This is a genomic window from Streptomyces sp. NPDC104581 (genome assembly GCF_055583685.1).
In genome coordinates this window covers 175,784-228,141 of record NZ_JBVJNN010000007.1, presented here as the reverse complement: position 1 = coordinate 228,141, position 52,358 = coordinate 175,784, and the positions used below count along the sequence as shown (strand labels likewise).

49 protein-coding genes and 7 tRNA genes are annotated in these 52,358 nt (G+C 71.9%); 16 read left to right on the top strand and 40 right to left on the bottom strand.

Features of this window, described 5'->3' with window-relative positions; all coding sequences use genetic code 11:
- Window positions 1-102: 102 nt before the first annotated feature.
- The 15 genes from ACZ61E_RS09280 to pgsA all read right to left on the bottom strand — a co-directional run bounded on the left by ACZ61E_RS09280 (window position 103) and on the right by pgsA (window position 15,892).
- Window positions 103-2,766, bottom strand: a complete 2,664-nt coding sequence (locus ACZ61E_RS09280) for a RelA/SpoT family protein (RefSeq protein ID WP_469698928.1) — start codon at window positions 2,764-2,766, stop codon at window positions 103-105.
- A 272-nt stretch (window positions 2,767-3,038) separates the two neighbouring features.
- Entirely contained in the window at window positions 3,039-3,584 is a 546-nt protein-coding gene (locus tag ACZ61E_RS09275) for an adenine phosphoribosyltransferase (protein WP_469698926.1), read from the bottom strand.
- Window positions 3,581-4,720: a protein translocase subunit SecF gene (secF, locus tag ACZ61E_RS09270; RefSeq protein WP_469698925.1), complete on the bottom strand. Its 1,140-nt coding sequence runs from the start codon at window positions 4,718-4,720 to the stop codon at window positions 3,581-3,583. Before secF ends, ACZ61E_RS09275 begins: the two co-directional genes overlap by 4 nt.
- Window position 4,721: 1 nt before the next feature.
- Window positions 4,722-6,524 carry a protein translocase subunit SecD gene (secD, locus tag ACZ61E_RS09265; protein ID WP_469698924.1) on the bottom strand — a complete coding sequence of 601 codons (1,803 nt, stop codon included), beginning with the start codon at window positions 6,522-6,524 and terminating at the stop codon, window positions 4,722-4,724.
- A gap of 144 nt (window positions 6,525-6,668) precedes the next feature.
- Window positions 6,669-7,133, bottom strand: coding sequence for a preprotein translocase subunit YajC (gene yajC, locus ACZ61E_RS09260; RefSeq protein WP_469698923.1), 465 nt, complete (start codon window positions 7,131-7,133; stop codon window positions 6,669-6,671).
- Window positions 7,134-7,295: 162 nt separating this feature from the next.
- Window positions 7,296-8,417, bottom strand: a complete 1,122-nt coding sequence (gene ruvB, locus ACZ61E_RS09255) for a Holliday junction branch migration DNA helicase RuvB (protein WP_469698922.1) — start codon at window positions 8,415-8,417, stop codon at window positions 7,296-7,298.
- 91 nt (window positions 8,418-8,508) lie between these two features.
- On the bottom strand, window positions 8,509-9,132 hold the full coding sequence (ruvA, locus tag ACZ61E_RS09250; protein ID WP_469698921.1) for a Holliday junction branch migration protein RuvA: 624 nt from the start codon (window positions 9,130-9,132) through the stop codon (window positions 8,509-8,511).
- Window positions 9,129-9,686 (bottom strand): crossover junction endodeoxyribonuclease RuvC, encoded by a 558-nt coding sequence (ruvC, locus tag ACZ61E_RS09245; protein WP_469698920.1) that lies wholly within the window; start codon window positions 9,684-9,686, stop codon window positions 9,129-9,131. The genes ruvA and ruvC overlap by 4 nt, the downstream gene beginning before the upstream one ends.
- Window positions 9,687-9,885: 199 nt before the next feature.
- Window positions 9,886-10,638, bottom strand: coding sequence for a YebC/PmpR family DNA-binding transcriptional regulator (locus ACZ61E_RS09240; RefSeq protein WP_469698919.1), 753 nt, complete (start codon window positions 10,636-10,638; stop codon window positions 9,886-9,888).
- Window positions 10,639-10,700: 62 nt separating this feature from the next.
- Window positions 10,701-11,306: a pyridoxal 5'-phosphate synthase glutaminase subunit PdxT gene (pdxT, locus tag ACZ61E_RS09235; protein WP_469698918.1), complete on the bottom strand. Its 606-nt coding sequence runs from the start codon at window positions 11,304-11,306 to the stop codon at window positions 10,701-10,703.
- Complete coding sequence (pdxS, locus tag ACZ61E_RS09230; RefSeq protein ID WP_469698940.1) at window positions 11,296-12,144, bottom strand: pyridoxal 5'-phosphate synthase lyase subunit PdxS; 849 nt, start codon at window positions 12,142-12,144, stop codon at window positions 11,296-11,298. Before pdxS ends, pdxT begins: the two co-directional genes overlap by 11 nt.
- Window positions 12,145-12,344: 200 nt before the next feature.
- On the bottom strand, window positions 12,345-12,887 hold the full coding sequence (locus ACZ61E_RS09225; protein ID WP_469698916.1) for a hypothetical protein: 543 nt from the start codon (window positions 12,885-12,887) through the stop codon (window positions 12,345-12,347).
- Between the two features lie 157 nt (window positions 12,888-13,044).
- The gene (locus tag ACZ61E_RS09220) at window positions 13,045-14,208 is read right to left on the bottom strand and encodes a glycosyltransferase family 4 protein (RefSeq protein WP_469698914.1); all 1,164 of its coding nucleotides are present in this window, start codon (window positions 14,206-14,208) and stop codon (window positions 13,045-13,047) included.
- Window positions 14,205-15,185 carry a phosphatidylinositol mannoside acyltransferase gene (locus ACZ61E_RS09215; protein ID WP_469698912.1) on the bottom strand — a complete coding sequence of 327 codons (981 nt, stop codon included), beginning with the start codon at window positions 15,183-15,185 and terminating at the stop codon, window positions 14,205-14,207. The genes ACZ61E_RS09220 and ACZ61E_RS09215 overlap by 4 nt, the downstream gene beginning before the upstream one ends.
- On the bottom strand, window positions 15,182-15,892 hold the full coding sequence (gene pgsA, locus ACZ61E_RS09210; RefSeq protein ID WP_469698911.1) for a phosphatidylinositol phosphate synthase: 711 nt from the start codon (window positions 15,890-15,892) through the stop codon (window positions 15,182-15,184). Before pgsA ends, ACZ61E_RS09215 begins: the two co-directional genes overlap by 4 nt.
- A gap of 168 nt (window positions 15,893-16,060) precedes the next feature.
- On the opposite strand from pgsA, the gene ACZ61E_RS09205 reads away from it, so the two are divergent.
- Together ACZ61E_RS09205 and ACZ61E_RS09200 are read left to right on the top strand one after the other, a co-directional pair.
- Window positions 16,061-18,274 (top strand): elongation factor G-like protein EF-G2, encoded by a 2,214-nt coding sequence (locus tag ACZ61E_RS09205; RefSeq protein WP_469698910.1) that lies wholly within the window; start codon window positions 16,061-16,063, stop codon window positions 18,272-18,274.
- A 165-nt stretch (window positions 18,275-18,439) separates the two neighbouring features.
- Entirely contained in the window at window positions 18,440-20,092 is a 1,653-nt protein-coding gene (locus ACZ61E_RS09200; protein WP_469698908.1) for a hypothetical protein, read from the top strand.
- A gap of 15 nt (window positions 20,093-20,107) precedes the next feature.
- On the opposite strand, the gene ACZ61E_RS09195 is transcribed toward ACZ61E_RS09200, so the two are convergent.
- On the bottom strand, window positions 20,108-20,680 hold the full coding sequence (locus ACZ61E_RS09195) for an HIT family protein (protein WP_469698907.1): 573 nt from the start codon (window positions 20,678-20,680) through the stop codon (window positions 20,108-20,110).
- Between the two features lie 64 nt (window positions 20,681-20,744).
- Here ACZ61E_RS09195 and ACZ61E_RS09190 point away from each other — a divergent pair, with 64 nt between their 5' ends.
- Window positions 20,745-21,449, top strand: coding sequence for a potassium channel family protein (locus ACZ61E_RS09190; protein ID WP_469698906.1), 705 nt, complete (start codon window positions 20,745-20,747; stop codon window positions 21,447-21,449).
- A gap of 23 nt (window positions 21,450-21,472) precedes the next feature.
- On the opposite strand, the gene thrS is transcribed toward ACZ61E_RS09190, so the two are convergent.
- Window positions 21,473-23,455 (bottom strand): threonine--tRNA ligase, encoded by a 1,983-nt coding sequence (thrS, locus tag ACZ61E_RS09185; RefSeq protein ID WP_469698904.1) that lies wholly within the window; start codon window positions 23,453-23,455, stop codon window positions 21,473-21,475.
- A 192-nt stretch (window positions 23,456-23,647) separates the two neighbouring features.
- Between thrS and ACZ61E_RS09180 the strand changes: the two genes are divergently transcribed.
- Window positions 23,648-24,373, top strand: a complete 726-nt coding sequence (locus ACZ61E_RS09180) for an exonuclease domain-containing protein (RefSeq protein WP_469698902.1) — start codon at window positions 23,648-23,650, stop codon at window positions 24,371-24,373.
- Window positions 24,374-24,459: 86 nt separating this feature from the next.
- Here ACZ61E_RS09180 and ACZ61E_RS09175 read toward each other — a convergent pair.
- Together ACZ61E_RS09175 and ACZ61E_RS09170 are read right to left on the bottom strand one after the other, a co-directional pair.
- A tRNA-Val gene (locus tag ACZ61E_RS09175) sits at window positions 24,460-24,531 on the bottom strand.
- A gap of 39 nt (window positions 24,532-24,570) precedes the next feature.
- Complete coding sequence (locus ACZ61E_RS09170) at window positions 24,571-25,026, bottom strand: SRPBCC family protein (RefSeq protein ID WP_469698900.1); 456 nt, start codon at window positions 25,024-25,026, stop codon at window positions 24,571-24,573.
- A gap of 95 nt (window positions 25,027-25,121) precedes the next feature.
- Between ACZ61E_RS09170 and ACZ61E_RS09165 the strand changes: the two genes are divergently transcribed.
- Window positions 25,122-27,614, top strand: coding sequence for an SCO7613 C-terminal domain-containing membrane protein (locus ACZ61E_RS09165; RefSeq protein ID WP_469698898.1), 2,493 nt, complete (start codon window positions 25,122-25,124; stop codon window positions 27,612-27,614).
- 96 nt (window positions 27,615-27,710) lie between these two features.
- Here the strand turns inward: ACZ61E_RS09165 and ACZ61E_RS09160 are convergent.
- Together ACZ61E_RS09160 and ACZ61E_RS09155 are read right to left on the bottom strand one after the other, a co-directional pair.
- A tRNA-Val gene (locus ACZ61E_RS09160) sits at window positions 27,711-27,782 on the bottom strand.
- 54 nt (window positions 27,783-27,836) lie between these two features.
- Window positions 27,837-28,295 (bottom strand): TIGR02611 family protein, encoded by a 459-nt coding sequence (locus ACZ61E_RS09155; protein ID WP_469698896.1) that lies wholly within the window; start codon window positions 28,293-28,295, stop codon window positions 27,837-27,839.
- Window positions 28,296-28,485: 190 nt separating this feature from the next.
- On the opposite strand from ACZ61E_RS09155, the gene ACZ61E_RS09150 reads away from it, so the two are divergent.
- On the top strand, window positions 28,486-28,899 hold the full coding sequence (locus ACZ61E_RS09150; RefSeq protein ID WP_078078286.1) for an SsgA family sporulation/cell division regulator: 414 nt from the start codon (window positions 28,486-28,488) through the stop codon (window positions 28,897-28,899).
- 207 nt (window positions 28,900-29,106) lie between these two features.
- Window positions 29,107-29,664, top strand: a complete 558-nt coding sequence (locus ACZ61E_RS09145) for a CGNR zinc finger domain-containing protein (RefSeq protein ID WP_469698895.1) — start codon at window positions 29,107-29,109, stop codon at window positions 29,662-29,664.
- A gap of 3 nt (window positions 29,665-29,667) precedes the next feature.
- On the opposite strand, the gene ACZ61E_RS09140 is transcribed toward ACZ61E_RS09145, so the two are convergent.
- Both ACZ61E_RS09140 and ACZ61E_RS09135 read right to left on the bottom strand, forming a co-directional pair.
- A complete protein-coding gene (locus ACZ61E_RS09140) occupies window positions 29,668-29,820 on the bottom strand; it encodes a hypothetical protein (RefSeq protein ID WP_203233637.1) in 153 nt (50 codons plus the stop codon).
- A 128-nt stretch (window positions 29,821-29,948) separates the two neighbouring features.
- Window positions 29,949-30,410 (bottom strand): hypothetical protein, encoded by a 462-nt coding sequence (locus ACZ61E_RS09135; protein WP_469698894.1) that lies wholly within the window; start codon window positions 30,408-30,410, stop codon window positions 29,949-29,951.
- Window positions 30,411-30,615: 205 nt separating this feature from the next.
- Here ACZ61E_RS09135 and ACZ61E_RS09130 point away from each other — a divergent pair, with 205 nt between their 5' ends.
- Window positions 30,616-31,128 (top strand): DsbA family protein, encoded by a 513-nt coding sequence (locus ACZ61E_RS09130; protein ID WP_469698892.1) that lies wholly within the window; start codon window positions 30,616-30,618, stop codon window positions 31,126-31,128.
- 22 nt (window positions 31,129-31,150) lie between these two features.
- On the opposite strand, the gene ACZ61E_RS09125 is transcribed toward ACZ61E_RS09130, so the two are convergent.
- From ACZ61E_RS09125 to ACZ61E_RS09115, 3 genes are read right to left on the bottom strand one after another with little or no spacing between them, the layout of a single operon-like run.
- Entirely contained in the window at window positions 31,151-31,990 is an 840-nt protein-coding gene (locus tag ACZ61E_RS09125) for a GNAT family N-acetyltransferase (RefSeq protein ID WP_469698890.1), read from the bottom strand.
- A gap of 43 nt (window positions 31,991-32,033) precedes the next feature.
- Window positions 32,034-32,855, bottom strand: coding sequence for an aminotransferase class IV (locus ACZ61E_RS09120; RefSeq protein WP_469698888.1), 822 nt, complete (start codon window positions 32,853-32,855; stop codon window positions 32,034-32,036).
- Complete coding sequence (locus tag ACZ61E_RS09115) at window positions 32,856-33,911, bottom strand: chorismate-binding protein (RefSeq protein ID WP_469698886.1); 1,056 nt, start codon at window positions 33,909-33,911, stop codon at window positions 32,856-32,858.
- Window positions 33,912-34,090: 179 nt separating this feature from the next.
- Between ACZ61E_RS09115 and ACZ61E_RS09110 the strand changes: the two genes are divergently transcribed.
- From ACZ61E_RS09110 to ACZ61E_RS09090, 5 genes are all read left to right on the top strand, one after another.
- Window positions 34,091-34,163, top strand: a tRNA-Gly gene (locus ACZ61E_RS09110).
- A 36-nt stretch (window positions 34,164-34,199) separates the two neighbouring features.
- Window positions 34,200-34,273, top strand: a tRNA-Cys gene (locus tag ACZ61E_RS09105).
- Window position 34,274: 1 nt separating this feature from the next.
- Window positions 34,275-34,346, top strand: a tRNA-Val gene (locus ACZ61E_RS09100).
- Window positions 34,347-34,366: 20 nt separating this feature from the next.
- Window positions 34,367-34,438, top strand: a tRNA-Val gene (locus ACZ61E_RS09095).
- Window positions 34,439-34,463: 25 nt separating this feature from the next.
- Window positions 34,464-34,535: transfer RNA gene (locus ACZ61E_RS09090), tRNA-Val, on the top strand.
- Between the two features lie 68 nt (window positions 34,536-34,603).
- Here the strand turns inward: ACZ61E_RS09090 and ACZ61E_RS09085 are convergent.
- From ACZ61E_RS09085 to ACZ61E_RS09070, 4 genes are all read right to left on the bottom strand, one after another.
- Window positions 34,604-34,897 (bottom strand): TFIIB-type zinc ribbon-containing protein, encoded by a 294-nt coding sequence (locus ACZ61E_RS09085; RefSeq protein WP_469698885.1) that lies wholly within the window; start codon window positions 34,895-34,897, stop codon window positions 34,604-34,606.
- A 68-nt stretch (window positions 34,898-34,965) separates the two neighbouring features.
- Window positions 34,966-35,970 carry a phosphotransferase family protein gene (locus ACZ61E_RS09080; protein ID WP_469698883.1) on the bottom strand — a complete coding sequence of 335 codons (1,005 nt, stop codon included), beginning with the start codon at window positions 35,968-35,970 and terminating at the stop codon, window positions 34,966-34,968.
- A 244-nt stretch (window positions 35,971-36,214) separates the two neighbouring features.
- Window positions 36,215-36,421, bottom strand: coding sequence for a hypothetical protein (locus ACZ61E_RS09075; protein ID WP_469698882.1), 207 nt, complete (start codon window positions 36,419-36,421; stop codon window positions 36,215-36,217).
- 187 nt (window positions 36,422-36,608) lie between these two features.
- Window positions 36,609-36,866, bottom strand: coding sequence for a hypothetical protein (locus ACZ61E_RS09070; protein WP_469698881.1), 258 nt, complete (start codon window positions 36,864-36,866; stop codon window positions 36,609-36,611).
- Window positions 36,867-37,071: 205 nt separating this feature from the next.
- Here ACZ61E_RS09070 and ACZ61E_RS09065 point away from each other — a divergent pair, with 205 nt between their 5' ends.
- The gene (locus tag ACZ61E_RS09065) at window positions 37,072-38,331 is read left to right on the top strand and encodes a serine/threonine-protein kinase (protein ID WP_469698939.1); all 1,260 of its coding nucleotides are present in this window, start codon (window positions 37,072-37,074) and stop codon (window positions 38,329-38,331) included.
- 24 nt (window positions 38,332-38,355) lie between these two features.
- On the opposite strand, the gene ACZ61E_RS09060 is transcribed toward ACZ61E_RS09065, so the two are convergent.
- The 9 genes from ACZ61E_RS09060 to ACZ61E_RS09020 all read right to left on the bottom strand — a co-directional run bounded on the left by ACZ61E_RS09060 (window position 38,356) and on the right by ACZ61E_RS09020 (window position 50,482).
- Window positions 38,356-39,177 (bottom strand): TrmH family RNA methyltransferase, encoded by an 822-nt coding sequence (locus ACZ61E_RS09060; RefSeq protein ID WP_469698879.1) that lies wholly within the window; start codon window positions 39,175-39,177, stop codon window positions 38,356-38,358.
- Entirely contained in the window at window positions 39,170-40,423 is a 1,254-nt protein-coding gene (gene cobA / locus ACZ61E_RS09055) for a uroporphyrinogen-III C-methyltransferase (RefSeq protein ID WP_469698877.1), read from the bottom strand. The genes ACZ61E_RS09060 and cobA overlap by 8 nt, the downstream gene beginning before the upstream one ends.
- Window positions 40,424-40,634: 211 nt before the next feature.
- Window positions 40,635-44,138, bottom strand: a complete 3,504-nt coding sequence (gene cobT / locus ACZ61E_RS09050; RefSeq protein WP_469698875.1) for a nicotinate-nucleotide--dimethylbenzimidazole phosphoribosyltransferase — start codon at window positions 44,136-44,138, stop codon at window positions 40,635-40,637.
- A gap of 336 nt (window positions 44,139-44,474) precedes the next feature.
- The gene (gene cbiE / locus ACZ61E_RS09045) at window positions 44,475-45,695 is read right to left on the bottom strand and encodes a precorrin-6y C5,15-methyltransferase (decarboxylating) subunit CbiE (RefSeq protein WP_469698873.1); all 1,221 of its coding nucleotides are present in this window, start codon (window positions 45,693-45,695) and stop codon (window positions 44,475-44,477) included.
- Between the two features lie 204 nt (window positions 45,696-45,899).
- Entirely contained in the window at window positions 45,900-46,550 is a 651-nt protein-coding gene (locus ACZ61E_RS09040) for a GNAT family N-acetyltransferase (protein WP_469698872.1), read from the bottom strand.
- Between the two features lie 104 nt (window positions 46,551-46,654).
- Window positions 46,655-47,515, bottom strand: a complete 861-nt coding sequence (locus tag ACZ61E_RS09035; protein ID WP_469698871.1) for a MetQ/NlpA family ABC transporter substrate-binding protein — start codon at window positions 47,513-47,515, stop codon at window positions 46,655-46,657.
- Between the two features lie 80 nt (window positions 47,516-47,595).
- Complete coding sequence (locus ACZ61E_RS09030) at window positions 47,596-48,264, bottom strand: methionine ABC transporter permease (RefSeq protein WP_469698869.1); 669 nt, start codon at window positions 48,262-48,264, stop codon at window positions 47,596-47,598.
- Window positions 48,261-49,370: a methionine ABC transporter ATP-binding protein gene (locus ACZ61E_RS09025; RefSeq protein ID WP_469698868.1), complete on the bottom strand. Its 1,110-nt coding sequence runs from the start codon at window positions 49,368-49,370 to the stop codon at window positions 48,261-48,263. The genes ACZ61E_RS09030 and ACZ61E_RS09025 overlap by 4 nt, the downstream gene beginning before the upstream one ends.
- A gap of 464 nt (window positions 49,371-49,834) precedes the next feature.
- Window positions 49,835-50,482, bottom strand: a complete 648-nt coding sequence (locus ACZ61E_RS09020) for an HAD-IA family hydrolase (RefSeq protein WP_469698867.1) — start codon at window positions 50,480-50,482, stop codon at window positions 49,835-49,837.
- 105 nt (window positions 50,483-50,587) lie between these two features.
- Between ACZ61E_RS09020 and ACZ61E_RS09015 the strand changes: the two genes are divergently transcribed.
- Both ACZ61E_RS09015 and ACZ61E_RS09010 read left to right on the top strand, forming a co-directional pair.
- A complete protein-coding gene (locus ACZ61E_RS09015) occupies window positions 50,588-50,947 on the top strand; it encodes a hypothetical protein (RefSeq protein ID WP_469698866.1) in 360 nt (119 codons plus the stop codon).
- Window positions 50,948-50,949: 2 nt separating this feature from the next.
- A complete protein-coding gene (locus tag ACZ61E_RS09010; protein WP_469698865.1) occupies window positions 50,950-51,405 on the top strand; it encodes a hypothetical protein in 456 nt (151 codons plus the stop codon).
- 50 nt (window positions 51,406-51,455) lie between these two features.
- Here ACZ61E_RS09010 and ACZ61E_RS09005 read toward each other — a convergent pair whose 3' ends face one another.
- A complete protein-coding gene (locus tag ACZ61E_RS09005; protein WP_469698864.1) occupies window positions 51,456-51,959 on the bottom strand; it encodes a GNAT family N-acetyltransferase in 504 nt (167 codons plus the stop codon).
- Between the last annotated feature and the right edge of the window lie 399 nt (window positions 51,960-52,358).

The following is a 52,358-nucleotide window of genomic DNA, read 5'->3' as shown; positions in this document are numbered from 1 at the left end:
ATGCCTGGGCTTCGTTATGGGCTCGATCCCCCCAACCCCCCAACACGCCGCCCCCCCCCCCCCCCCCCCCCCCCCCCCCCCCCCGCTGCGTCGTCGGGTGTCCTACGGTCTGCGGGCCGAGGTGACCCGGTAGACGTCGTACACGCCCTCCACGCCCCGTACCGCCTTCAGTACGTGCCCCAGATGCTTCGGGTCGCCCATCTCGAAGGTGAAGCGCGAGGTGGCGACCCGGTCGCGGGAGGTCTGGACGGCCGCCGACAGGATGTTGACGTGCTGGTCGGACAGGACGCGTGTGACGTCGGACAGCAGCCGGGACCGGTCGAGGGCCTCGACCTGGATGGCGACGAGGAAGACGGACGACTGGGTGGGCGCCCACTCCACTTCGAGGATCCGCTCCGGCTGCTGCGACAGCGAGTCGACGTTGACGCAGTCCGCGCGGTGGACGGAGACGCCGCTGCCCCGGGTGACGAAGCCGATGATCGGGTCGCCGGGGACCGGCGTACAGCAGCGGGCGAGCTTCACCCACACGTCCTCGACACCCTTGACGACCACACCGGGGTCGCTGCTGGAGCGGCGCTTGGAGCGTCCGCGCGAGGGCGGGGCGCTCTCGGCGATGTCCTCGTTGGCGGCCTCCTCGCCGCCGAGCGCCTGCACGAGTTTCTGTACGACGCCCTGCGCGGCGACATGGCCCTCGCCGATCGCCGCGTAGAGGGACGAGATGTCGGGGTAGCGCATCTCGTGCGCGAGTGTGACGAGCGAGTCGCCGGTGAGGATGCGCTGGATCGGCAGGTTCTGTTTGCGCATCGCCTTGGCGATGGCGTCCTTGCCGTGCTCGATGGCCTCGTCGCGGCGTTCCTTGGAGAACCACGCGCGGATCTTGTTCCTGGCCCGTGGTGACTTGACGAAGCCCAGCCAGTCCCTGGAGGGGCCGGCGCCCGACGCCTTGGAGGTGAAGACCTCCACCAGATCGCCGTTGTCGAGGGTCGATTCGAGGGGGACGAGCCGCCCGTTGACCCGTGCTCCTATGGTGCGGTGGCCGACCTCCGTGTGGACGGCGTAGGCGAAGTCGACGGGGGTGGCCCCGGCGGGCAGCGCTATGACGTCGCCCTTCGGGGTGAAGACGAAGACCTCGTTGCGCGACAGGTCGAAGCGCAGGGACTCCAGGAACTCGCTGGGGTCCTCGGTCTCCTTCTGCCAGTCGAGGAGCTGGCGCAGCCACGCCATGTCGTTGACGGTGTCCTGGCCCGCGCCCTTGCCCGCGTTCTTGGGCACGTCGGTGCGGACCTTGGACGCCCCGGCGACGGCCTCCTGCTTGTACTTCCAGTGGGCGGCGATGCCGTACTCGGCGCGGCGGTGCATGTCGAACGTGCGGATCTGGAGCTCGACGGGCTTGCCGCTGGGTCCGATGACCGTCGTGTGCAGCGACTGGTACATGTTGAACTTGGGCATCGCGATGTAGTCCTTGAACCGCCCCGGTACCGGGTTCCACCGGGCGTGGACGGTGCCGAGCGCCGCGTAGCAGTCGCGGACCGTGTCGACGAGGACCCTGATGCCCACCAGGTCGTAGATCTCGGCGAAGTCCCGGCCCCGCACGATCATCTTCTGGTAGACGCTGTAGTAGTGCTTGGGCCTGCCGGTGACGGTCGCCTTGATGCGGGCGGCGCGCAGATCGGACTGGACCTCGTCGGTCACTATGGCCAGGTACTCGTCGCGCTTGGGCGCGCGCTCGGCGACGAGCCGGACGATCTCGTCGTACATCTTGGGGTAGAGGATCGCGAAAGCGAGGTCCTCCAGCTCCCACTTGATGGTGTTCATGCCCAGGCGGTGGGCCAGCGGGGCGTAGATCTCCAGCGTCTCGCGGGCCTTCTTCTCCTGCTTCTCCCGCTTGAGATAGCGCATGGTGCGCATGTTGTGGAGGCGGTCGGCGAGCTTGATGACCAGGACGCGCGGGTCCTTGGCCATGGCGACGACCATCTTGCGTACGGTCTCGGCCTGGGCGGCCTCGCCGAACTTGACCTTGTCGAGCTTGGTGACGCCGTCGACCAGGAGCGCGACCTGGTCGCCGAAGTCCTTGCGGAGGGTGTCCAGGCCGTACTCGGTGTCCTCGACGGTGTCGTGCAGCAGCCCCGCCATCAGCGTGGCCGGGTCCATGCCGAGTTCGGCGAGGATGGTCGTCACGGCGAGGGGATGGGTGATGTACGGGTCGCCGCTCTTGCGCTTCTGGCCGCGGTGCCAGCGCTCGGCGACCTGGTAGGCGCGCTCGATCTGGCGGAGCACGGCGGTCTCGATCTTGGGGTCGTTGCCGCGTACGGTCCGCAGCAACGGTTCGAGGACCGGGTTGTACGGCGACGAGCGCTGGACGCCGAGGCGGGCCAGCCGGGCGCGTACGCGGTTGGAGGATCCACCGGAGCGCGAGGGGGCCGCGGGGGCGGCGGGCTTGGGCGCGGTGACGGGGACCGGGAGCCGGCTCTTGGCGGAGGAGGAGCCGGGGGCGGGGGTGGACGACGCCGGGGCGGAACCGGGCGCCGGTGCCGGGCCGGCGGCCGGGTCCAGGGGCTTCGAGCCGTTCCGCGCCGGATCGGATCCGCTGGGTCCGGATCCGTCGTGCTCGGACCGGGCGCGTTCGGAGCCGTTGCGTTCGGCGGGCGTGTGCGCAGCTCTCCTCGCCCCGTCCGCCGGCTTCTGCGGCGCGGCGGGCGCCGCTGTGGCCTGGTCTGCGTGCGGATCGGGCTGGGCGGCGGCGAGTGGCTGGGCCTCGTCTGGCAAGAGCGCTCCTCGTGCTTTCCGGGTCCCCCGGTCAGGTCCGGACGGCCATGGTATCGACCCCGTCGCGCCGGTGCTCACGAGACCGGTGCCCACGCGGGCGCGCACACCTACTCCCGCTCCCGCGCGGAGCCTGTTCAGAGCACCTGCGCGAGGGCCGCGAACCGATTCCGGGTCGATGAGGACAGAACGCGGACGCCCCGGGTGGAATTCCCGGAGCGTCCGCTTCTGCCGTATTTCGTCACGTCGATTTCTCGTCACCCGTGACGTGCGGGTCAGACCTTGATCAGCGCCTCCAGCGGCGCGCCGAGCAGACGCGGCTCCAGCCGGTCCCGGCCGCCCAGGAAGCCGAGCTCCAGCAGGACGGCCACGGCCACCACCTCGGCGCCGGCGCGGCGTACGAGCTCGACCGAGGCACCGGCCGTGCCGCCGGTGGCGAGCACGTCGTCGATGACGATGACGCGGTCGCCCTCCTGGAGGTCTTCGGCGTGGACCTCCACCTCGGCGCTGCCGTACTCCAGGTCGTACGCCTGTGAGAGCGTCGCACCGGGCAGCTTGCCGACCTTGCGGACGGGGACGAAGCCGATGCCGGCCCGCACCGCGACCGGCGCGGCCAGGATGAAGCCGCGCGCCTCCAGGCCGACGATCTTCGTGGCTCCGTGCCGCACCGACAGCTCGGCGAGCGCCTCGGTCAGTGCCGTGAACGCCTTCGGATCCGCGAGCAGCGGCGTGATGTCCTTGAACACCACGCCCGGCTTCGGATGGTCGGGCACCTCACGGATCCGGCTGAGGAGCAGTTCCCTCGTGCTGTCGTCCGTCATCGGCGCTTGCCCGACGGACGGCCGCGGCCACGGCCTCCGTGGCTCCGGGGACCGGCGACGACGGCGGCGGGCGGGACGTCCCGCTCCGGGGCCTCACCGTCCTCGGGCTCCGCGCCGCTCGGCCCGTCGGGTCCCTCGTCCGGGGAGTCGGCCGTCTCGCCCTTGGCCGCGGCGGACTTGCGCTTGGCCAGGACGCGCTTCTTCAGGGCCTTTATCGACGGCTCGCGCTCCTTGAGGTCGGCGACCAGCGGAGTGGCGATGAAGATCGACGAGTACGCGCCGGCGGCGAGGCCGACGAACAGCGACAGCGAGATGTCGTTCAGCATGCCGGCGCCGAGGACACCGCCACCGATGAACAGCAGGCCGGCGACCGGCAGCAGCGCGACCACGGTGGTGTTGATGGAACGCACCAGCGTGGAGTTGATGCTGCGGTTGGCGATCTCGCTGTAGGTGAAGCGCGACTGCTTGGTGATGTCCTTCGACCCCTCCTTGAGGCTGTCGAAGACCACCACCGTGTCGTAGAGCGAGTAACCGAGAATGGTCAGCAGACCGATCACCGTACCCGGGGTGACCTCGAAGCCGACCAGGGCGTACACACCGACGGTGATCGTGAGGTCGTGGATCAGGGCGATCAGCGCGGCGACCGCCATGCGCCACTCGAAGGCAATCGCGAGATAGATCACCACCAGGATCATGAAGATCCCGAGGCCCATCCACGCCTTGTTGGCGATCTGCTTGCCCCAGCTCGGACCGACCAGGTCGGCGTTGATCTTCTCCTGGGGGATGTTCAGGTCTTTCGAGAGCTGCGCCTGCACCTTGTCTGCCTGCGCCGTGTTCAGCTCGGTGACCTGGATGCGCAGTCCGCCGTTGCCGAGCTTCTGGACGATCGCGTCGTGGCCCGAGGCCTCCTCCGCGTGGTCCTGCGCCGCCGCCACGGAGATGCTCGTCTTCGGGGTGTTGAAGACGGCACCGCCCTTGAACTCGATGCCCATGTTGAGCCCGCGGATCGCCAGGCCGGCGATGGCCGCGATGGTGATGAGCACCGAGATCGCGTACCAGAACTTGCGCTTCCCGACGAAGTCGTAACCGACTTCGCCGCGGTAGAGCCGGGCGCCGAGATCGCCGAGTCGCGACATCTCACGCCTCCTTCGGGTCGATGGGGGCGCTGAGACGGCGGGGGCTGCGGCGCAACGGCGGTTTGGCCCCGAGGCGCTTCGGATCGAGACCGGACCACGAACCACCGCTGGAGAAGAACTTCGTGCGGGCGAGCAGCGTCATTATCGGCTTCGTGAAGAAGAACACGACGACGACGTCGAGGAGCGTGGTCAGGCCGAGCGTGAACGCGAAGCCCTGGACCTTGCCGACGGTCACGGTGAACAGCACGGCCGCGGCGAGGAACGACACGAAGTCGGACACCAGGATCGTGCGCCGGGCCCTCGGCCAGGCCCGCTCGACGGCGGGCCTGAGCGTACGGCCCTCTCTGATCTCGTCACGGATTCGTTCGAAGTACACGATGAACGAGTCCGCCGTGATGCCGATCGCAACGATCGCACCACACACCGCGGGAAGGTTGAGGGCGAAGCCGATACCCGGCCCGAGCAGAGTCATGATCGCGTAGGTCATGACCGCCGAGGCCAGCAGGCTGACGATCGCGATCAGCGCGAGACCGCGGTAGTAGACCACCAGGTAGATGATCACCAGTGCGAGACCGATGGCACCGGCGATCAGCCCGGCCTCCAGCTGCTCGCCGCCGAGCGCGGCGGTGACGGTGGTGACCGTCTCCTCACGGAAGGTGAGGGGCAGTGCGCCGTACGACAGGATGTTGCCCAGGTCCTGCGCGGACTCCTGGGTGAAGTTGCCGGAGATCTCGGCGTTGGCGCTCAGCGTCTGGCGCACCGAGGGCGCCGAGACGACCTCGCCGTCGAGCACGATGGCGAACTGGTTCTGCGGGGCCTGCTGCTGCGAGAGCTTGCTGGTGATGGCCTGGAACTTCTTCGAGCCACCGCTCGTGAAGTCCATCTGGACGATCCACTGACCGGTCTGCTGGTTGATGGTGGCGTTGGCGTCGTCGACGTCCTTGCCGCCCACCTCGGCGGGGCCGAGGATGTACTTCTCCCAGACTCCGTCGTTCTCACCGCAGGCGAGGGTCGGCTCGCCCGGCTTCGCGTTGTCTCCGAGGGCGCCCCTGGCCTTCTCGTTCGTGCAGTCCAGCGCGGTGAAGTCGGCCTGGAGCTTCTCGGTCGCGGGGTCGGCGGGCGGCGTCGCGGGCTCGCTCGCGGACGGGCTGCCGGAGGGCTCGGGCTTGCCGGAGCCGGACGGCGTGGGCGTCGCGTCGGCCTTCAGGTCCTCCGTCAGGGCGCGGCCCTGGGTCGTCTCGGACGCGCTGGGAGCCTCGGCCGCCGGCGGGTCCGCCGACTCCTCGTCCGGCTTGTCGCCGCCCTTGTCGCCGCCCGAGGGGCTGGGGCTCTTGGACGAGTCGGCGCTCGGGGCCGGGCTGGCGTCCGGCGGCGGCTGCTGCGCGGAGGGATCGCCGGGGCCGAGGGTCAGGACCGGCCGGAAGTACAGCTGAGCGGTGGTGCCGACCTGCTCACGAGCCTGCTGGGAGTTCGTGCCCTTGGGGATGTTGACAATGATGTTGTCGGATCCCTGGGTCTGAACCTCGGCCTCCTGAACGCCGAGACCGTTCACACGGCGCTCGATGATGCCGACCGCGGTGTTCATGTTGGTCTCGTTGACCGCGTTCGCCTGGCCCGGCGAGCTCTTGGCCTTGAGCGTGATGGTCGTACCACCGGCGAGGTCGATGCCCAGGCGCGGCGTCATCTCGCCCGCCCCGAACATCCCTCCGACGAGGGCGATCATCGCGATCAGGAACAGAATCAGGGTGCGCCCCGGCTTTCCCGGGGCCCCCGTCTGCCTTCGGCCCTTCTGAGGTGCTGCCACCTTTTCGTTTCTCCCTGTCCAACCGCCCCACGCCGGGTGAGCGACGGAGCGGCACCGAAGTGTTGTGGGGACCTGCCCATGCGAATGACCGCATGCTCCGGGAGCCGCGGTACGCCCGGGGACGCACCGCGGTGCCGGAGGTGGTTACTTCGCGCCGCTCTCGCCGTCGGCCTTGCCGTCCTTGCCGGACTCGGCCTTCTCGGCGTCGGCCGCGGCGGTGTCCTCGGGACCGTCCTTCTTGCCCAGGTCGAGCTTCGGGGCGTCGTCCGCGGTCAGCGAGGAGGCGTCGTCGGGGACGACGGGAGCGTCGTCCTCCGGCTCCTCCTCGTCGCCGTGCACGATGCGGTTGTACTCCGCGTCGGTGAGGACGGCGCCGACGGCGTTCTTCGCGTACACGGCGTGGACGGCCGGTGCGACCTCGAGGAGGACCGTGTCGTCGTGAACTTCCTTGACGGTGGCGTACATGCCCCCGATCGTCCGGACACCGGTGCCGGGCTGCATCTCGTCGCGCATCTGCGCGGCGGCCTGCTGCTTCTTCTTGGCGGACCGGGTCATCAGGAACATGGCCCCGATGAGCACGATGAAGGGGAGAAGGGTCACGAGACTCACGGGAGGGAACTTCCTTCGCACGACCGCTGTCGAGCGGCCTGGTATACGGGGGTGGGTAGCCGACCGTTACGGGCGGCATCGGCGGAGTCTAAGCGAGTCCGCATCATTGGAACAACGCCCGGCATGGCACCGGGGTTCCTGCCTGGACGAGTGACTGCGCGCTCACGCCCCGAACAACCCCGGTTGTCCGCTTGCGGCGGGCCCCCGTGGGGGCGGGGTCAGCCCGAGGTGCGCCCATGCCGCGGGGGTCGCCACCCGGCCGCGCGGTGTACGGGCGAGCAGCCCCTCCCGTACGAGGAACGGCTCGGCGACCTCCTCGACCGTCTCGCGTTCCTCCCCCACGGCGACGGCGAGCGTCGAGAGACCGACCGGTCCCCCGCCGAACAGCTTCAGCAGCGCCTGGAGCACGGCCCGGTCCAGCCGGTCGAGGCCCCGTTCGTCGACCTCGTAGACCCGCAGGGCCACGGCGGCGATGTCGCGGTCGATCCAGCCGTCGGCCTTGACCTGGGCGTAGTCACGGACCCGGCGCAGCAGCCGGTTGGCGATGCGGGGCGTGCCGCGGGAGCGCCCGGCGATCTCGGCGGCCCCGTCCGCGTCGATCTCCAGGTCGAGCAGGTGCGCGGAGCGGTGGATCACCCGTTCCAGCTCGGCGGGTTCGTAGAACTCCATCTGCGCGGTGAAACCGAAGCGGTCGCGCAGCGGTGGCGGCAGGAGTCCGGCCCTGGTGGTGGCCCCCACGAGGGTGAACGGCGGCAGCTCCAGCGGGATGGCGGTGGCGCCGGGGCCCTTGCCGACGATGACGTCGACGCGGAAGTCCTCCATGGCCATGTAGAGCATCTCCTCGGCGGGCCGGGACATCCGGTGGATCTCGTCGAGGAAGAGGACCTCGCCCTCCTGGAGGGAGGAGAGGATCGCCGCGAGGTCGCCCGCGTGCTGGATGGCGGGGCCCGAGGTGATGCGGATGGGGGCGCCCATCTCGGCGGCGATGATCATGGAGAGGGTGGTCTTGCCGAGACCGGGCGCGCCGGAGAGCAGGACATGGTCGGCGGTGGCGCCACGGGCCAGGGCCGCCTTCAGGACGAGGTCGAGCTGTTCGCGTACGCGCTCCTGCCCGACGAACTCGCCCAGCGACTTGGGCCGCAGGGCCGCCTCGACGGCCTGGTCCTCGCCGTCGGCCGACGAGCCGACGAGCCGCTCGGCCTCCTCGGCCGGGCCGGGCCCGCCGGTCGGGTCCGCCGGGAGGCCGCCTCCCGGCGGACCGCTGCGGCTGTCGTCCCAGTTCACTGTGGATCACCTCGTGGAATCGGGACGTCCGTGGACGGTCCCGTGGAGTTCGGCCGGTGCGGCAGGCCCGGCGGGGGCGGCGGGGCCGGGGTCAGCGGGTCCGGTTGAGCGACTGGAGCGCGGCGCGCAGGAGTCGCGGTACGGCGGGGGCCTCGCCCGACGCGATCGCCGCCTCCGCCTGGGGCGCGACCAGCGCGACCGCCTCGTCGGCCTCCCTCGTCGCGTACCCGAGGCCGATCAGCGCCGAGTGGAGCTGTTCGTTCCAGGACGCGGGGGCGGTGGCGACGCCCTGTCGGACGACAGGCGTGCCGAGGGGCTCGCCGAGCCGGTCCTTCAGCTCCAGCAGCAGTTTCTGGGCGCCCTTCTTGCCGATGCCGGGAACGGCGGTCAGCGTCTTCTCGTCACCCGTGGCCACGGCGACGCGCAGCGCGTCGGGCGCGTGCACCGCGAGCATCGCCTGGGCCAGCCGCGGACCGACGCCGCTCGCGGTCTGGAGCAGTTCGAACGTCTGGCGCTCGTCGTCGTCGGCGAAGCCGTACAGCGTGAGCGAGTCCTCGCGGACGACCAGGGACGTGGCGATCCTGGCCTGCTCGCCGATCCGCAGTCCGGCGAGGGTGGCCGGCGTGCACTGGACCAGCATGCCGACACCGCCGACCTCGATCACCGCGGTGGTCGGCGCGAGCGCGGCCACCGGGCCGCTGACGAAGGCGATCATCGGGGGACCTTCCGTACGGGTGTGTTGCCGGCGGGGCGGGACGCCCTGGCCGCGGCGTGCGCCTGCTGGAGGCGGTTGACCGCGGGGGCGCGCCAGATGTGACAGATGGCCAGGGCGAGGGCGTCGGCCGCGTCGGCCGGTCTGGGCGGGGCGTCCAGCCGCAGCAGCCGGGTCACCATCGCGCCGACCTGTGCCTTGTCGGCGCGGCCGGTGCCGGTGACGGCGGCCTTGACCTCGCTCGGGGTGTGCAGGGCGACGGGGATGCCGCGACGTGCGGCGCAGAGCATGGCGACGGCGCTGGCCTGCGCCGTCCCCATCACCGTGCGGACGTTGTGCTGGCTGAACACCCGCTCCACGGCGACCAGTTCGGGCCGGTGCTCGTCCAGCCAGGCTTCCACGCCCCGCTCGATGCCGACCAGCCGTGCTCCGAGGTCCGCGTCGGCGGACGTACGCACGACTCCGACGCCGAGCATCGTCAGCGGGCGCCCCGCGACGCCCTCGACGACGCCGACACCGCACCGTGTCAGTCCGGGGTCCACGCCCAGTACCCGCATCGTGCCCCTCCCCCTCGCACTCCCGGTCCCGTCCGATCACCTGTTCTGCCGGTGAGTCAGAACCCCTGATCAGCACAGTATCGGTCGGCACCGACAACGCGGCGGGCCGACGGGGGTGTGTCCCCGTCGGCCCGCCGTGTGAAGCAGGGCCGGGGCCGTCGGCCGAGCCGGGGCCGGGCCGCCCGCCGAAGTCGGCGCGTCAGGCGTCGACCTTCTCCATGACGTCGTCCGAGACGTCGAAGTTGGCGAAGACGTTCTGCACGTCGTCGCTGTCCTCCAGCGCGTCGATCAGCTTGAAGATCTTCCGTGCGCCGTCCTCGTCCAGCTCGACCTGCATGGTCGGAACGAAGTTGGTGTCGGCCGAGTCGTAGTCGATACCGGCCTGCTGGAGCGCCGTGCGGACCCCGACCAGGTCGGTGGCCTCGCTGAGCACCTCGAAGGACTCACCGAGGTCGTTGACCTCCTCGGCGCCCGCGTCGAGGACGGCGCCCAGGACGTCGTCCTCGCCCAGCTCGCCCTTGGGGACGATCACGACGCCCTTGCGGTTGAAGAGGTACGAGACGGAGCCGGGGTCGGCCATCGAGCCGCCGTTGCGGGTCATCGCGACGCGGACGTCGGACGCGGCGCGGTTGCGGTTGTCGGTGAGGCACTCGATGAGGACGGCGACACCGTTGGGTCCGTAGCCCTCGTACATGATCGTCTCGTAGTCGGCGCCACCGGCCTCCAGACCGGCGCCGCGCTTGACGGCCGAGTCGATGTTCTTGTTCGGCACCGAACTCTTCTTCGCCTTCTGGATGGCGTCGAAGAGGGTCGGATTGCCGTCGACGTCGGCGCCGCCGGTGCGGGCTGCGACCTCGATGTTCTTGATCAGCTTCGCGAAGAGCTTGCCGCGCTTGGCATCGATCACGGCCTTCTTGTGCTTCGTCGTAGCCCATTTAGAGTGGCCGGACATCTGCCTGTCTCCTTCGCGTAACCAATCCTGCTCCGTTCGGCAGAGATCCTACCGGGATCCCCTCACCCCGCGGAGCGCACCATCTCGGTGAAGAACCCGTGCAGCCGGTGGTCGCCGGTGAGTTCGGGGTGGAACGCGGTGGCGAGGGCGCCGCCCTGTCGTACGGCCACGACATGCCCGTCGTGCTCGGCGAGCACCTCCACCCCGGCGCCGACGGACTCCACCCAGGGAGCCCGGATGAAGACCCCGTCCACCGGTCCCACACCCGCGACGTCGACGGCCGCCTCGAACGACTCGTTCTGCCGCCCGAAGGCGTTCCTGCGGACGATCATGTCGATCCCGCCGACGGTCTCCTGCCCCGAGCGCGGGTCGAGGATCTTCTCGGCGAGCAGGATCAGGCCGGCGCAGGTGCCGTAGACGGGCATTCCGGCGCGTACGCGCTCGCGCAGCGGCTCCAGCATCCCGAAGAGGACGGCCAGTTTGGACATGGTGGTGGACTCGCCGCCGGGGATGACCAGACCGTCCACGGCGGCCAGTTCGTCCGGCCGCCGTACGGTCGTGGGCACCGCGCCGACCGCCGTCAGGGCGGCCAGGTGCTCGCGTACGTCGCCCTGGAGGGCCAGGACGCCGATCAGCGGGCCGCGCGCGGCGACCGGGTCACCAGCCACGGTTCGCGTAGTGCTCGGACTCGGGCAGTGTGTCGATGTTGATGCCGACCATGGCCTCGCCGAGGTTGCGCGACGCGTCCGCGACGATCTTCGGGTCGTCGTAGAAGGTGGTGGCCTTGACGATGGCGGCGGCGCGCTTGGCGGGGTCGCCGCTCTTGAAGATGCCGGAGCCGACGAAGACGCCCTCCGCGCCGAGCTGGCGCATCAGCGCGGCGTCCGCCGGGGTGGCCACACCTCCCGCGGAGAACAGCACGACGGGCAGCTTGCCCAGCGCGGCGACCTCCTTGACGATCTCGTACGGGGCGCGCAGCTCCTTCGCGGCGGCGTACAGCTCGTTGCTGTCGTAGCCGCGCAGCCTGGCGATCTCGTTCTTGATCTGGCGCAGGTGGCGCACGGCCTCGACGACGTTGCCGGTGCCCGCCTCGCCCTTGGAGCGGATCATGGCCGCGCCCTCGGCGATCCGGCGCAGGGCCTCGCCCAGGTTGGTCGCGCCGCAGACGAACGGAGTGGTGAAGGCCCACTTGTCGGAGTGGTTGACCTCGTCGGCGGGGGTCAGCACCTCGGACTCGTCGATGTAGTCGACACCGAGCGACTGGAGGACCTGGGCCTCGACGAAGTGGCCGATGCGGGACTTGGCCATCACCGGGATCGAGACGGCCTCGATGATGCCGTCGATCATGTCGGGGTCGGACATCCGCGCGACGCCGCCGTCCTTACGGATGTCGGCGGGAACGCGCTCCAGTGCCATCACGGCGACCGCTCCGGCGTCCTCGGCGATCTTCGCCTGCTCGGGCGTGACGACATCCATGATCACGCCGCCCTTGAGCTGCTCGGCCATTCCGCGCTTCACACGCGCGGTGCCGGTCTCGGGGGTCTGGCTGGTGGTGGGAAGCGTGCTGGACACGGGACGACCTCACTGGGGAACGGGGAAGGGAGCGGTTCGACGAGCAGAGCAAACCTCTCCGGACCAGTCCACAGCAAGGGCCAATGGAAGGCCGGTGGATCGTTCTCGCGGCCCCCGGCCGGCGGGGCGGCGCGCTACTGGGGGCGGTCGGCGAGGGCGACCGGCGGCTCGTCGTCCATCTCGAAGGCGAGCGGGAACGGCGCGTGCCCGGCGAGCCGGAACCAGCGGACGGTGCGGTGCCTGCGCAGGGCGCGGGCCGCGCGTACGGAGTCGTTGTGGAAGCGGCGGGCCATGGGTACGCGGCGTACGGCGGCGGCCAGCTCGGTCGCGGCCTCCTCGCCGCCGGGCGCCTCCCGTACGGCCTCGACCTGCGCGGCTTCCCCGAACACGGCCCGCAGCGCCTCGCTCAGCTCGCTCTCGGCCACCTCGCGCTGCTCCTCCTCGGCCTGGCGCGCGGCGTGCGCGCCCTGGTAGAGCACGATCGAGGCGGCGGGATCGAGGACACCGGCGGTGGCCAGCTCCTGGGCGACCGAGGCGCGGCGCAGCAACTGGGCGTCGAGGGAGGCGCGGGCGGCGTCGATCCGTGAGTGGAGGCGGTCGAGGCGGCCGGCGGTCCAGCTGAGGTAGAGGCCGATCGCCAGCAGCCCGACGAAGATCCAGATCAGGGTTTCGGTCACGCACGGCAGGCTACTGGGAGCGGGGGTGTGTTCCCCCACCCCGCCCCTTCCCGAAACCGGGGGCGCCCCCCGGCACCCCGCTGTCCTCAATCGCCGGACGGGCTCGGTTGAGCCGCCCGGCGATTGAGGGCGCGCCCCGTACCCCGGCCGGAGGGCGCTAGTCGCGGGTCGCCAGGCCGAAGCGGGCGCGCAGGCCCACGCGTTCGTCCGTGGCCACCGACGCCGCCCCGTCGGTCACCGTCTCGTAGACCGCCAGGATGTCCGCGCCCACCGTCGACCAGTCGAAGCGCCGCACGTGCGCGCTCCCGCGCCGGCGCAGCTCGTCGCGGCGCTCCGGGTCTCCCAGGAGCCGGATCGCCGCCCGGGCCAGCGCGTCCGCGTCCTCGTTGGCGAACAGTTCGCCCGCCTCGCCCTGGTCCAGTACCTGCGTGAACGCGTCCAGGTCGCTCGCCAGCACCGCCGCGCCCGCCGACATCGCCTCGACCAGGATGATGCCGAAGCTCTCGCCCCCGGTGTTGGGCGCCACGTACACGTCGACACTGCGCAGCAGCCGCGCCTTGTCCTCGTCGCTCACCATGCCGAGGAACTCGACGCGGTCACGCATCTTCTTGGGAAGCGACTCCACCGCCTCCTTCTCGTCACCGCGGCCGGCGACCAGCAGCCTGGTCGCCGGGAAGGCTTCGAGGATCGCCGGCAGGGCCTTCATCAGGACGGGCAGCCCCTTGCGGGGTTCGTCGATGCGCCCGATGAAGCCGATCGTGCCGCCCTGCCACTCGGGGTTGGCCTCGGCTCCGGAGAAGAAGCCGACGTCCACGCCGTTGGGGATGACGACCGCGTCGCCGCCCAGGTGCTCGACCAGCGTGCGCCGGGCGTACTCGCTGACCGCGATCCGTGCGCTTATCTTCTCCAGCGCCGGCTGGAGGATCGGATACGCGGCGACCATCGCGCGCGAGCGCGGGTTCGACGTGTGGAACGTCGCCACGATCGGGCCCTGCGCCGCCCAGCAGGTGAGCAGCCCGAGCGAGGGCGATGTGGGCTCGTGGATGTGGATGACGTCGAAGGTGCCGTCGTGCAGCCAGCGCCGTACGCGCGCCGCCGACAGGAAGCCGAAGTTCAGCCGGGCCACGGAGCCGTTGTACGGGACGGGTACGGCACGTCCGGCGGACACCACGAACGGCGGGAGCGGGGTGTCGTCGTCGGCGGGCGCGAGCACCGAGACCTCGTGGCCGAGACGGATCAGATGGTCCGCCAGGTCCCTGATGTGGAACTGCACTCCGCCCGGTACGTCCCAGGAGTACGGGCAGACGATGCCGATCTTCACCCGGTCCCCCCGGCACGCCCGGCGCTCCCCGCGGCCCCGGCTCCTTCGGGGCCTCCCGCCGCCCCGGCGCCGTCACCGGTACGCGGTTCGAGATCGGCGAGCCACAGCCGTTGCAGCATGTGCCAGTCCTCCGGATGCTCGGCGATGCCGACGGCGAACTTGTCCGCCAGGGCCTGTGTCATCACGGACGTCTTCTCGGCCCGTCTGCCTGTCTCCGGCACCTCGACGGCCGGATACACCCGCCCCCGCATGAGCTTCGGACCGTCGAAGCCGAGCGTCACCGGGAACAGCAGCGCCCCGGTCTGCTGCGCCAGCATCGCGGGCCCGGCCGGCATCCGCGTCCTCTCACCGAAGAAGGTCACCTCGACGCCCGACGCGGACAGGTCCCGGTCGGCGACCAGACAGACCAGGCCTCCGGCCCGCAGGCGTCTGGCGAGCGTCCCGAAGGCGCTGCCGCCGGTGTGCGGCAGCACCTCCATACCGAGGCTCTCGCGGTACTCGACGAAGCGGTCGAAGAGTGATTCGGGCTTCAGCCGTTCCACGACGGTCGTGAACGGGACGCCCATCCCCCGGGTCAGCCAGGCACCCGCCAGGTCCCAGTTGGCGAGGTGCGGCAGGGCGAGGACGACGCCCCGCCCGGTGGCGAGGCCCTCGTCGAGCAGATGGATGTCCTTGACCTCGACACTGTCGCGTACCCGCTCCGCGCTCCATACGGGCAGCCGGAACGACTCCATCCAGTACCGCGTGTACGAGCGCATGCCGGCCCTCGACAGCTCTGCCAGACGCTCCGGGCCGGCGTCCGGCACCACGCGGGCCAGATTCGATTCGAGCCGCAGCACACTGGGGCCGCGCCGCTTCCACACGGTGTCGGCCACGGTCCTGCCGAGTGCGTTGGCCGCCGGCTCGGGGAGCCTCTTGACGGTGCTCCAGCCGACCCCGTAGAGCGCGTCCACGATCCGGTCCCGCGCGCCGCTCATGAGGCGGACTCGCTCGTACTGGCGGCGTCCGCCTCGGCGGCCTCCCGCCGTACGGTCACCACGCGCTGTCCGAGGGTCACCAGACTGCCGGCGGCCACCACCCAGAGCGCGATCGGCAGCAGGATGTCGATCCCGGGCACGCCGAACGCGTGGAGCCCCGCGAGACCCGCCGCCACCAGCGAGATGACCAGGCGCTCGGCGCGCTCGATGAGCCCGTTGACCGCCACGGGCAGTCCGATGGACTCGCCGCGGGCCTTCGTGTACGAGACGACCTGGCCGCTCGCCAGGCAGAAGATCGACACGGCGCACAGCACGTTGTTGTCGCCCGTCCCCGCGTACCAGAGCGCGAATCCGCCGAAGACGGCGCCGTCGGCGACCCGGTCGAGCGTGGAGTCCAGGAAGGCCCCCCACCGGCTGGAGATCCCGGCCTGCCGCGCCATGTTGCCGTCGACGAGGTCGGAGAAGACGAAGAGCGTGATGACGATGGTGCCCCAGAAGAACTCTCCGCGGGGGAAGAAGAACAGCGCACCGGCCATCACTCCCGCCGTACCGATGAGCGTCACAGCGTCGGGACTCACCCCCCGGCGGAGCAGAAACGCGGCGAACGGGGTGAGGACACGCGTAAAGAATGCACGCGCGTACTTGTTCAGCATGGCCTTCCCGACGGTCGGTTGGCCGGCCGCCCCATCGGCCGCCGGCTGGCCCATCGTAGCCAGCCCCGACCGGCTCCACCGCCGGGGCGCCCACCCACGTATGGACGCGGGCCGACACGAGTGGAAAGCTCGAAGGACCACCGTGGGCGCCGCCGGAACCGCCGCGCGGCTCCCGTCGCCCGCGCCCCCTCCTCACCGTGCGATCGTTCGGGAGGCACGATCATGGGCGACAAGGCGAACGGGCATCCCGGGGCCGCCGGAAGGGCGGCGACGGTCGACCGGCCCTCCTCCGTACGGAACGTGGTGCTGGTCGGCCACAGCGGATCCGGCAAGACCACTCTCGTCGAGGCCCTGGCGCTGACCGCCGGGGCGCTCACGCGTGCGGGCCGGGTGGAGGACGGCGGCACCGTCTCCGACTACGACGAGATCGAGCACCGGCAGCAGCGTTCCGTACAGCTCTCGCTCGTCCCACTGGAGTGGGGCGGGTGCAAGATCAATCTGCTGGACACCCCCGGCTACGCGGACTTCGTCGGGGAGCTGAGGGCCGGTCTGCGCGCGGCGGACGCGGCCCTCTTCGTCGTCTCGGCCGCCCAGGAGGCGGAGGCGGTGGCCGGCGCCACCCGCGCGGTGTGGGAGGAGTGCGCCGCCGTCGGCATGCCGCGCGCCATCGTCGTGACGCATCTGGAGACGGCCCGCGTCGGCTTCGACGAGCTGACCCGGGTCTGCGGCCGGATCTTCGGCGGCGACGACCCCGACGCCGTCCTGCCGCTCTTCCAGCCGGTGTACGGCCCCGAGGGCCCGGACGGGCACGCGCCGGTCACCGGGCTCACCGGGCTGCTCTCGCGGCGGATCCACGACTACTCCTCCGGCACCCGCCGGGCCCTGACGCCCGATCCCGGCCGGCTGCCGCTCATCGACGAGGCCCGTGACCGGCTGATCGAGGGGATCATCGCCGAGAGCGAGGACGAGACGCTCATGGACCACTATCTCGGCGGCGGCGAGATCGACGAGCAGACGTTGGTGGACGATCTGGAGAAGGCCGTCGCCCGCGGTGTCTTCCACCCCGTCCTCGCGGCCGCGCCCGCCGCCGACGGCGCCCGCCAGGGCCTCGGCACGGTCGAGCTGCTCGAACTGATCACCGGTGGTTTCCCGACCCCGCTGGAGCGCCCGGCCCCCGAGGTGACCACGCCGGGGGGCTCGGCGCGACCGCGTCCGGTCTGCGACCCGGACGGCCCGCTGGTCGCCGAGGTGGTGAAGACGGCGTCGGACCCCTACGTCGGGCGCCTCTCCCTCGTGCGGGTCTTCTCCGGCACCCTGCGGCCCGACGAGACGGTGCACGTCTCCGGGCACGGTCTCACCGACCGGGGCCACGAGGACCACGACGTCGAGACACGGATCGGCGGGCTCTCGGCTCCCTTCGGCAAGCAGCAGCGCGCGCTGGGCAGTTGCGTCGCGGGCGATCTGGCGTGTGTGGCGAAGCTGTCGTGCGCGGAGACCGGCGACACGCTCTCCGCCAGGGACGATCCGCTGCTGATGCGGCCCTGGGCCATGCCCGACCCGCTGCTGCCGTTCGCCGTGGAGGCGCACAGCACGTCGGACGAGGACCGGCTGTCGCAGGGGCTCGCGCGGCTGGCCGCCGAGGATCCGACGATGCGTCTGGAGCAGAATCAGGCCACCCGCCAGGTCGTCCTGTGGTGTCTGGGCGAGGCGCACAGGGACGTGGCGCTGGAGCGGCTGCGCCACCGCTACGGCGTGCAGGTGGACGTGGTGCCGCACAGGGTGGCGCTGCGGGAGACCTTCGGCGAACGGGCGGCGGGACGCGGCCGGCACGTCAAACAGTCCGGCGGCCACGGGCAGTTCGCGATCTGCGAGATCGAGGTGGACCCGCTGCCTGCCGGGTCCGGTGTCGAGTTCGTCGACGAGGTCGTCGGCGGCGCGGTGCCCCGGCAGTTCGTCCCCTCCGTGGAGAAGGGCGTGCGGGCACAGGCCGCGCGCGGTGTCGCGGCCGGACATCCGCTGGTCGACGTGCGGGTGACGCTGGTCGACGGAAAGTCGCACTCGGTGGACTCGTCGGACGCCGCTTTCCAGACGGCCGGGGCGCTGGCGCTGCGCCAGGCAGCCGCGGCAGCCCGTATCGACCTGCTGGAGCCGGTCGCCGTGGTGGAGGTGGTGGTCCCCGACGAGTACGTGGGGCCCGTGATGAGCGATCTGTCGGGGCGGCGCGGCCGGGTGGTCGGCACCGACCGGGCCGGGGAGGGGCGGACGGTCGTACGGGCCGAGGTACCCGAGATCGAGATCGGCAGGTACGCGATCGACCTGCGGTCGGTGTCGCACGGCGCGGGACGGTTCAGCCGCTCGTACGCCCGGCACGAGGCGATGCCGCCCCACCTGGCCGACCGGTTCCGCGAGAGCGCCGGAGCCGCCGTGGGGGCCTGAGCCGGTGTGACGCGGGCGGGACGTGCGGAGCGGGGTCCGGTTTCTCCCTGACGCGGGGCGTGTGCCCCGGCTACGCTGTGATGCGCCCCAGCTCAGCAGGTGTGCGGGGCACGGCAGTTGGGAAGAGGGCGCAGCAGCGGATGCTCGCGGCGATGGGGGCGGACAGTGTCGGACGGATTCGATTTCTCTCCTGGGGCTCAGGTTCCACTTCAGGGGTCGGCGGGTCAGACGGCGGCGACGCATGCCCTGGCCTCGGCGGCGTACCGGGACAGCCCGGTGGAGGAGATCCTCAAGGCGAACAGCGAGTGGCACAAGTCCGAGGTGAAGAAGGGCAAGGTGTCGCTGTTCGAGCCGAATCTGGGCGAGGCGTTCTCCCGCGCGGTGCAGACCCGGATGCTGGGCGGCGGCCGTGCCGCGCTCATCCAGTCCTTCGGCACGGAGCCGCAGACGGTGGTCGAGCACGCGCTGGCGGCCTCCCGCATCCGTAAGGAGCGCGACACCCGGCTCACCCTGGTGACCGTCCTGTTCGGGCTGCTGTTCCTGCCGGGGACGCTGCTGTGGATCGGCGTCTTCCAATTGCGCAGGACACTGGCGGGTTCGAAGGACAAGAAGGCGGGTGCCATCGGCGGCGCCCTGCTGCTCGGCGTCGCGGCCCTGGCGGTGGTCTTCCTGGTGGCGCTGCCGTTCACGGGGTTCCTCGGCTGGTATCTGCGCGGTGTGATCATCGCGCCCGTCATCGGCTGGCTGCTCGCCAAGCGGATCTGCGAGACGACGGCGAAGGACCTGCGCGCCCGCTGGACCGACCTCCTGGCGGGCGGCGGTCTCGGCGCCAAGGTGCCCGAGGCGGTGCCGGGGCATCCCGACGAGACGGCGCGGGAGGAGCTGCGCAGCGGGCTGGAGAAGCTGACCGCGGAGCAGCGTTCCAACGCGGTCTTCTACGCGGGGCCCAAGGGGATACTGGGCATGGGCACCCGGTGGGGCAACTGGACCCTCGCGGAGGAGCTGGTTCCCAAGGAGGCCGGCAAGGAGATCCACCAGTTCCGCAGCTACGACGTCATAAAGGCGATGCACGACCAGCTGAAGATGCTGGAGCGCGGCCCTCTCAACTCCGGTGGTTTCCCCAAGCCCGAGGTCAAGCACTGGATCGTACGGCCGGTCGACGAGAACGCCGGATCGGTCAGCAGGCCCGACGGGCAGGACGTCGAGGCGTACCAGGTCAAACCGCACGAGATACAGCGGATCTGCAACCACCAGCAGTTCGGCGCCGGTGACCGGCACTACCTGGGTGTGCAGTTCGTCCTCTGGGACGGCCAGTTGATCATCACCATGATGATCACGGTGACGGTCCTGCACGAGACGCTGCGCATCGAGGTGACGGGTCACGCGCTGGGGCCGGTGAACCCCCTCTTCTTCTCGAAGCCGTCGCCGAAGACGGTCACCAAGCCGAAGACGGTCAGGTTCTGGGAGACCACGACGCACAGTCTGCCGCTGGTGGAGCCGAAGGAGGCCGTCCGGCTGGCGGTCCGCGCCCCCTTCACCTGGTACCCGCCGGTCCTCGACTTCCTCGGTGGGAAGCTGTCGCTGCCCGAGCCCTTCGGCCTGCGGCACGCCTGGGCGGACAAGCCCTGGCGCCACCGCTTCATGGCCGACGACGCGATGCGCGCGGCCACACCGGTGCTGCGGGTGGCGCACGCGGCGGCCCTGCGGGTGCTGAACGAGAACGGCGTGGACACCGAGCGCTTCGGCAGCCGCTCCTCGTCCCTCAGCGGCGCGGTCCAGGACCCGACACCGAAGAAGGTGGACGTGTACGACGCGTAGGACCGGTGGCCGGCGTTACGAGGAGGAGCCCGGCGCCGGCCACGCGTCCGCCAGCATCACCCGTGTGTCGGCGAGCAGTTGGGGCAGTACCCGGGTGTGCGCGACGACGGGCATGAAGTTGGCGTCGCCGCCCCAGCGCGGTACGACGTGCTGGTGCAGGTGGGCGGCGATGCCCGCTCCCGCCACGGTGCCCTGGTTCATGCCGATGTTGAAGCCGTGCGCCCCGGACGCCGTACGCAGCGCGGTCATCGCCTGTTTGGTGAACGAGGCCAGTTCGACGGTCTCGTCCGCGTCCAGCTCCGTGTAGTCCGCGACGTGCCGGAACGGTACGACCATGAGGTGGCCGCCGTTGTACGGATAGAGGTTCAGCACCGCGTAGACCGACTCGCCGCGGGCGATGACGAGCCCGTCCTCGTCGGACTTGCGCGGGATGTAGCAGAAGGGACAGCCGTCGTCCGCGTTCGGACCGGTGGGCTTGTTCTCGCCCTGGATGTAGGCCATCCGGTGGGGCGTCCACAGACGCTGGAACGCGTCCTGGGTACCCACTCCGATCTGCTGCTCCGGCTCGCTCATCATGCTGTGAAGCATATGACTTCGGCCGGCTGGAGCGTGTCGCCGGGCCCGCCCGCGCACACCCCGCCATGCTGGCGCGATGCGTGTCCGGAACCGACCCGAGCGGCTGCGTGACTGGGAGCGGCGCGTGGAACTGCCGCTGCTCGCCGGCTCGCTCCTCTTCCTCGCCTGCTACGCGGTCTGCGTGCTGAACCGGAGCAGCGACCCCGTCGTGCGGGACACGGCGCTGTCCCTCCTGTTCACCATCTGGACGCTGTTCGGCGTGGACTACGCGGTCCGGCTGTTCCTGAGCGGCCAGGGGGCGCGCTTCGTCACGAAGAACTGGCTGGACACGGTCGTGCTGCTGCTGCCGCTGCTGCGCCCGGTGCGCATCGTGAACACCTATGTGGCGCTCCAGCGCCGCCGGGACGAGCCACGGCTGAGCCTGTACGGGCGGGTGATGCTGTACGCGGGGGTGACGGCGGCCCTGCTGAGTTTCGCCACGGCGCTCGCCGTCTACCAGCAGGAGCGCGACGCGCCGGGGGCCACCATCCGGACCTTCGGGGACTCGGTCTGGTGGGCCTGCTCGGCGATCACCACGGTCGGTTACGGCGATGTCACCCCGGTGACCTCGCTCGGCCGGCTGTTCGCGGTCTTTCTGATGCTCTGCGGCCTGGCGCTGCTGGGGGCGGTCACCGGCGCCTTCTCGTCCTGGCTGATCCAGGTCTTCGGCCGGGAGGACCGGGCGAGCAGGGCGGAGCGCGGGATGCCGCCGCCTAAGGACGTACCGCCCCCGGGAATCTGACGCCGGGGGCGGCGGGCCGTTCCTCAGACCTGTACGCGGCGCTCCACGACGTCCAGCAGCTCGGCCAGGGCCTCGTCGGCGGGGATGCCGTTCTTCTGGGTGCCGTCCCGGTAGCGGAAGGACACCGCGCCGTTGGCGACGTCCTCGTCACCAGCGATGATCATGAACGGTGTCTTGGCCTTCTGGTGGTTGCGGATCTTCTTCTGCATCCGGTCCGCCGACGCGTCGACCTCGACCCGCAGCCCCTTGGCCTTCGCCCGCGCGGCGAACTCCTGGAGGTAGGGCACGTGCGCGTCGCCGATCGGGATGCCGACCGCCTGGACGGGCGCCAGCCAGGCCGGGAACGCGCCCGCGTAGTGCTCGAGGAGCACGGCGAAGAAGCGCTCGATCGAGCCGAACAGCGCACGGTGGATCATGACGGGCTGCTGCTTGGAGCCGTCCGGCGCGGTGTACTCCAGCTCGAAGCGCTTCGGCTGCTGGAAGTCGACCTGGATGGTGGACATCTGCCAGGAGCGGCCGATGGCGTCCTTGGCCTGTACGGAGATCTTGGGGCCGTAGTACGCGGCGCCGCCCGGGTCGGGGACCAGCGGCAGCCCCTGCTTGTCGGCGGCCTCCTGGAGCGCCGCGGTGGCCTCCTCCCACTCGGCGTCCTCGCCCATGAACTTGTCGGACTCCGGGTCGCGGGTGGACAGCTCCAGCTCGAAGTCGGACAGGCCGTAGTCCCGCAGCAGCTCCAGCACGAAGGTGAGCAGGGAGTCCAGCTCCTGCGCCATCTCCTCCTTGGTGCAGTAGATGTGCGCGTCGTCCTGGGTGAAGCCGCGTGAGCGGGTGAGGCCGTGCACGACGCCGGACTTCTCGTAACGGTAGACCGTGCCGAACTCGAAGAGACGCAGCGGCAGCTCGCGGTAGGACCGGCCGCGCGCCTTGAAGATCAGGTTGTGCATCGGGCAGTTCATGGCCTTGAGGTAGTAGTCCTGGCCGTCGAACTCCATGGGCGGGAACATGCCCTCCGCGTAGTGCGGCAGGTGTCCCGAGGTCTCGAAGAGCTTCTTCTTGGAGATGTGCGGGGTGTTGACGAACTCGTACCCGGACACCTCGTGGCGGTGGCGCGAGTACTGCTCCATCTCCTTGCGGATGACCCCGCCCTTGGGGTGGAAGACCGCGAGGCCGGAGCCCAGCTCGTCGGGGAAGGAGAAGAGGTCGAGCTCGCTGCCGAGCCTGCGGTGGTCGCGGCGCTCGGCCTCGGCGAGGAAGTCGAGGTGGGCCTTCAGCTCGTCCTTGGACGGCCAGGCGGTGCCGTAGATCCGCTGGAGCTGCGGGTTCTTCTCGCTGCCGCGCCAGTAGGCGGCGGCGGAGCGCATCAGCTTGAAAGCCGGGATGTTACGGGTGGTGGGCAGGTGCGGACCCCGGCACAGGTCCTTCCAGCACAGCTCGCCGGTCTTGGCGTCGAGGTTGTCGTAGATGGTCAGCTCACCGCCGCCGACCTCGGCGGACGCGCCCTCGGCGGCGTCGGCGGCCTTGCCCTTGAGCCCGATCAGCTCGATCTTGTACGGCTCGTCCGCCAGCTCGGTCCGGGCGTCCTCGTCGGTGGTGACCCGGCGGGAGAACCGCTGGCCGCGCTTCTGGATCTCCTGCATCTTCTTCTCGACGCGCTTGATGTCGTCGGGGGTGAAGGGCTCGGCGACGTCGAAGTCGTAGTAGAAGCCGTCCTTGATCGGCGGGCCGATACCCAGCTTGGCCTCGGGGAACAGCTCCTGCACGGCCTGCGCCATGACGTGCGCGGTGGAGTGACGCAGGATGTCCAGGCCGTCCTCGGACGACATCTCCACGGGTTCGACGCTGTCGCCGTCGGCGACCTGGTGGCTGAGGTCCCGCAGCTCGCCGCCCACGCGGGCGGCGATCACGGTGCGCTCGCCGGGGAAGAGGTCGGCCGCCGTAGTGCCCGTCGTCACCACGCGCTCTTCCCGCTCGGAATCGCGTTCGATGGTCACGCGGACATCTGACACCGGTCTCTCCTTCACTCGGGGGGCGTGCGGGCTGGTATCCGTACGCGACGGAAATGGTACCGAGCCGGAGGGGCCACTCGCCAAACAGTCCAATTGCGCCGCCGTCTCCGGCGTACGGCGCAAAGGGCGCGGGTATCACCGATTCGGGCAGTCGGCCGGACGCCATCTGCCGAGCGTGCGTGAGGAGTTCGCATGACGCACTGGTACGAGGGCCCGCTGGCCGCCTTCGGTACGGCGACGACAGGCAGCGACGCCGAGGAGGACCGGATCGTGTCGGCCGCCCTCGTCGTCCAGGACATCTCGGGCGCCCGCGCCCGGGTCACCCGCTGGCTGGTCAGTCCGGGTGTCCCGGTGCCGGCCGAGGCGACCGAACTGCACGGCCTCACCGACGCGTTGGTGCAGCGCTCCGGCCGCTGGCCGGCCCCGGTGATCGAGGAGGTCGGCCGGGCGCTGGCCGAGCAGTGCGCGGCGGGCCGGGCGCTGGTGGTGATGGACGCGCCGTACCGTCTGACGGTCCTGGACCGCGAGATGGGGCGCCACCGCAACTCGTCCCTGGCCCGCTATCTGGAGAAGGCCCCACTCTGTGTGCTGGATCCGGGTGTGCTGGACCGGCATCTCGACCCCGTCCGCAAGGGCCGCCGGCGGCTGGTCGACCTCTGTGCGCAGTACGGGGTGGCGCTGGACGGCGAGCACGACGCCGTGGCCGAGGCCGTGGCGGCGCTGGAGGTGGCGCGGTCGGTGGGGCGGCGGTTCGCCACCACGACGCAGCAGCTCACCGCGGCCCAGTTGCACGCGCGCCAGGCGGTCTGGCACGCGGCGCAGACACGCGGCCGGCAGGACCGGTCCGCGCGCGGCGGCGCAGGGCCGGCGTCCGGTCCGGCATGGCCGCTGCGTCCCCAAATCCCCGCGGTGGCCTGACAGTCACGCCACCCGGCGGGCCCGGCGGCACGCCCGGCCGGACAACAGCGAGGCCGGTCCGTCATCGACGGACCGGCCTCTCCCGGTGGGCGATACTGGGTTCGAACCAGTGACCTCTTCGGTGTGAACGAAGCGCTCTCCCACTGAGCTAATCGCCCGGGAACGGACTGAACCATACAGGTCCCGGCGGGTTGCGTTCAAACCGTATGACGGCGTGCGAGCACCTTCCGCAGCCCCCGCCGCCCGGCCCGCATCATCAGCGCGTGATTGGCGAGGAAGAAGGGCCGCCCGGCGACGGCGAGGCGCCGCAGAAGCGGCTTGTTGACGTCCACCTCCTGCTCGTAGAGGGCGCGGGTGCCGCCGCCCCGTGCGCTCAGCGTCCACCGCGCCCAGCCTTCGAGGTCGCCGGTCATCTCGATCTCCAGGACCCGGGCGCGCGGGTCGTTCCTGCTCTCGCGGGCGCGCACATGGAGGTCGTACGGAATCACGGACCGGAAGCGGGCGGTCCCGGTGCGCTCGTCGACCGGGGTGACCTCCCGGACCTGTGGCCACCAGTCGGGGTACTCACCGGCCCGCTCCAGCACCGCGAACACGGCGTCCGGGGCCGCGTCGAGTTCCCAGACACTGCGGAAGCGGTAGTGGTTCCTGTCCATGGCCCCAAGTGTGCGGCCCCGCACACGTACTCACACCCGTATCTGAGTACGAGAGCCGATGGCCCGTCCTGTGGCACGGACCACACTCCGGGACCATGGAGAACGTTCCGCGTCCGGCCGAGGAGCTCGCGGTCCTCGACCGCGAGCTGGCCCACATCGACGCGCGCAGAGCGCAGTTGCTCGCCCGCAGGACCTATCTGCTGACGCTGATGGCACCACCGCGCCCGCTGGCACCCCGGCCGCCGCACGCACCGGCGGGGTGGCCCGCAGCCCGCGCGCCCGAGACGTCCCCGCCGAGCGTGCAGAACGCGCTGCTGGCGCTCGGCGGGGTGCTGCTGACCATCGCGGCGGTCGCCTTCACCCTGGTCAGCTGGGGCACCATGGGCATCGGCGGCCGGTCGGCGGTGCTGGGCACCGTCACCGCCGGCGCCCTCGCCGCTCCCGCCCTGCTGCTGCGCCGCGCGCTCACCTCCACCGCCGAGGCCGTCGGCGCGCTGGCCCTGGTGCTGGCGGTCCTCGACGCCTACGCCCTGTACCGGGTCGCGCTCCCGGACACGGACCCGCTCGGCTACACGGCCGCCGCGTGCGCCGTGCTGGCCGGCGGCTGGGCCGCGTACGGGCTGGTCGTCGACCGGCTCAGGACTCCCCTGCCGGCCGCCGTCCTCACCGCCCAACTCCCGCTGCCGCTCTGGGCGCTGGCATCGGGGGGCGGTCAACTGACCTTCGCCTGGGCGCTGCTGGCGACCGCTGCCGCGGACCTCGCGATCCTGCTGTGGACCCGGCCGGAGCCGGCCCGGTCGGTCGCGGGTGTCACCGCCTGGGTGGCCGGCGGCTGGGCGCTGCTGACCGCCGCCGGGCTCTCGGTGACCGCGGGCTCCCCGCTCGACGCCGCCCGCCCCGGCGCGCTGCTGATCGCCGGGGCCGGTGTCGGTCTCTTCGCGGCGGTCCGCGTTCCCGGCGCCGCGTTCGCCGGCTCCCTGGTGGCCGGTCTGGCCGCGACCACCGCGGCCGGCGGGGTCGTACGCCCCTCGGTACCGCTCGGCTGGGCCGTCGTCGGGTATCTGCTGTGCGGCGCGGCCCTGTTGACCGCCGTACGGGCCCCGTTGCCCCGTGCCGCGGTGCGCGGGCTGTGCACCGCCGCCGGCGCCACCGTGACGGTCGCCGTCCTGTGGACGCTGCCGTCGGTGGCCGTCACGCTGCTCGGTCCGGTGTCCCGGATGGACGGGCTCTGGCCGGGGGCGCCCGGCGGCGTACGGGAGGCGATCGGGACCGGTCAGGGATGGCCCGCGACGGCCACGGCGCCCCTGGTGCTGCTGATCGCCGCCACCCTTCCGGCGCTCGCGTACGGGCGGCTCCCGGCCTCCGTACGACCCGCCGCGCCGGCCTGTGCCACGGGCCTGGCCTGGGCCGCCGCGCTGGTCCTGCCCGCCTCGCTGGACCTCGGTTACGCGACGGCCGTGGCGGCGGGCCTGGCCACCACGGCGGGCGCGCTGGCGCTCGCGGTGTACGCGCGGCTGCCTGGCGCGCCGGGACGACTCGGCCCCGCGGCGCTGTCGGCGCTCTCGACGACGGCCCTGTTCTGCGCGCTGGCGGGCGCGGGCGGTGTCTCGCTGCTGTCGCTGGCCTCCGAGACGGCCACGCAGATCACCCTGGGTGCGCTGCTCGTCCTGTTCTGCGGCGCCGCGGTGGCACTGGACGCCGCCGTGACCGGCACCGGGACCGGCGACGGAGCGGAGGACTCCCCCTCGGCGCGGGCCGCCTTCGGGGCCCGGTCCTGCCAGGCGGTCCTGGCCTGCCTCGCCGTCGTCACGGCCGTCGCCCTGCTCGGCGCGCTCTGCGCCGCCGCCGGGCTGCCGCGCGAGCACACCGCCCTCGTCGTCCTCGCCGTACCCGCCGCGGGCGCGCTGCTCGGCGCGCGGCTGGGCCGCCACCCCGTGGCACTGCCGGTCGAGCTGACGGCGGCCGGTGCCGGTCCGCTCGCGCTCGGCCTCGCCGCCGGCCGCCCGGAGACCGTCGCCCTCGTACTCGCCCTGTGCGGGGTCGTCGCGGCGGGCACCGCGCTGCGCCCGGAGCGCCGCACGGCGGCCGGGTGTCTCGCGGCGGGACTGTTCGTCCTGGCCACCTGGGTGCGGCTGTACGCGTCCGACGTGGCCACCCCGGAGGCGTACACCCTGCCGGTGACCGTCCCCGCGCTCGTGGTGGGTGTCCTGCGGCGCCGCCGCGATCCCGGGGCGTCGTCCTGGACCGCGTACGGCCCCGGCCTCGCGGTGACGCTCCTGCCGAGCCTCGTGGCCGCCTGGGGCGACACGCACTGGCAGCGCCCGCTGGCCCTGGGGGTCGCCGCGCTCGCCGTCACGCTCGCCGGCGCCCGGCTGCGGCTCCAGGCGCTGCTGGTCCTCGGCGGCGCCGTGCTCGCCCTGGACACGCTGCACGAGCTGGCGCCGTACATCGTCCAGGTCGTGGGGGCCATGCCGCGCTGGGTACCGCCCGCGCTCGCCGGACTGCTGCTCCTGGCGGTGGGCGCGACCTACGAACGGCGCCTCGACGACGCCAGACGGCTCAGGGAGTCCCTGGGCCGGATGCGCTGACGTGACGGGCCGCGGCACGGGATTCACGTGCCGCGAACGTGCCGTGAACGACCGATGCCCCGGAGACGGTGAAGTCTCCGGGGCATCGATTCCGGGTGGGCGATACTGGGTTCGAACCAGTGACCTCTTCGGTGTGAACGAAGCGCTCTCCCACTGAGCTAATCGCCCGGACGCGGGGCCAACATTACCCCATGTCAGCCGACGGTCCGGACCGCTCCGCGGTCACTCGTCGATCTTCCAGGGCATGGTCAGCCCGAACTCCCAGAGGTAGATCCCGACCAGCACCGCGATGATCACCAGACCGGCCGTGGTGAGGATGATGTTGCGCCGCCGGACCTTGGGATCGAGCGCCTTCTGCGCCGCTTCGGTGACTTTGCGTCGCGTCCATCGGAGCACCAGCTGGGCCCAGACGAATTCGGTCGCCCAGATCGCCATGCCGCCGAAGATCACCAGCCAGCCGGGGCCGGGCAGCACCAGCATCGCCGCACCCGCCACGACGACCGCGAGGCCGACGACGAACACCCCGACCTGCCAGCTCATATGGAGCGTCTTCGAACTCTTGATGAAGCCCGGAGCGCGCGAGCCGAGCTCACGCTCCGCCAGTTCGCCGGTCAATTCCCCAGCGGATTTCTCTGCCGTCGGCACGACGACATCCCCCCGCCCGTCACTCTCCGCATGCATGCCGCCCAACCTACCCGAAGCCGAGTCGTCACCGGAATGGCGGCATAAGCCGAAGTTACGCACCGCTGTACGAGCTACCTGAAGGATCACAAAACAGACAGAGGGGTTTACAACGACACCGTAGGTGGCATGTCGATTTCGCCGACGTGCGAATCCCCGAGCGCACACTGAGCGAAAGGCCCTGGCGCTTATGAACACCACGGTCAGCTGCGAGCTGCACCTGCGCCTCGTTGTATCGAGCGAGTCCTCACTGCCTGTACCCGCGGGCCTGCGGTATGACACGGCCGATCCCTATGCCGTGCACGCCACCTTCCACACCGGAGCCGAGGAGACGGTCGAGTGGGTGTTCGCCCGCGACCTTCTGGCCGAGGGGCTGCACCGGCCCACCGGCACCGGCGACGTCAGAGTCTGGCCCTCACGCAGCCAGGGCCAGGGCGTCGTCTGCATCGCGCTCAGCTCTCCGGAGGGGGAAGCCCTGCTGGAGGCACCGGCGCGAGCCCTGGAATCCTTCCTCAAGCGAACCGACGCGGCGGTGCCACCCGGCACCGAGCATCGCCACTTCGACCTCGACACCGAGCTCTCCCACATCCTGGCCGACAGCTGAGCCAGCCCGAGAACTGCTCGGCGCCGTCCGACTCGGGGAGACGGCGCCGTGCGGACAACCACATACGGCGGAGAGCGACGCCGTCGCCGCGGAACCACCGCGACGACGGCGTCGCCGCGCTCACGGGCCGGGCACGACCGGCGAGACACCCCCTAGGATCTGCGGAACCCGGCGGGCACCGGTCCGCAGCAGGCCAGGGAGCCAATCGTGCAGATCCCCCACGACACCCGCATCGCCCTCGAGACCGTCGTCAGTCTCGTGAACACGGTCCCCGAGGCCGGCGGCGCGGACGGGCTCGCCGATGTCGAGGCCCTGTACGGCTTCGCACGGACCCACCGCGTGAGCGGCGTGGGAGAACTCGGCCCCCGCGATCTGCGGGCCGTACAGGAGGTGAGGACGCGCCTCGCCGACGTGTTCGCCGCACCCGGCCCCCGTGAGGCGGCCGAACTGATCAACCGGCTGGTCGCCGCCGCGGGCACGACCCCGCAGCTGACCGATCACGACGGCTACGACTGGCACGTGCACTACTTCGCACCGGACGCGTCGGTGGCCGACCACCTCGCCGCGGACTGCGGCATGGCGCTGGCCTTCATCGTGGTGGCGGGCGAACAGGAGCGGCTGCGCCGCTGCGAGGCGCCGGACTGCGGGCACGCCTTCGTCGACCTGTCGCGCAACCGCTCCCGCCGTTACTGCGACAGCCGCACCTGCGGCAACAGGCTCCACGTGGCCGCCTACCGGGCACGCCGCAAGGAAGCGGCCGGCTGAGGGTCACAGGAGGAACAGATCGTGGACCGCCGCCATCAGCAGCAGGGTCCCGATCACCGCCAGGAAGATCATCAAGGGCGGCTGGGAGAGCGCGAACAGACAACCGCGCGGCTCTTCGGTGGGTGCGGGATTTGTGCCCCGTGAGGTATCGAGCATCTCGGGGTGATCATGACGCAGGCCGCAGTCCGCCGGTCAACCAACACGCTTCCCGGCGGGGCGAGTTCGTCAGATTCCCGGCAAACGTCCACCCCCTGAGACGGACCGCGCCCCGGGAGCCTCCCCGGTCAGATGCCGTGCTTCTTCAGAATGGCCTCGACATCGCTGAAATCGTCGGCCGGGTCGGCGGCGGCGGGCTTCTTCGCCTTGCCCGCCTTCGGCTGCGCGGCGGGGGCCGCGGAAGCGCCCAGCGAGGGCGCGGAGGCCGCCGGGGCGACCGCGTCGCGCTGGGCGGCCCTGTTCGCCGCCCTGCGTTCCTTACGGCTGCCGACGCCCGCTCGCCGCTCCACCATCCGTGTCGTCAGGAAGAGCAGCCAGGAGAGCCCGAGCAGTCCGACACCCACCCACGCGGTCGGGCTGAACGCCTTGTCGGCGAGCCACTGGACCACTCCCGTCATCACGAGCGCGACCGGCACCAGTGAGTACGCCGCGATCCTGGTCGCCGCCAGGAAGCGCTTGCGGTAAGCGGTGATCGCCGCGATGCCGAGTCCGGCAGCGGACACCGCGGAACAAATGGTCTCGGCAATCATCCGGTCCTCCAGGCTGGGCGCCGTCGTCGGTGGGGGCGGTTGTCGTCGCGCGTGCCGGCCGGGGCCGACATGCCGACGCTTCCATCCTGCACCTCCCGGCGGGGTGGGGGCCACGGTGGGGAGGGACCTCAGGGAGATCTCCGGGGTCGTCCTCCTCCCCAGGTCCCGGTCGGGAGCGGGTGCGGGGACCTGGAAGACTGGCCCCATGAGTGACTCCCCCATCGCCGGCCCCGTCGTCCTCGACGTCTGGTGCGAGCTCCAGTGCGCCGACTGCCACACCGCGCTGGCCGATCTGCGCGCGCTGCGGGCGCGCTACGGCGACCGGCTGGACATCAGGCTGCGGCACTTCCCGCTGGACAAGCACCGGCACGCCTTCGCCGCCGCGCAGGCTGCCGAGGAGGCGGTCGAGCAGGGCCAGGGCTGGGCGTACGCGGAGGCCGTGCTGGCCCGCCACGCGGAGCTGGCCGAGCGGGGCGAACCGGTGCTGCTGGAAGTCGCCCGCCGACTCGGCCTGGACGACGAGGAGTTCGACACCGCGCTGATCGACGGCCGGCACACCCTGATCGTCGACGCCGACCAGGCCGAGGGCAAGGCGATCGGCGTGACCGGCACCCCCACGTATGTCATCGGCGGCGAGCGGCTCGACGGCGGCAAGAGCCAGGACGGGCTGCGCGAGCGGGTCGAGGAGATCGCCGACCGGCTGCTCGCCGGGGTCTGACAGCCACCGCCCCGGCGTCGCCTCAGAGCAGGGGCTTGAAGAGGTTGCGGTGCGTCGTCACATAACCGAGGGACTCGTAGAGGCCGATCGCCGGGGCGTTGCCCGCGAAGACGTGCAGCCCCAGGGCGCCGGTTCCGGTGGCTCCGGCGATCCGCTCGGCGTGCAGCATCAGCGCGCGGCCGTATCCCTTGCCGCGCTGCTCCTCGGGCACCTCCACGTCGTAGACGAACGCGACGACCGCACCGGGGCTCAGCTCCCGCCTGCCCACCCACACATGGCCGACCACCGCTCCGTCGTGGACCAGGACGTCGATCGAGGTGCCGGGGCTGGCGAGGCCGTTCGGCAGGAGCTCACGGCGGCTGGACTCGGCCTTGGCCCGAGCCTGCTCCTCCGGCAGACCCCGGTCGGTCCAGCTCCGCCGGAAGCCGTCGAACGAACTCTCCGCCCAGCGCGCGTACTCCGTCTCGTCCATCCGTCTGCCCACGAGTCCGGCCGGCAGGACCGGCGGCTCCCGGTCCAGCTCCTTGAGCATGTTCCTGCTGCGCTCGGTGTGGCCCAGGGACTCCAGCAGCCGCAGCGCGCCCTCGGCCTCGGCCGGGACGGACGCGACCACCTGGCCGCAGCCCCAGCCGCGCAGGACCTCCTCGGCGGCCAGGACGGCGATCGTGCCGCGACCCCGGCGCCGGTCCGCCTCGTCGATCCGCAGCCGGCTCAGCACACCGGCGGGCGTGCCGAACGCGCCGTCCGTACCGAGCTCGATCACGCCGACGGCACGGCTGTTGTCACACACCTCGTAACCGCGTGACACCGTACCGTCGTCGGTCCTCTGAAGCGGCCCGGCCGGCCGCAGGGTCGTGGTCATCAGAGGAGTTCTACCCACCCGGCGGGCCCCACGTCATCAGGTTTCACGGATCGATGTCGCCCGCCGAGCGCTCCTCGAAGACGCGCATGGCCTTGGCCGTGACCGGGCCGGGCGCGCCGGGCAGCTCGCGGCCGTCGATACGGTGGACGGCCTGCACGTCGCGCAGCGACGACGTCACGAAGATCTCCTCGGCACGGTCGAGCGCGTCGAACGGCAGCCGGGTCTCGTGGGCGCCGGTCCACTCCACCGTCAGCGCCCTCGTGATGCCGGCCAGGCAGCCCGAGGAGAGGGGCGGGGTGTGGAGCCGGCCGTCGAGTACGACGAAGACGTTGGAGCCCGTGCCCTCGCACAGGTCCCCCACCGTGTTGGCGAACAGCGCCTCGGAGGCGTCCTGTTCACGCGCGGCGGCGAGCGCGACGACGTTCTCGGCGTACGACGTGGTCTTGAGCCCGGTCACCGCGCCGCGTTCGTTGCGTGTCCAGGGGACGGTGATCACCGCGGTGGTGTCGGACCGCCGCCGTGTCTCCCCGACGGCCACGACCAGGGTGGGGCCGGCGTCGCCGCGGTCGGAGCCCAGCGGCGACAGACCGCCGGTGAAGGTGATCCGCAGCCGGCCCAGGTCCACCGGGTTGGCGTCCAGGACGGCGGCGCAGGCCGCGCGCACCTCGTCGTGGTCGGGGTCGGGCAGTCCGAGTCCGCGCGCCGAGCGGGTGAGCCGGTCCAGGTGCCGGGTGAGGGCGAAGGGCCGCCCCTGCACGGTCTTCACCGTCTCGAAGATTCCGTCACCCACGGTCAGCCCGTGGTCGAGCACGGAGACCCGCGCGGCGTCGGCCTCCCGCAGTCCGCCGTTGACCCAGATCATCATCTAGCCGGTCCTTCCCGTCGCTTCGTACACTCCCGACGCTACCGCCAGCAGACGCGATGCCTTGAGTTCCGTCTCCTGCCACTCCCGCTCGGGGTCGGATCCCCAGGTGATGCCCGCGCCCGTGCCGAACCGGACGACGGGTCCGTGCGGCGGGTCCCGCTCGATCCAGAACGTCCTTATCCCCACGGCGAGTTCGGCCGTGCCTCGGTCGGCGTCGACCCAGCCGATCGCGCCGCAGTACGGCCCGCGAGGGACGGTCTCCAGCGCCTGGATGATCTTCAGCGCGCTCGATTTCGGCGCGCCGGTGACCGATCCGGGCGGGAAGGTCGCGGCCAGCAGTCCGGGCCAGCCGGCACCCTCGGCGAGTTCGCCGCGCACCGTCGACACGAGATGGACGAGTCCGGGGTGGGGCTCGACGGCGCAGAGGGCGGGCACGGTCACCGATCCGGTGGCGCAGACACGGCCGAGGTCGTTGCGGACCAGGTCCACGATCATCACGTTCTCGGCGTGGTCCTTCTCCAGCAGGTCGGCGGCGGTACGGCCGGTGCCTTTGATGGGCCCGGACTCGACGGTGCGGCCGGTACGCCGGAGATAGAGCTCCGGGGAGGCGGTGGCGATCTCCACACCGTGGGCGGGCAGCCGGATCGTGCCGGCGTACGGGGCGGGGTTGCCGCGTGCCAGCAGCGCGGTCAGCGCGTCGACGTCGGCCGAGTCCGGGTCGGGCAGCGGGGCCGTGAGGACCCGGCAGAGATTGGCCTGATAGACCTCGCCCGCCGCGATGAGCTCCCGCACGCGCCGTACGCCTGAGACGTACGCGGCGCGGTCGAGCGACGACGTCCAGTCGCCCGTACCGGGGCCCCGCCACTGCCCCGGTACGGGCTCGGGCACCGGTTCGCGGCGCACGTCGCCGAAGCGGGCGCAGGTGGGACGGCCCTCGAAGTCCATGGCGACGGCCCAGAAGCCGGTGGAGTCCAGGGCTTCCGGGTCACGCGTGACATCGCGCAGATCGGTGGCGACGAGGTCACCGAAGCGGGCGAGCGGAGGGAGGTCGGGCACGGTGGTGAGTCTAGGACGGCTCACGGGACGCTCCACTGAAGTGTCACCAGGGCGCCGTGCGGGTACCGCAGTGTGAACGCACGGCAGCACGCTGCACAAACGCGTTTTTGTACTGGCCCCGTAATCCGCTAGAGTTCACCACGTCGCCGGACCACGAGTCGAGGACCGGGAAACGGCACGCGGACGTAGCTCAGTTGGTAGAGCGCAACCTTGCCAAGGTTGAGGTCGCCAGTTCGAACCTGGTCGTCCGCTCGAGTGGGGGGATCAATTCCCGGCCCCCGTACTCCTGGTGGAGTGGCCGAGAGGCGAGGCAACGGCCTGCAAAGCCGTCTACACGGGTTCAAATCCCGTCTCCACCTCCAAGGACGATTAGCTCAGCGGGAGAGCGCTTCCCTGACACGGAAGAGGTCACTGGTTCAATCCCAGTATCGTCCACTGGATCCACCTGGATTCCCGCGCGATTAGCTCAGCGGGAGAGCGCTTCCCTGACACGGAAGAGGTCACTGGTTCAATCCCAGTATCGCGCACGCAGTACACACGCGGGGTCACCCTGCGCGATTAGCTCAGCGGGAGAGCGCTTCCCTGACACGGAAGAGGTCACTGGTTCAATCCCAGTATCGCGCACAGCCCGAAGCCCCCGGCCGGAGAAGGCCGGGGGCTTCGTCGTGTGTACGGGGTGCCGCAAGGGCCGCTCAGGACGAGAAGAGCATCCGGCCGAAGCCCTTCTGGCGGTGGTGGCCGCCGTGGTGGCCCCCGTGATGACCGCCGTGCGGCGCGCCCCACGCGGGAGCGGGCGCGGCGGCGGGGTAACCGCCGGGGGCCGGGGGCGGGGGCGGGGCCTGCTGTCCCCACTGCGCCTCAAGACGGGTCAGGGACTCCAGCTCGCCGTAGTCGAGGAAGATCCCGCGGCAGCCGCTGCACTGCTCTATCTGGACACCGTTGCGGTTGTACGTATGCATCGCTGCATGGCACTTGGGGCACTGCATGGGTCTGGTCAGCTCCTCGCCGGTCGGTGGGCACCGCCGGAATGCCTCCCGGCGACGGTCGGTTCACCTTACGACGGGGGTCCCGCCGCCAACTCCGTTGTGAGTGTGGCGATTCGGGTACAGGTCTCGATCATCGTCGCCTCCACCTCGTCCGGTTCACGGCCCTGCTCGGCCGCCTTCGCGACGGCGAGCGCCGCGGTCTGGACGGTGAGGGCGCGGGCGGGGACGTCGAGCCGGGGCCAGGGGTCGCCGTCGGCGGGTACGGCGGGCCCGCCCGCCGCCCGGTAGGCGCCGAGGAAGCGCCGCCACTCGTCGGGGGCCAGCAGTCCCGCGGCGTACCAGGCGGCCGGGCGGGCCAAGTCCCAGGCGGCGTCGCCGAGTCCGAGGTCGTCCACGTCGATCAGCAGCCAGGGGCCGTCCGCAGCGGGGTGCCGTACGAGCTGGCCGAGATGGAGGTCGCCGTGGCACAGGGAGCCTCCGGCGGGTGCGGGAGCCTCGCCCCGGGCCCAGCCGGGCAGCCCCGACCAGGCCCGCTCGACATCGGCGGCGCCGGGGCGAGGTCCGGCGGCCCGCATCCGGGAGAGGGCCTGTGCGGCCTTGAGCGGGCCGCGCGTGGGAGGAAGGGCCGGGGGAGCGAGTGCGGCGGGCGGTACGGCGTGCAGCAGGGCCAGGAGGGTACCCGCCGCCTCCCAGGGCGCGTGGTGGGGCCGGTCGGGGTCGACGGGGGTGCCGTGGGGCCAGACGGTGACGAAACGGCCCGCGACGGGCGGGGTGGTCGCGGGGAGCGGTGGGAGCAGGATGCCGGCCAGCAGGGGGTGCGCGGCGACGGCGAGCCGGGCGCGGTGTCCCGCCGGGTCGGTGCCGGGGGCGTGGGCCTTGGCGACGGCGGCCCCGTGGCGTACGACCACGGCGTCGGCCCGGTCGGCCAGCACGGTCTCCTCGGCCCCGCAGGTGCCGCAGGCACCCGGCGGCGCGGCCGGCGGGCCGGTGTCCGGGTGCGCGGCGTGCCGGGCGGCGCGGGTGAGCGCGCGTACGACGGACGTGTTCGTGGCTGCGCTGGCGGATGTGGTCACGGCGGTGTCCCCCGGTGCGGTCTGTTCCCGCCGGGAGCCTACGCGGCCGGGGTGGGCGAGCGGCCCGGAAAGGGTTCGGCGAACGGGTCCGGGACGGCTCCGGGAAACGGGTCCGGACAGCGCGATGGCCGGTCAGCTCCCCAGCTGACCGGCCAAACGCTGCCGTCCGCCGCACCCCCGTCCCCACGGGGTTGTTGGCCGGATGTCGGAGGTTCGGGCCGCTCTCCCGAACCTGGGACGCCGCTCAGCGCCCCAGCATCACGCCCACGGACGACGCCTGTGTGACCACTGCTTCCCAGCCGCCGAACACGACGACCAGCAGGGCCGCGAGAGGGAGGACCATGGCGGTGGCCACCAGGGGGTGACGCGAACCCCGGTTCCGCCCGCCGAACGCGTCGAACGCCCCGCGTCCCTGCGTGCGGGTCATCGCTCGCGATGCCGTGTCGGCCATGGTCCTTCTCCCGTCATGTCTGGCAGCGGCGAGTGTCTGACCTCGGGGGACGAGTGCTGCACTCGCCGCTTGAGACAACATTAGGTACGCGCCGGGCCCGGGTCGTCATGCCCGCGTACCGATTGCCGGGCCTCCCGGAGGATGAGCGGTACCCCCCTCGCGTACTCCCCTGGGTGGAGAGGCGCTGTCAGCCCTTGGGGTCTTCCCGGAGGGGACGCTCCGAGAGGTCCTCCCTGGGCACTGGCTGTTCGACCAGAGCGAGCACGTGTGTGGCCATGAAGCGCGCCGTGCGCACCACCGAGCCGTTGCGGGTGACTTCACTCACTTCCACCACTCCTCGACGCACCGCCGTCTCCACCCGGCGGCCTGCCCGACTTGCCACGACTTCGTACGTACGCGTCGTGTCACCCGCGTCCACCACTATCTCCACGCGGTCACCCTTCATTGATCCAATCCCCCTTCTGCGACCGACCATTGAGATCTCGCACGGGCCCGAGGACCTTGGATCCGCGGTCCTCTGACCACCCCTCAAGTTTCTCACCCGGCACTGACAATCGATCGGTTCGTGAGGGCGCGGCCTATGAGCGCCCACGGGCGCGGGTACGTAAGCTGTGCCACGTCACACGGACGACCGGGCAGCGGGGATGGACATGGCGATGATGCGGCTCCGGCGCGAGGACCCGCGTGTCGTCGGTTCGTTCAGGCTGCACAGGCGGCTGGGCCAGGGCGGCATGGGCGTCGTGTATCTGGGTTCCGACCGGCGTGGCCAGCGGGTCGCGCTGAAGGTGATCAGGCCCGATCTCGCGGAGGACCAGGAGTTCCGTTCGCGGTTCGCCCGCGAGGTCTCGGCGGCCCGGCGGATCCGGGGCGGGTGCACGGCCCGGCTGGTGGCCGCCGATCTCGACGCGGACCGGCCGTGGTTCGCCACCCAGTACGTTCCGGGGCCCTCGCTGCACGACAAGGTGGCCGAGGACGGGCCGCTGTCGGCCGCCGAGGTCGCCTCCGTGGGGGCCGCGCTCTCCGAGGGACTGCTCGCGGTGCACGAGGCGGGGGTCGTCCACCGGGATCTGAAGCCGTCGAACATCCTGCTCTCCCCCAAGGGCCCGCGCATCATCGACTTCGGGATCGCCTGGGCGACCGGGGCGAGCACCCTCACACACGTGGGTACGGCCGTCGGATCGCCGGGCTTCCTGGCGCCCGAACAGGTGCGCGGTGCGGCGGTCACCCCGTCGACCGACGTCTTCGCCCTCGGCGCGACGCTTGCCTATGCCGCGACGGCCGACTCGCCCTTCGGCCACGGCAGTTCGGAAGTCATGCTGTACCGCGTGGTGCACGAGGAGGCGCAGCTGTACGGGGTGCCGGACGCGCTGGCGCCGCTGGTGCGGGCCTGTCTGGCCAAGGACCCCGAGGAGCGGCCGAGCACCCTCCAGCTCTCGATGCGGCTGAAGGAGATCGCGGCACGAGAGGCGCAGGGACTGCCGGACGGACGGCCGCCGGCGCAGCGGGAGCGGCCCCGGCAGGACGTGGCGACGGGGCGGATCCCGGAGCGTACGGCGCGGATGCCCCAGCGGGGCGAGCGGCCGGACCGGACCACCCACGGCCGCACGGCGGACGGGCCGGACTCCCGGGAGCGGGGCTCCCGCGGTTCGGCTCCGCGCACGGGCGGCGGTGCCGGTCCGGCTCCGCGTACGGGCGGCGGCGGGCGGCCGACCAGGCCGCGTGACGGCGCGCGTACGGGTGCGCGCACTGGTGGCCGGCAGGGCGGCAGCAGGCCCGGGGCGCGTACGACGTCGGGGGGACGCGGTGGACGCAGGCCGGCCAATCCGCGTCTGCTGCGGCAGCGGCTGATCGTGTTCGTGGTGGTGACGCTGGTCGTCGCGCTGGGGATCGCGGCGGCGCAGAAGCTGTAGGAGCAGGTCGGGTCCGGGGCCGCGTCAGGCCCGGGGCCGCGTCATGTAGAAGGCGACGGCCGAGGTGGCGGCGACGTTGAGGGAGTCGACGCCCGCGTCCATCGGGATGCTCACGCGCAGGTCGGCGGCGGCGAGGGCGCCCGGGGTCAGCCCGTCGCCCTCGGTGCCGAAGAGGAGCGCGAGTCTGTCGTGACGGCGCTCCGCCAGTTCGTCGAGGGTGATCGCGTTCTCGTCCAGGCACAGGGCCGCGGTGACGAATCCCGCGTCGCCCAGCAGGTGGGCGTCCCTCGGCCAGGACTCCAGCCGGGTCCAGGGGACCTGGAGGACGGCGCCCATGGACACCTTCACGGCCCGCCGGTAGAGCGGGTCGGCGCAGCGCGGGGTGAGGAGGACGGCGTCGACGCCGAGCGCCGCGGCGTTGCGGAAGGCGGCGCCGAGATTGGCGTGGTCGACCATGTCCTCGAAGACGACGGCGCGGCGCGCCTTCCTCAGGAGGTCGGCGGGTGGCGGCAGGGGCTTGCGGCCCATGGCGGCGAGCGCGCCGCGGTGGACGTGGTAGCCGGTGACGCGTTCGGCGAGGTCCGGTGCCACCTGGTAGACGGGGGCGGCGCTCGCGTCGATGACGTCCCGCATGACCTCCGTCCACTTGGCCGTCAGCAGCATGGACCGCATCTCGTAACCGGCGGCCACAGCGCGGCGGATGACCTTCTCGCCCTCCGCGATGAACAGGCCCTCGGCGGGTTCGCGCCGGCGGCGCAGTTCGACGTCCGTGAGGTCGGTGTAGTCGGTGAGGCGGGGGTCTGCGGAGCCGCCGGGCGACGCCTCGACGGTGACGATCTCAGCCACGGCCGGGACCGCCGCCGTCGCCCGAACCACCGGCGTCACCCGGGCCGACCGCGACCACGTCGCCGATGACGATGACCGCCGGGGGCCGCACGTCACCCGTGCGGGCGGCTTCGGCCGCCGTTTCGAGTGTGGCGTCCACGCGCCGCTGCGCCGCCGTGGTCCCTTCCTGGATCAGCGCCACGGGGGTCGACGGCGACTTTCCGTGGGTGATGAGGGTCAGGGCGATGGCGCCGATCTTGTCCACGGCCATCAGCAGGACGAGCGTGCCGCGCAGTCTCGCGAGCGCGGACCAGTCGACCAGGGAGCGCGGGTCGTCGGGCGCCATATGGCCGCTGACCACGGTGAACTCGTGCGCCACGCCCCGGTGGGTGACGGGGATACCGGCGGCGCCGGGCACGCTGACGGAGCTGGAGATACCGGGGACGACCGTGCAGGCGATGCCCGCCTCGGCGAGCGCCTGGGCCTCCTCCATGCCGCGTCCGAAGACGAACGGGTCGCCGCCCTTGAGCCGGACGACCGCCTTGCCCGCCCTGGCGTGCTCGATCAACGCGTTGTTGATCGCCTCCTGGGCCATGTAGCGGCCGTAGGGGATCTTGGCGGCGTCGATCACCTCGACGTGCGGCGGGAGTTCGTCGAGGAGGTCGCGCGGGCCGAGACGGTCGGCGATGACGACATCCGCCTCGGCGAGGAGCCGCCTGCCCCGTACGGTGATCAGCTCCGGGTCGCCGGGCCCGCCGCCGACGAGAGCGACGCCGGGGGTCCTGGTGCGGTGCCGGGGGGCGACGAGACTGCCGTCGCGCAGGCCCTCCACGATGGCGTCGCGCACCCCGGCGGAGCGTCGCGGATCGCGGCCGGTGAGGACGGCGACGGTCACGCCCTCGCTGCGGCCGGTGGCCGGGGTCCAGGCGGTCGCGGCCTCGGCGTTGTCGCTGCGTACGCACCAGGTTCTGTTCCGCTCGGCCTCGGCGGACGCGCGGGTGTTGGCCTCGGTGTCGCTGGAGGCGATCAGCACGTACCAGGCGTCGCTGAGGTCGCCGTCGGCGAACGGGCGGCGCTCCCAGCGGAGTTCACCTGCGTCGGCCATGGCCTCGACGGAAGGCGTGGCGGAGGGCGACACGAGCACGATGTCGGCGCCGGTCGCGATGAGGGCCGGCAGCCGGCGCTGGGCGACCTGGCCGCCGCCGACGACGACGACGCGCCGCCCGGCCAGACGGAGTCCGACGGGGTAGGCGGGATGCTCGGCCATGGTGCTGCGGGCTCCTCTGGGGACGGTACGGGTGAGGTGTTGAGGTGGGGAAGAGGCTGGTGGGGCGCGGTTCCAGCTTAGATGGCGGCGTGGGTGGCGGGCGGCGGAGCTCTCCCCCGCCCCGGCGCCGGAGGTCCCGCCCCAGGGCCCCGTACGGCCTTCGGCCGTGCCCTCGAACGCCGGGCGGGCCGGGACCGCCCGCCCGGTTCGGCTACTTCTCCGTCACACCCGCCGAATCGAACGTCGCCACCTCGTGCATCGCCCGCGCCGCGCTCTGCACCACCGGGAGCGCCAGCAGGGCGCCGGTGCCCTCGCCGAGGCGGAGATCGAGGTCGACCAGGGGCCGCAGGCCCAGTTTGTTGAGCGCGGCCACATGGCCCGGTTCCGCGCTGCGGTGGCCCGCGATGCAGGCGGCCAGCGCCTCGGGGGCGATCGCGCGGGCGACCAGGGCCGCCGCTCCGGCGCTCACACCGTCGAGGATGACCGGTGTGCGCAGCGAGGCGCCGCCCAGCAGGAACCCGACGAGCGCCGCCTGCTCCAGACCGCCGAAGGCCGCGAGGACACCGATCGGGTCGGCGGGGTCGGGCCGGTGGAGTTCGAGACCACGGCGGACCACGTCGATCTTGCGCGCGTGCATCTCGTCGTTGATGCCGGTGCCGCGGCCGGTGACCTCGGCGGGGTCGGCGTCCGTGTAGACCGAGATCAGCGCGGCGCAGGCCGTGGTGTTCGCGATGCCCATCTCCCCGGTGAGCAGGCCCTTGTTGCCCGCCGCCACCAGATCGCGGGCGGTCTCGATGCCCACGTCGATCGCGGCCAGCACCTCTTCGCGGGTCAGCGCGGGCCCGGTCGTGAAGTCGGCGGTGCCCGCGCGGACCTTCCGGGGCAACAGACCGGGTGTGGCGGGCAGTTCGCCGGCGACACCGACGTCGATGACACAGACCTCGGCGCCTACCTGGTTCGCGAAGGCGTTGCAGACGGCTCCCCCGCCCAGGAAGTTGGCGACCATCTGGGCCGTCACCTCCTGGGGCCAGTGGGTGACACCCTGCGCGTGCACCCCGTGGTCGCCCGCGAAGACGGCGACGGCCGCGGGCTCGGGGATCGGCGGCGGGCACATCCGGGACAGACCGCTGAGCTGCGCGGAGATGATCTCCAGCATGCCGAGCGCGCCGGCGGGCTTCGTCATCCGCTTCTGGCGCTCCCACGCCTCGCCGAGCGCCTTGGCGTCGAGCGGGCGGATCCCGGCGATCGTCTCCTTGAGGAGGTCGTGCGGCTCCTCACCGGGCAGGGCCCGGCGGCCGTACGTCTCCTCGTGGACGACCCAGGACAGCGGGCGGCGCTTGGACCAGCCGGCCTGCGCCAGCTCGGGCTCCTCCGGGAACTCGTCGACGTATCCGACACAGAGGTACGCCACGACGTCCAGGTGTTCGGGCAGACCGAGCGCGCGGACCATCTCGCGCTCGTCGAAGAAACTGACCCAGCCGACGCCGAGCCCTTCGGCGCGGGCGGCGAGCCACAGGTTCTCGACGGCGAGGGCGGAGGAGTACGGCGCCATCTGCGGCTGCGTGTGGCGGCCGAGGGTGTGGCGGCCACCGCGCGTGGGGTCGGCGGTGACGACGATGTTCACCGGGGTGTCGAGGATGGCCTCGATCTTCAGTTCCTTGAACTGCTTGGCCCGGCCCTTGGGGAGGGACTTGGCGAAGGCGTCGCGCTGGCGCTGGGCCAGTTCGTGCATCGTCTGCCGGGTCTCGGCGGACCGGATGACCACGAAGTCCCAGGGCTGTGAGTGGCCGACGCTGGGAGCGGTGTGCGCGGCTTCGAGGACGCGCAGCAGCACCTCGTGCGGGATGGGGTCGGAGCGGAAGCCGTTGCGGATGTCGCGGCGTTCGCGCATCACGCGTAGAACGGCCTCGCGCTCGGCGTCGTCGTAGCCGGGGGCGGGGGGTGACGCGTCGTCGGCGACGGCGGGGGGCTGCGGCTCGGCGTCGGGCACGGGGGCCGGTGCCGGTTCCGTCACGGGGGCGGCGGCGGCCACCGGCTCGGGGGCGGGTGCCGGTACGGGCTCCGCCTCCGCCACGGGCTCGGGGACCGCTACGGGCTCGGGCTCCGGCGTCGGCTCCGGTTCCGCCTGTGCGGACTCAGGCTGCGGGGGCTGTGGCTCGGCGGGTGCGGGGGTCTCCGCGTCCGCACCGGACAGCGCTATCGGCTCGCGCTTCTCCTCGGCCTCGACCGGCTCCACCGGGTCGGCGGGGTCGGCGGCGGGGGACTCGTCCACGACCACCGCGTCGGGCACGGGGAGCGGCGCGGGGGCGGGCTCCGCTACCGGCTCCTCGGCCACCGGCACAGGCACCGGCTCGGGAACCGGCTGCGCCTCGGGCACCGGCTGCGCAATCGGCTCGGGCGCGGGCGTCTCTCCGGCCACCACCTCGGGCACGGGCACGGGTTCCGGCTCCGCCACCGCTTCCTGTACGGGCTCGGGCTCCGGCGCGGGCGCCTCGACCGGCTGCGGGGCGAACGTCGGTCCCCCCTCGGGGACGACCGTTTCCGCCGCAGCCTCCGCCACGACCGCGGGCTCCGCGACCACCTGGGGCTCGGCGACCGCGACCGCGGTCTCCGCCACCGGGGTCCCGGGCTGCGGCGGGAGCGAGCCCCACGGGTCCGCGCCCCGCACGGGAATCGCGCCGAGCTGCGGGCCGGGCAGCGCGTCGGCCTCCTCGCGCGGGATGTCCAGATACTCGGGGCCGGTCGTAGGCGGACCCTGCGTCATCACCCGGACGGGGTGCGGCGGCGCACTCGAAGGGCCGCGGTCCGCGAGCGAACGCACCACGCCACCCGTCGGGTCGGGAATCGGCGGACCCATGTGCAGCGGGCGTCGCGCGGGCGGCGGAGTCGGCGCGGGCGTGGCGGTCGGGACCCGTACGGCCCCGAGGTCGACCGAGCCCGAGTCGCGGCCACCGGTCTCGTGCGCGCCCGGCTCGTGCGCGGGCGCGGGCGCCTTCTGAACCGCCGGTGCGGGCGCCTCCTGAGCGGGCTGCGGTGCGGGAACTACCTGCGCCGGCTCCGCTGACGGCTCGGGTGCCGGTGCCGGTGCATCGGCGGCTTCCGCCGGGGGCGTCGGCACGGCGTCCGGGACGGGCTCAGGGGCCGGTTGCGCCACGGCGTCCGGGACCGGGCTCTGCACGGGGACGTCCGCCGGGGCGTACGCCTCGGGCGCCACGGCGAACTCGGCCTGCCGCGCCACGGGCACGGCGGGGTGTGCAGGCTGCGCGGCGTGCACGGGCTGCGCCTGCGCGTACGCCACGTCCGGCGCCGGGTACTCGGGCGTCGGCTGATACGGCGTCTGCCCGTTCCCCGAGGGGTCGGTCTGATAGTCGGCCTGGTACTCGGGCTGCGAGTAGGCGGCGATCTGCGACTGCGGCACCGACGGTGCCTGCGGCGCGTACTCGGCCTGTGCCGTCTGCTGCGGGACATGCCCCACGGGGACGGGCTCCGGCTCCGGCACGGCATAGCCCGCCGACGCGAGCGGATCGGCCGGGGGCACGGGCTGCGGATCGCCCCAGGCACCCTGCGAACTCGGCATCAGCAGAAGGTCGTCGTCCTCGGGAGCACCGTCGGAGGGGCCCAGGTAGGCGTAGGAGCCGGCGGGGTCGCCCGGCTGCTCCACCATGCCTGCGTTCTCCGGCTGCCCCTCGCCCGGGACCTGGCCGGTGTCAGTCATGCGTACCCCTCGCCCATTGGTTGTGCTCCTTCGGCCCTTCGACCGGGGCGCCCGATTCGGCGGCGCGTCCGGCGCCCGTCAGTGTCAACGAGCGTGGGCGCCGCGCGGCACGAGTCGAGCCGCGGCCCGCACGTATTCTCGCGGCCCTCCGGCGCCGACACACGGAGATCCGCCGCGGCTTGCTGTGGGCTGCGCCACGTCGCGCGTCCCCCGGTGCAGCCGTACCACATGGGGGTCCAAAACGACCCACTTTTCCGGACATTGACGAACGAAGCGACGAACGACCGGCTGCGGTACAACGATCGGTCAGCCTACCTCGCACCTCTGACAACAGGGTCAGGGGGCGCGGTCCGGCCGCTGACCGGACACCAGGAAAACGACGGCACGTTCGCGTTCGGACCAGGCCCCGGTGTCCATGTCGACGGACTGGAGCAGGACGCACTCCACCGTGTAACCGCCCTCGCGCAGCGCGGTGCTGACGGCCTCGGCCTCGTCCCTCGTCGCCGCGTGCGTCACGATGCGCGCGGGCCTGCGGTCGGCGCAGGCGACGACGACGTCCACTCCCCCGCCGCCGATGCGGACGACGTCGGGCTCGGGCAGGTTCTCCAGGACATGGGGAGCGCGGCCCTCCACGACTTCCAGTTGCACGCCGGCGCGACGGGCCGCGGCGGCGGTGCTCGCGCACGCCCCCGGCTCCGCGTCCACGGCGATCACGGCGGCGCCGAAGCGCCCCGCCTCCGCGGCGAGCGCGCCGCTGCCGGACCCGATGTCCCAGACCAGGTCGCCGGTACGGGCTCCGAGCCGGGCGAGCTGGGCGGCGCGCAGCCAGGTCGACTCGCCCTCGTCGAGGTCGATGCCGTACTCGTCGGAGGGCAGCGCCCAACCTCGCACGGCCGGCGGGTACTCGGCGTCGTGGCCGGCGATCCAGCCGCCCGTCCGGACGGGCGCGGTGCCGATGCCGCCGACGACGATCACCACGTTGGGGTCACGCCAGACGTGGTCGGCGGCCTTGTCGGAGGTGAGGACGGTGACCTGTTCGCGGTCGGTGCCCAGCTCCTCGCAGATCACGAAGGTGCGGTGAACTCCCTGGAGCAGCAGGGCGAGTTCGGCGGGCCCCGCACCCGGGGAGGTGAGGACGGCGACCTTGGTGTGCGCCCGGCACACGTTGACGGCGCGCCGGAGCGTGCGCCGGTGGGCGACCACCACTTGTGCGTCGTCCCAGGGCATTCCCGCGCGGGCGAAGGCGGCGGCCACGGCGGAGACGGCGGGCACGACTTCCACCTCCAGGCCGTGCTCGGGCGCGCGCAGGGTGCGTACGACACCGAAGAACCCGGGGTCGCCGTCGGCCAGTACGACGGCGCTGCCGCGGTGGCCGGCGATCCGGCGGGCCGCGAGGTCGACGCTGCCGAGGCGGATGCGTTCGGCGTCCCGCGGGACTTCCGGCAGGGCGAGATGGTGAGCGGCGCCGGCCACCAGCGTGGCGGCGGCGAGCGCGGACGTGGCCGCGGGCGCGAGGGGTGAGCCGTCCCAGCCGATCACCGTGACGCGGTCGGCCATCGTCGTCAGTCTCCCCAGGAGTCGTGAGGTGGTGTTGTCGCAGGCCGAAGTCGCCGTGGAGCACATGGTGCCGTGAGGGATTCCGCACCGGGGCGGTGCGTGTGAGGGTACCGGTCGGCCGTCGCGCCGTCTGCCCGGGGGCCCCGGGGCGGGCATCGGAGGCCGGAAGCCGGGAGCCGCGGCGGGGTCGCGGCCGGCCCGTGCTCAGTTCCAGTCGGGGTAGGACGAGTAGCCTCCCGCGTCCGCCATGTGATCGGCCACGCCTTCGAGGTCCTCGGGCAGCAGGCTCCAGACGATGAGGTCGGTGCGGATGTCGATCCAGCCCCCGGCCTCCGTCCGGGTACGCGCTATCCACGCGTTGCGCAGGACTCCCTCGCTGATGCAGCCGGCCTTCTGCGCGACCTGCTGGGCCGCGGTGTTGTCGGCGGCGGTGCGCAGTTCGATGCGCTCGAAGGTCTGGTCGCGGAAGAGCCACTGCGCGACGGCGAGCACCGACTCGGTGGCGTACCCCTCGCCGCGCGCCCAGGGAGCGGTGATGTAGGAGATCTCGGTCGCGCGGGTGCGCCAGTTGGTGTTCTGGAGGCGGGCGAGGCCGACGAGGCGCTGGGTGAGGAACTCGGTGACGGCCAGGACCAGTCCGCGTCCCTCGGTGCGTTCGGCCGGGGCGAGCCTGCTCACCCATTCCTCGGCGTCCCGGGTGGTGTACGGGTGCGGCGTCGACGTCCACGCGATGACCGGTTCGTCGTTCATCATCTCGATGTGGGCCGGGATGTCCGCGGCCTCGAACGGGCGCAGCACCAGCCGCTCGGTGCTGATGGAGACGTCCGGAAAGGTGGTGGTCATACGCAGCTCCATGCCTCAGTCCGTCGTAAATGCACAGCATGCAGTATCGGGTGAGCCCCGCACACGCGGGGTGTGCGGGGCTCGTACCGGATTGACGGCCTGGCGGGGCGAGTTGGTTACGCGGGCGGACCGAAGGCGGGCAGGACGGCGCCGTTCTTGTAGGTGTCCTCGATGTACTTCTCCACCTCGGGCGAGTTGAGGAGCTTCGCGAGCTTCAGCACGCGCGGATCCTTCTCCCCGCCCTCCTTGACGGCGAGGAAGTTGGCGTACGGGTTGTCCTCGGTCTTCTCCAGGGCCAGCGAGTCCTCGGCGGGGTTGAGGTCCGCCTCGATGGCGTAGTTGCCGTTGATGACGGCGGCGTCCACGTCGTTCAGTGCGCGGGGCAGTGTGGCGGCCTCCAGCTCCTTGAACTTCAGGCCCTTGGCGTCCTCGACGTCGGCGAGGGTCCCGTTGCCCTCCACACCGTCCGCGAGTGTGATCACGTCGTTGTCGGCGAGGAGCTTCAGCGCGCGGCCCTCGTTGACGGTGTCGTTGGGGATCGCCACGGTCTGGCCGGACTTGAGGGCGCTCAGGTCCCCGACCGTCCTGGAGTAGAGGGCCAGCGGCTCCAGGTGGACGTTGACGACCGGGACGATGTGGGTGTCGTTCTTCTTGTTGAAGTCGTCCAGGTAGGGCTTGTTCTGGAAGTAGTTGGCGTCGACCTCGCCGCTCTCGGTGGCGGTGTTCGGCAGGACGTAGTCCGTGAACTCCTTGACGTCGAGCTTGAGCCCGGCGTCCGCCGCGAGATTGTCCTTGACGAAGTTCAGGATGTCGGCGTGCGGTGTCGGGGACGCGGCGACGGTCAGCGGCTTGGACTCGTCGGCCTCCGCTCCGGCCGCGGACTTCTCCGCGGGGTCGGAGGAGGTGCCGCAGCCGCTGAGGCCGATGGCGAGGGCGGTGGTGGCCGCGGCGGCGGCGATCTTGAGGTGAGTGCGCACGAAGAGTGCCTCTTTCCGGTGTGGGTGGCCGCTCCCGGACAAGGAGTTCGGGACCGGTGGGACATCTGGGGGGCGGCTGCCTACGCCGTACGGGTCCGGCGGGTCAGCAGCCGTACGGCGAGGTCGCCGATCAGCTGGACGGCCGTGACGACGACGATCAGCACGACGACCGTGGCGATCATGAAGCCGTTCTCGAACCGCTGGAATCCGTAGGTGACGGCCTTGGAGCCGAGACCTTCGCCGCCGACCGCGCCGGCCATGGCGGAGTAGCCGATGAGCGCGATGACGGTGGTGGTCGTGCCGGAGACGATCGACGGCAGCGCCTGCGGCAGCAGCACCTTGCGGACGATGGTGGGGATCGAGCCGCCCATGGCCTGGACGGCCTCGACGAGACCGTGGTCGACCTCCCGTATCGCCGTCTCGACCAGCCGGGCGAAGAACGGGATCGCGCCGATGGCGAGCGGCACGATCATCGCGGTGGGGCCGATGAAGGTGCCGACGACGAAGGTGGTGAAGGGGATCAGCGCGATCAGCAGGATGATGAAGGGCAGCGAGCGGCCGATGTTCACGATCACGCCGACGACCTTGTTGACGGGCGTGTTCTGGAGCAGGCCGCCCTTGTCGGTGAGGACGAGCAGGACGCCGAGGGGCAGTCCGCCGACGACGGTCACGAGCGCCGACCACAGCACCATGTAGAGGGTGTCGAGCGTCCCCTGGCTGAGCAGCGGCTGCATTTCGGACCAGGTCACTTGGCACCGTCCTTGGTGAGCGCGGCGGGCTGCCCAGTGGATCCGGCCGGGTCACCGGCCGCGGGGGCGGGGACGGGCACGGCGCCGTCGGCCGGTTCGTCGACGACCCGGACCTGGAGGCCCTGTTCGCGCAGGAAGCCGAGGGGGACGACGTTCTCCTCGAAGGGGCCCGGCAGTTCGACGCGCATCCGGCCGATCTGGCGGCCCGCGACGGTGTCCATCGCCGCGCCGAGGATCGAGATGTCGATGTTGTAGGTGCGCGACAGCTGGGAGATGACCGGCCGGGCGGCGGCGTCGCCGTGGAAGGTGAGGTCGACGACCGTGCTGCCGGGGCCGGTTCCGGCGCCGTCCACGGGGAACAGTTCGTGCGCCAGCCGGGAGCCGGGAGTGGCGAGCAGTTCGCCGACCGTGCCGGACTCGGTGATGCGGCCGTTCTCCATCAGCGCGGCCGAGTCGCAGATCGTCTTCACGACCTCCATCTCGTGCGTGATCAGCAGGATGGTGAGGCCGAGTTGCCGGTTGATGTCGCGCAGCAGTCGCAGGATGGAGCGGGTCGTCTCCGGGTCGAGCGCGCTGGTCGCCTCGTCGGAGAGCAGCACCTTGGGATTGCCGGCCAGGGCGCGTGCGATGCCGACGCGCTGTTTCTGGCCGCCGGAGAGCTGGGCGGGGTAGGACTTGGCCTTGTCGGCGAGACCGACGAGGTCGAGCAGTTCCAGGGCCCGGTGGGAACGTTCCCGGCGGGAGTGGCCGAGGATCTCCAGCGGCAGTTCGATGTTGTCCTCGACGGTGCGCGAGGACAGCAGGTTGAAGTGCTGGAAGACCATGCCGATGGAACTGCGCGCGCGGCGCAACTCCTTGCCGGCCCGCCGGCCGCGCCCGGCGAGCGCGGTCAGGTCGGTGCCGTCCACGGTCACGGTGCCCGCCGTGGGGCGTTCGAGGAGGTTGACGCAGCGGATGAGGGAGGACTTCCCGGCGCCGCTGCGGCCGACGACTCCGAAGACCTCGCCGTCGCGTACGTGCAGGTCGACGCCGTCCAGGGCGGTGACCTCATGGCCGCGCGACCGGCCGGACCGGTAGACCTTTGTCAGGCCCGTAGTGGTGATCACAGGGGGTTTCCGTCACTGTCGGTGCGCGGCACGACGGCCGCGGGGGCATGGGGAGTTGCTGAAGGGACGGGCGGGGGTCCGACGGGACGCGGCGCGGCACGGCCCGTCGGCTCGCGGCGTGGCACGGCCGGTCGTCGTTCCGTGGTGGACGACCGTGCGGCGCCGTGCGCGGGCGGGCGTGGTCCGCGCGCGTGACGTACGACGAGAGGTACGGAACGGCACGACGTACACCGCGTCGCAGCTGTCGGGTCCCGCTTCGGGGCGCGGGACTCAGGCAGGGGCCCTCAGTGGGCGCACATTCGACACAGACAGCGAGCACCGGGCGTCGTGATCGCCTCGGTCGCAAGGGTGCGGCTGCTCGTCGTGGTCATGGCGCAAGTAAAGCAGAAACGGTTCCGCGCTCCGGCCGGCCGTCCGGATACCGGATAGGCCCTCCGGGTCCTGCCGGTGGTGCGGCGGAGCGCTCACACGGCGAGGTCGATTTCCAGCTCCGCGCCTCTGACCTGCACGGATACGGCGGAGAGATCGCCGACGACGGCGTCGGCGGTCAGTTCGGAGCGGTCGTGCGTTGTGGCCAAGGCCACGGTTCTCATACCGGCGGCGGCTCCGGAGCGCAGTCCGGCCGGGGCGTCCTCGAAGACAAGACAGCGGGCCGGGTCGACGCCGAGGCGGCCGGCCGCGAGCAGGAACGGCTCGGGGTCGGGCTTGCCGCGCGTGATGTCGTCGGCGGCGATGAGCGTCTTGGGCCGGATGCCGACCTCGGTGAGCCGGGCCTCGGCGAGGCGCCGGGAGGCGGAGGTGACCACGGCCCAGCGGTCGGCGGGCAGCGCGGCGAGCAGATCGGCGGCGCCGGGCAGCAGGACGACTCCCCCGGCCACGTCCTCGACCTCCAGCCGCTCGATCCGGGCCACGGCCGTCGGCACGGCCGCGGCGGGCAGCAGGTCGGCGACGATCTCGGCGGCGGGGCGGCCGTGCAGCTCCACACGGGCGAAGTCGTCCGCCGAGACGCCGAACTCGCCGGCCCAGCGGGTCCAGCACCGGTACACCGAGGCCATGGAGGAGATGAGCGTTCCGTCGTTGTCGAAGAGGAGGGCGTCGGCGTGGATCTTCATGGGAATCGACCCTACGGCACCGGTCCGGCCGGCCCCCGGCGGCTTCGGCGCGGCCCTCCAGGGGCGAGGGCGGGAGGCTTGTCCGGCCGTAATACTCTCGACGTCATGCTTGTCGCCCTGACGGTCACCATCTCCGTGGCCGCGCTCCTCCTCGCCGCCTGGTGCGGTTTCGCCGCCTACCGGGACCAGCCCACCAAGGACTGGCACTTCATCGGCATGGCCGTGGTCACGGTGCTGGCGCTCGCGCAACTGGTCGTCGGGATCGTTCAGTTGGCGCGCGGCGAGGAGCCGGCGGAGAGTTCGGTGATCTTCGTCTCGTATCTGCTCGGCGCCTTCGCCGCGATTCCGGCCGCGGGGTTCCTCTCCCTCTCCGAGCGGACGCGGTGGGGATCGGTGACGGTCTCCGCGGGCGCCGTGCTCCTCGCCGTGCTCGAAGTGCGCCTGTACGACATCTGGGGAGGCTGAGGGTGGAGACCGGGACCGGGGCCGGGGCGGACACGGCGGGCCGGAACGAGGGCGAGCGGCCCGCCGGGCGGACCCGGCTGGTCCAGGGGCCGGGACTGCTGCTGGTCTGGCTCTACGGGGTGATGTCGGTCGGCGCGGTGTCGCGGACCGCCTTCGAGATCTCCACCAAGTTCGACCGCGCGCCCCTGGCGTACACGCTGTCGGGCATCGCCGCCGTCGTGTACGTGTTCATCACGTACACGCTCGTACGGGGCGGCGAGACGGCGCGTAAGGCGGCGCTGGTGTGCTGCGCGGCCGAACTCGTCGGCGTGCTGACCGTCGGGACCTGGACGCTCGTGGACCCCTCGGCCTTCCCCGAGGCGACGGTCTGGTCGGGGTTCGGCTGGGGCTATGTCTTCATTCCCGTGCTGCTGCCGGTCACGGGGATGCTGTGGCTGCGCAGGTCCCGACGGGGTTGAGCGGCGGGGTGAGCGGGCCGGTGAGGCGTACGCCGTCGCGCCGCCGGACGTCAGGCGCTGGCGACGAAGGCTCCGGGAGCCGCCTCCTTCTCCAGGGTCACCAGCGTGATTCCGGGGCCGGCCACCTCGCTGGCCACCGGCGCGTACCCCTTGCTCCGGTAGAGCCGCAGATTGCCCTCGCTGCGGTTGCCGGTGAAGAGCTGGAAGCGCTTGGCCGCCTCGTCGCCGGCGAAGCTCCCCTCGATCGCGTCGAGCAGCCGGCCGCCGAGACCGTGGTGCCGCATCCGGGGATGGACGATGAGCTTGCCGATCCTGGCCGTGCCCTCGGCGTCGATGACGCCCCGTACCGAGGCGACGACTTCGCCGCCGAGCCTGGCCACCAGCGCGTGGCCGCGGGCGATCTCGTCCTTGAGGTCGTCGAGGGTCTGGGTCAACGGTTCGATGGAGTAGTCACCGTAGAGCTCGGCCTCGCTCTGGTAACACAGGTACTGCAGCTTGAGAATGTGCTCCGCGTCCTGCGCACTCGCCGCTGAGATGGTCACGCTCATGCCCATGTGTGCATGCCTCCCGCTCACCTGCTGCCGCCGGTTGTCTACCGCTCCTTTCCCCGGAGTTCAGGAGCTGCAACCTCTGTGGGGAGCATTCTGCGCAGGCATCACAGGCGCCGGGAATGCGGCGGCCTCAATCTCCGCTGTGAGATACCCAACTCTCCTGTGATTCAGCGGGTGCTGGGGCCACCGGGGGGCGACATCCCAGCCGGTGGGGCGGGGCGGGGGCCAGGTGTACGTTCTGCCGTCCCACGCCCAACTCTGGCCCCGCCACGAACAGTTGTGGGGCGGGGGGGGGGGGGGGGGGGGGGGGGGGGAGGGGGGGGGGGGTGTGGGGGGGGGGGCTGTGGGTGGCGTTAGGGGGTGGGCAGTCGCTTGTTCTGGTTTTTTTTGCAGATGCCTCTA

Coding starts and splice junctions, on each gene's coding strand:
- ACZ61E_RS09275 (WP_469698926.1), bottom strand. CDS start 3,584: ATGACGGACGACAGCACGAGGGAACTGCTCCTCAGCCGGATCCGTGAG.
- secF (WP_469698925.1), bottom strand. CDS start 4,720: ATGTCGCGACTCGGCGATCTCGGCGCCCGGCTCTACCGCGGCGAAGTC.
- ruvA (WP_469698921.1), bottom strand. CDS start 9,132: ATGATCGCCTTCGTCAGCGGCCCGGTGGCCGCGCTCGCGCCGACCACC.
- ruvC (WP_469698920.1), bottom strand. CDS start 9,686: ATGCGGGTACTGGGCGTGGACCCCGGACTGACACGGTGCGGTGTCGGC.
- ACZ61E_RS09240 (WP_469698919.1), bottom strand. CDS start 10,638: ATGTCCGGCCACTCTAAATGGGCTACGACGAAGCACAAGAAGGCCGTG.
- pdxS (WP_469698940.1), bottom strand. CDS start 12,144: ATGGCCGAGCAGCTCAAGGGCGGCGTGATCATGGATGTCGTCACGCCC.
- ACZ61E_RS09215 (WP_469698912.1), bottom strand. CDS start 15,185: ATGAGCGGCGCGCGGGACCGGATCGTGGACGCGCTCTACGGGGTCGGC.
- pgsA (WP_469698911.1), bottom strand. CDS start 15,892: ATGGGCCAGCCGGCGGCCGATGGGGCGGCCGGCCAACCGACCGTCGGG.
- ACZ61E_RS09205 (WP_469698910.1), top strand. CDS start 16,061: ATGGGCGACAAGGCGAACGGGCATCCCGGGGCCGCCGGAAGGGCGGCG.
- ACZ61E_RS09195 (WP_469698907.1), bottom strand. CDS start 20,680: ATGCTTCACAGCATGATGAGCGAGCCGGAGCAGCAGATCGGAGTGGGT.
- ACZ61E_RS09190 (WP_469698906.1), top strand. CDS start 20,745: ATGCGTGTCCGGAACCGACCCGAGCGGCTGCGTGACTGGGAGCGGCGC.
- ACZ61E_RS09180 (WP_469698902.1), top strand. CDS start 23,648: ATGACGCACTGGTACGAGGGCCCGCTGGCCGCCTTCGGTACGGCGACG.
- ACZ61E_RS09170 (WP_469698900.1), bottom strand. CDS start 25,026: ATGGACAGGAACCACTACCGCTTCCGCAGTGTCTGGGAACTCGACGCG.
- ACZ61E_RS09165 (WP_469698898.1), top strand. CDS start 25,122: ATGGAGAACGTTCCGCGTCCGGCCGAGGAGCTCGCGGTCCTCGACCGC.
- ACZ61E_RS09155 (WP_469698896.1), bottom strand. CDS start 28,295: ATGCATGCGGAGAGTGACGGGCGGGGGGATGTCGTCGTGCCGACGGCA.
- ACZ61E_RS09150 (WP_078078286.1), top strand. CDS start 28,486: ATGAACACCACGGTCAGCTGCGAGCTGCACCTGCGCCTCGTTGTATCG.
- ACZ61E_RS09140 (WP_203233637.1), bottom strand. CDS start 29,820: ATGCTCGATACCTCACGGGGCACAAATCCCGCACCCACCGAAGAGCCG.
- ACZ61E_RS09135 (WP_469698894.1), bottom strand. CDS start 30,410: ATGATTGCCGAGACCATTTGTTCCGCGGTGTCCGCTGCCGGACTCGGC.
- ACZ61E_RS09130 (WP_469698892.1), top strand. CDS start 30,616: ATGAGTGACTCCCCCATCGCCGGCCCCGTCGTCCTCGACGTCTGGTGC.
- ACZ61E_RS09125 (WP_469698890.1), bottom strand. CDS start 31,990: ATGACCACGACCCTGCGGCCGGCCGGGCCGCTTCAGAGGACCGACGAC.
- ACZ61E_RS09120 (WP_469698888.1), bottom strand. CDS start 32,855: ATGATGATCTGGGTCAACGGCGGACTGCGGGAGGCCGACGCCGCGCGG.
- ACZ61E_RS09085 (WP_469698885.1), bottom strand. CDS start 34,897: ATGCAGTGCCCCAAGTGCCATGCAGCGATGCATACGTACAACCGCAAC.
- ACZ61E_RS09075 (WP_469698882.1), bottom strand. CDS start 36,421: ATGGCCGACACGGCATCGCGAGCGATGACCCGCACGCAGGGACGCGGG.
- ACZ61E_RS09070 (WP_469698881.1), bottom strand. CDS start 36,866: ATGAAGGGTGACCGCGTGGAGATAGTGGTGGACGCGGGTGACACGACG.
- ACZ61E_RS09065 (WP_469698939.1), top strand. CDS start 37,072: ATGGCGATGATGCGGCTCCGGCGCGAGGACCCGCGTGTCGTCGGTTCG.
- cobA (WP_469698877.1), bottom strand. CDS start 40,423: ATGGCCGAGCATCCCGCCTACCCCGTCGGACTCCGTCTGGCCGGGCGG.
- cobT (WP_469698875.1), bottom strand. CDS start 44,138: ATGACTGACACCGGCCAGGTCCCGGGCGAGGGGCAGCCGGAGAACGCA.
- cbiE (WP_469698873.1), bottom strand. CDS start 45,695: ATGGCCGACCGCGTCACGGTGATCGGCTGGGACGGCTCACCCCTCGCG.
- ACZ61E_RS09040 (WP_469698872.1), bottom strand. CDS start 46,550: ATGGAGCTGCGTATGACCACCACCTTTCCGGACGTCTCCATCAGCACC.
- ACZ61E_RS09020 (WP_469698867.1), bottom strand. CDS start 50,482: ATGAAGATCCACGCCGACGCCCTCCTCTTCGACAACGACGGAACGCTC.
- ACZ61E_RS09015 (WP_469698866.1), top strand. CDS start 50,588: ATGCTTGTCGCCCTGACGGTCACCATCTCCGTGGCCGCGCTCCTCCTC.
- ACZ61E_RS09005 (WP_469698864.1), bottom strand. CDS start 51,959: ATGGGCATGAGCGTGACCATCTCAGCGGCGAGTGCGCAGGACGCGGAG.